Below are 51,322 nucleotides of genomic sequence, written 5' to 3'. Positions count from 1 at the left end.
CCCAGCACACGATCAAGCTGCAGGCGATCGAGAAGCAGAAGGCCGACGCGCTCGCGGCGGTCGAGTTCCCCGTCCCGGGGCTGTCGTTCGACGACGCCGGCGTGACCCTGCACGGCATCCCGCTGTCGCAGGCGTCGTCGGCCGAGCAGCTCCGCGTGTCGGTCGCGCTCGCGATGGCCGCGAACCCGAAGCTTCGGGTGCTCCGCATCATGGACGGTTCGCTCCTCGACTCGGAGTCGATGGACATCATCGCTGAGCTCGCGCATGAGAACGACTACCAGGTGTGGGTCGAGGTCGTGGACGAGTCCGGCAAGGTCGGCGTCGTCATCGAGGACGGGCAGGTGGCCCGGTGAGCGAGATCGACAAGCTGCTGAGGACGGCCCAGCAGCAGCACAGCCCGGAGCACTCGCTCGCGCTCGCGCAGATCGCGACAGCGAAGGCGATCCAGGAGCAGACAGAGCAGCTTCGAATCGCGAACCGCATCGCGCTCGGCCAGTACCGCGTCGCGCTGAACGATCTTCCGCCGTTCCGTCACCTGGTCATGGAGCCGCGCGGCGAGGACAGCGTCGCACCGGTGGCGCCGATCCGAGAGGGGTTGGGACTGTGAGCGACGCGATGGAGTCCATCAAGGACATCCTCGGGATGCCGGTCGCTCGCCCGATCCTGACGACGGCCATCCCGTCCGACGACCTCGCAGCGGACGCGGACGAATACCGCACCCTCATCGAGGCCGAATGGCGACTCGACGAGAGCGAGCTGTGCTGATGACCTTCCCCCTGTTCCCCGAGCACGTCACCGTCCGACAGCTTGACCAGATCAACTCCAACCCGGACGACCCGGACCACGACTACCGCGAATGCCGCCTCCATGGGTTCGAGGGCGACGTCGAAATCTACCGATCGGTCCTCTTCGAGCAGGCGATCGAGGAGTGGCGCTGCCCCGGCATTGACGGCGAAGACGCCCACGACGTCATCGAAGAGATCGACCTCGACGACCCAGACGCGGGCAGAGACGGGATCGACGCATGACATACCTCGACCGCATCCTCGACGACGGTACGGTGCGCGAGCGTTGGCAGGAGGCCCGCTGGCCCGTGATCGGTGCCAGCGACGCCGCGAAGCTGTCGAAGGCGTCCTCCATCCCGTCCTACCTGCGGGCGAAGCTGTCCCGCGAGTCGTTCCACGGCAACAGCTACACCGCCTCCGGGCACCGGTGGGAACCGATGATGCTCGCCTGGGCGGGCATCCCGCAGAACGTCGCCCTCTTCCACTCTCCGCAGGAGACCGGGTTCGCGGCCACCCCGGACGGCATCCTCCGCCTCGCCGACGACCGGCTGCTGTTGGCCGAGTGCAAGGCGAAGCACGGCCGCATCGTGAACGGCCCGTCGCTGCCGGAGTGGCGGCAGCTCGCCTGGCAGTTCCTCGTGTTCCCCGAGGCCGACGAGATCGAGTTCCTGTGGGTCGAGGTCATCGACGGCGAGATGCGGACCACGGAGCCGAAGCACCTGACCGTGCGCCGCGACGACCCGAAGATCGTCGACCTGACGGCGCAGATCCTGCCCATCGCGACCGAGCTGCTCGCGCAGCTCCGGCTCGCCCTTGAGTTCGAAAGGAACATCGCATGACCGAGAAAGCTTTGGTGGCGTACAGCGACGCGTCGCTCTCCGAGCGGCAGCGCTACGCCCAGACCCTCGCCGCGGGCGGCGACCTCATCCCGAAGGGGCTGTGGGCGCAGGTCCGCCAGCCCGACGGCGCCGTGCTCAACCAGCCTTCGCCAGGGAAGGTACTGCTCGTGATGGAGACGGGCGACATGCTCGGCATCCACCCTGTCGCGGCGATGCAAGGCGTCCACATCATCGAGGGGAAGGCGACCCTCTCCCCGGCGCTGATGTCGGCCGTCGTGCGCAAGGCCGGGCACCGTCTCCGGGTGCGGACGACGGGCAGCATCGCGGCCGGCGACTTCGCCGCGACCGCGTCGCTCACCAGATCCGACGACCCCGAGTTCACCTACGAGGCGACGTGGACGCCGGAGCGGGCGACCCGCGCCGGCCTCATGGGCAAGGACGTCTGGAAGAAGTACGCCGAGGCGATGTGCAAGGCCCGCGCGATCTCCGAGGTGTGCCGCGAGGGCGCCGAGGACGCGCTCATGGGCGTGCACTACACGCCGGAGGAGCTCGACCTCCCGGTGCGCGAGGACGGCGCGGCCGACCCCGACGTGATTGAGGGCGAGCTGGAGCCGACCGAGGACTGGCCGACGCTGATCGAGGCGGCGCAGACGAAGGACGCGGTGACCGACATCGTGAACCGGGCGAAGGCCGCGGGCGAGTTCACCGACCCCGTGCGCACTCTCGCGCTCGCCCGATACGGATCGATCGGCCGCGCCGAGGAGCGGGCCGAGCCGAAGGGCGACGCCGCCACGGAGCCGGAGGCTGCCGAGGAGGTCGTCGAGCCGACCGAGGACGACTACGAGCAGCAGGCCGGCGACGAGTACGCCGCGGCCGTCGAGCGCGGTGAGGTGCAGCCGTGACCGAGCTGGTGCACTCGACCACGGGCGAGCTGATCGACTACCAGCCCGTCTCGCCGATGGAGATCGAGTTCATCATCCGTGAGATCGGCGACCGCCTGGAGCGTGCTGTCGTCGTCATCGACACCCTGCAGCGCGCACGGTACGACGCCGAGGAGGCGTACTCGAAGGCGTTCGAGATGGCGAAGCTCCAGTCGAAGCGGGACCTCTACAACGAGCGCATCGCGGAGGCGCGCCTCGAATGCCTCCCGCTGCTCCGCGAGCTGAACGAGGCGAAGGCCCAGCTCCACCACGCGGAGCACCTCCAGGACGCCCTCAAGTCGAAGCTCATGGGCTACCAGAACATCAACAAGGTCAACGGCGCCGCGTACGGCGTCGGCGGCGTAGGCCGCTGAAAGCCACCCACAGAAGGGAAAACCAAATGGTGGACATGAAGGGATCGGAGACGCGCGACAGCTTCGCGGCTGTGCTCGCCACGATCCGACCGAAGACCGACATCGAGCTCGCCGACGGGCTGACGAAGCTGATCGAGGCGGTGAAGACGACCGGCAAGCCCGGGTCGCTCTCGGTCCGCTTCGACGTGAAGCTCGTCGACGGCGGTGGCACGGCGGTCATCGTGAACGACCGCATCGCGATGAAGCTCCCGGAGAAGAACCGGGAGGGCTCGATCGCGTACATCGGCGAGGGCAACAAGCTGCAGCGCACCGACCCGACCGCGATGCCCCTCTTCGCTGAAGAGGACATCCGCACCGCACCCGACTACACCGTGAACCCCGCGACCGGGGAGATCAAGGAGGCCCCGTCCGCATGAGCGAGATCGAGAACATCACCGAGGCGCAGACCGTCGCCGACCTGGCCATCGCCGGCACGAAGCCGCACACGCTCCTGCCGGGTACGGTGTACGCGGTCGCCGACGGGAAGGGTGGGCTACGAGAGCTCGACACCGACGGCTACGCCGACGTGCCCCGGCGCGCGGAGGCGTCCCGCACGGTGACCGACGCGGCGTCGTTCGTCAGCTACGTGAACCGGCACAAGCTCCCGGGGACGGAGGTGTACGCGCACACCTCCTCGTCGAGCGTGGTCGCGGTCATCGACTCCCACGAGGGCAGCTACAACGACCCTGGCTGGCAGCGCCACAAGCTGACCCTCGGCCTGGAGCACACCAAGGCGTGGCTCGCGTGGACGGCGCACGACCTCGGCCAGAGCAACCGCGCCTGGTTCGGTCAGCAGGAGTTCGCGGAGTTCATCGAGGACCGCGCCCTCGACGTCGTCGAGCCGACGCACGCCCGTGTGATCGAGCTCGCGACGAAGTTCGAGGCCACGAAGAAGGTCGACTTCGGCCAGGCGACGCGCCTCGACAACGGCGAGGTCAAGTTCGAGTACACGGAGACGATCGGCGCCGCGAAGGGCCGCAAGGGCGACCTGGAGTTCCCGAAGGAGCTCAAGCTCGCGCTGCGCCCGTACATCGGCGGCCCGATCTACTACGTGTTCGCGTCGCTCCGATACCGCATCAGCGAGGACGGGCTGCGGCTCGGCTACACGCTGCAGCGGCCGGAGACGATCCTCGAGGGCGCGTTCGCGGACATCGCGACCGAGATCCGCGACGGCCGCACCGACAAGTCAGCCGAGTCCGGCAAGGAGACGGTCGTGCACGAGGGGATCGGCGACGTGCCGATCTTCTACGGCCGGCCGTAACCCGAACCGGGTGGCCAGGACGATTCCGACGTCCTGGCCACCCTCCACAACAGCTCCCCCATCGCAGAAGGAATCAGCGTGTCCGACAACCTTGCCACGATCCCGGCCGCCGAGCCGTTCAAGGCCAGCATCTTCATCCCGCTCGAGCGCGACCCGCTGAGCCTCAACCTCCGACTCCACTGGCGCGTCATTGCCAAGCACACCAAGCTCTGGCGCGCGTACGCCGCCGAGCAGGCGGCGGCCTTCCCTGCCCTCGGCCGCTGCAACGTCACCCTCGTCTGGCACGTACGCGACCAGAGACGCCGTGACTCCGACAACCTCTTCCGCCTCTGCAAGGCCCTCTGCGACGGGCTCGTCGACGCGGGCGTGACCGCCGACGACACGCCCGACCTCATGGACAAGCACTGCCGCATCGTCCTCGAAGACCGCCGCCAGCACGCCGCCGCATGGATGTCGCTCGAAGTCGAGCAGGTGCAGGCGTGAACGGTCTGACGGAGTACGAAGAGTTCCTCGGCGAGAAGGTCGCGTTCGAGAAGTCGTTCGGTTTCCACGTGAACCCGTTCGAGCTGCACACCGCGTTGAAGCCGCACCAGCGTGACATCGTGCAGTGGGCGATCGCCGGCGGCCGGCGAGCGATCTTCGCACGCTTCGGTCTCGGCAAGTCGATCATGCAGCTGGAGATCCTGCGTCAGATCCTGAAGCGCGAGGGTGGTCGGGCGCTGATCGTGGCACCGCTCGGTGTGCGCGGCGAGTTCATCCGCGACGGCCGCGGCCGCCTCCGCGTCGACGTGACGTTCGTGCGCCGCACCGAGCAGGTCGACGGGCCCGGTATCTACGTCACGAACTACGAGTCGGTGCGTGATGGCAAACTCGACGTGAACCTGTTCAAGGCGGTCTCGCTCGACGAGGCGTCGGTGCTGCGGTCGTTCGGGTCGAAGACCTACCAGGAGTTCCTGGGTCTCTTCGACGCGATCCCCTACCGATTCGTCGCCACGGCCACCCCGAGCCCGAACCGATACAAGGAGCTGATCCACTACGCCGGCTTCCTCGGCGTGATGGACACCGGTCAGGCGCTCACGCGGTTCTTCCAGCGCGACTCGACATCGGCCGGCAACCTCACCCTCTACCCGCACAAGGAGCGCGAGTTCTGGCTGTGGCTGAACACGTGGGCGTGCTTCCTCCAGCGGCCCAGCGACCTCGGCTACTCCGATGAGGGCTACGACCTGCCCCCGCTGGTGAAGCACTGGGAAGAAGTCGCGGTCGACCTGGCCAGCGAGCAGATGGACCGCGACGGTCAGGGCGTCCTCGTCCGCGGCGCGAAGATGTCGATGGTCGACGCCGCCCGGGAGAAGCGCGAGACTCTTCAGGCGCGCGTCGCTCGGCTGATGTCCATTGTGCATGAGCACGTCGTGGCGTCTCGTGACCAGCTGGTCATCTGGTGTGACCTGAACGACGAGCAGGACCTGATCGAGAAGTCGCTCGCCGCGGCCGGGATCTCGTTCTCCTCGGTGCATGGGGCGCTGTCCGACGAGGAGGCCGAGCGACGTCTGGAGGCATGGCGCGCCGGCGAGACGACGGCGCTGATCGGCAAGCCGGTGATGCTCGGGCAGGGCATGAACCTGCAGCAGGCGTCGACGGCGATCTTCGTCGGCATCACGCACAAGTTCAACGACACCATCCAGGCTGTGCACCGCATCCACCGCTACGGGCAAATGCGCGAGTGCCGTGTCTTCCTGATCTACGCCGACACCGAGGGCTCGGTCAAGGACACCCTGGAGGCGAAATGGGAGGAGCACGAGCGCCTCGCCGAGACGATGTCGGACGTGATCCGCGAGTACGGGCTGAACCCTGGCCGGATCACCGCCGAGCTCACCCGGTCGATGGGTGTGAAGCGCGCGGAGGCGTCCGGCGATGACTGGCTGATCGCGCACAACGACTGCGTGCCCGAGACGATGCAGATGGAGGAGAACAGCGTCGACCTGATCGTCACGTCGATCCCGTTCTCGAACCACTACGAGTACACGCCGAGCTACAACGACTTCGGTCACACGGACAACAACGCGCACTTCTGGGCGCAGATGGACTTCCTCACACCGCAGCTGCACCGCATCCTCAAGCCCGGCAGGATCTACGCCTGCCATGTGAAGGACCGCATCCTGTTCGGCAACGTGACCGGCGCCGGCATCCCCACCGTCTCCCCGTTCCACGCGGAGGCGCTGTTCCACGGGATGCGTCACGGGTTCGACTACATGGGCATGATCACGGTCACGACCGACGTCGTGCGGGAGAACAACCAGACCTACCGCCTCGGATACACCGAGATGCGGAAGGACGGCTCGAAGATGGGCGTCGGCTCGCCGGAGTACATCCTGCTCTTCCACAAGCCGCAGACGGACCGGTCGAAGGGGTACGCGGACGAGCGGATCGTGAAGGGCATCGAGGACTACTCCCTCGCCCGCTGGCAGATCGACGCCGCCGCCGACTGGAGGTCGTCCGGGAACCGGGTACTCACCGTCGACGAGCTCGCCCAGCTGAAGCCGGAGGAACGCTCGCGGCTGTTCAAGACGCAGTCGGAGCACACCGTCTACGACTTCGACGCTCACGTGGCCCTCGGTGAGGCGCTGCAGGCGCGTCGAGCGCTCCCGTCGACGTTCAAGTCCCTCGACCCCGGCGCCTGGCACCCGTTCGTCTGGTCGGATGTGAACCGGATGCTGACCCTCAACGGGGAGCAGGCGAGACGGAACCTCGAGTTCCACATCTGCCCGCTGCAGTTCGACATCGTCGACCGGCTCATCGAGCGCTACTCGAACAAGGGCGATCTCGTGTTCGACCCGTTCGGCGGTCTCGGCACCGTCCCTCTCCGGGCCAGGAAGCTCGGCCGCCGTGGTCGCGCCGTCGAGCTCAACCCGACCTCGTTCCGCGACGCGGTGAACTACCAGCGGGAGATGGACCGCTCCGGGCAGACGCCGAGCCTGTTCGACATGCTCGACCTGGAGATGGCGTCGTGACGTGCCTACTCAGCGTCCGCCCGCGCCCCGTCACGGAGTTCGCGAAGCACCCCGGCGACGTGTTCGATCGCGTCAAGGGTGAGTTGCAACGGCTCTTCTCGGCGGATGAGACCGTTCGTCCCCTGCGAGTAGCCGAGCGCGGTGCGGGCAGTATCGATGGCCTCTTGGGCCAGGTTGAGTTCGTCCATGCTTCGACCTTGGCATGGATTTCGGCCCCGATTTCAAGCCACCTCAGAAGTGGAGCGGCGGCAATCCGAGCACCTCACAGACGCAGTCGAGGCCGAGCCACAGCACCGCCTCGGCCGCGGGGTTGGCGTCCATCCACAGGTACGCCTTCGTCAGTAGGTTCCTCATCGTCGTTCCCTTCGTTCGCAGGAGGAGTGCGCCAGGGCCGGGCGGGATGCTCAGTCCTGTTGCTCTCTCTGTGCGCGGCGGGAACTGCCGGGTGGGGTGACGCCCTGTGATCGGCCCGAAGACCGCGAAGCCGACTCCGGCAGAGTCGCGTCTCGCGTACGCGAAGGTGCGGGAACGCTCATTCGGGATGTGCGAGGTCTGCGGCATCCGCAAGGCCACCGAGATCCACCACCGCCAACACCGCTCGCACGGCGGCCTCGACGTCGTGACGAACCTCCTGCACGTCTGTGGGTGGGGGAACCACACCGGCTGCCACGGGAAGGCGCACGCCGACAGCGACCGCTACGCGAACGGGTGGTCGGTGCGCTCCGGGTTCAACTCGGCACTCCGACCAGTCCTCTACCGCGGGCAGCTCGTCATGCTCAAGGCGGACGGGGGTCTCGACTGATGGCGAATCTCAACTGGGTTCGCGTGGACGTGAACCTCCATAGCAACCACAAGACGCTCGAGCTGCTCGGGCAGCGGGGCGGCGATCACGCGCTCTGCGTGTGGGTGTTCGGACTCGGCTACTGCGGCGGCCAGGGCAACTCCGGGTTCATCCCGGCCGCCGCGCTCGGGCTGATGCACGGGAAGAAGCGCGACGCCGACCTCCTCGTCGAGGTCGGCCTGTGGGAGCCGATCGAGGGCGGCTGGATGATCCACGACTGGGCCGCCTTCCAGCCGTCCGACGAGGAATCGCAGCGACGCACGGAGAAAGCGAAGAAGGCCGCCGCGGCGCGGTGGGCCAAGCAGAGAGGAACGGTTGCATGAGCACTACTCGGAGCATTCCTACCGGCATCGACGCTGAGCAGTGCTCGGCGGCTTCCGGAGCAATGCACGCAACGAACGCAACAGACGCAACTAACGAACGTGTCCAAGACCAGAGCGGATCATCTTCTGTTCCTGAGCACGCGACAGGGGCTGTGGATAACTCTCACCGGGTCAAGGTCGCATGCATCAACTGGGGCCACGACGGCGCACCGAAGGCGATGTCGTACGTGCTCTGGGACGACGGAGACCTCGTGGCCGAGCGCTACCACAACACGTGGGAAGCCGCGATGGACCGAGCGAACGGCCTCGCCATCAGCCTCCACCGGATGGTAGTCGCGTGATGCCGGAGACGATGATCGCCCCGTCCGAGCTGGACATGGCCCGGTTCCTCGCCGAGGTGTCGTTCGAGGTGAAGCAGGCGCCGTGGCGGTTCCACGGTCTGCCGATCCCGGAGGACGAGCTGGAGCGTCGCGAGTACGACCACGAAACCGAGAGGCTGCGTCGGTTCGTCCGCGGGCAGCAGATCACGGAAGGACAGAGAGCATGAAGCATCAGGACATCGCGATCGAGCGGTACACCACCGACGCCGCGTACCCGTACCGTCGCGTGCGGATCTGGCTGACCGAGCGCCGCGGCGGCCGGTGGGGGCAGGTCGTGCGGACGCGGCAGATCAGCCTCGACGAGGACGCGCTGAAGGCCGCGCTCCGGGAGGCGGGGCTCTGGGAGCGTGTCGAGGTCACGCGGCAGGAGAAGACGACGGTCGAGGCCGACGTCGCGATGTATGCGGCGCTCTCCCAGCTCTCTCTCACCACACGCGGCGAGCAGGCGAAGAAGACCCTGTGGGAACGCCTCGTCAAGCGGATGGGGATCTGATGAGCGGCGTTCCCACCCCGCCCGCGCCGACTTTGAGTCCTGAGCAGTTCCTGACCGTCCTGGAATTCGAGCACGGCGGGACGGACACGTTCGAGGAGGCCGACATGAGGGCCGAGACGTGAAGCTGCGTCGGGCGCGGTCGACGACGTCGCTGCTGAACGAGAAGCCGATCGAGGCGTGGTTCGAACCGCCGACCAGACCATCGCCACCACCGAGAGCGTGCAAGCCGTCGTGCTGCAAGACCCCGTACGGCTGCGCGAAGAACTACCACTGCAACTGCCACCCGAAGGAGACCCGATGAACCCCGATTGCCGAGACGGCAAGCACGACGCCTGCAACGGCGACGGATGGGACGGCGAGAACGTCATCCCGTGCGTCTGCCCGTGCCACCACGACGAGGGAGCTGATTTACAGTCAGACGCCTCGGCCGCGGCCCGTGGCGAGGCCGAGGTTCTGCACTTCGCTCCGTGGGGCTCGCCGGTCACGTCATGCGGGAAGCCGGTCCCTCGCGACCTGGCGACCGTCACCGACCGCCGCGCGGCGACCACCTGCGAGGACTGCCGGTCGCGATTCCGGGAGGACCAGCGATGAGCAACGGCAGCGAGCACATCCCCGAGAAGATCCCGACCGCGTTCGGCATGGTCACCCCGGCATCGAAGCCGTTCGCTCCTGGCGAGTGGATGCGCGAGTGGGCCGATCGGCTGGAGGCCCGGCAGCGGCAGATGATCCGCAACTCGTACATCATGCAGGGCATCGACCCCGACAACCGGCCAGAGATCACCGAGCGTCGACCGCTCGACCCGGCTTTCATCGAAGCGCGCGCCGAGTTCGCCAAGCGGTGGGAGGAGCTCGTCGCGGAGGGCGAGGCGGCCGGATACCTCGGCCGCGACCACTGCTACGAGTGTGGCGGCGAGCTCGCAATCAGCACCCACACCACCGAGGCCATCAGAGTGCCGAACCCCGACTTCGACCCCGACAAGCCGAACCCGTACGCGCAAGATCCGACCGTAGACGACGTCCTGATCGTCCCCGTCGTGCAGCATGACGCAATCCACATCGGAGGCGACTGTGGCTAGGGCGATCGACGCCCCCGACTGGGCATGGGCGCTGCTGAACGCCGTCGAGGAGTTCGAAGACGTGCACCCGACGCTCGACGAATGCCTCGGCGACGCTCTCGCCACCGTCCCGAAAGAGGCACGGACCTTCGCGGCCGGCATCCGCCACCACATGCGCACTGTGCGCCTGACCACCGAGGAGACCACCGAATGACGCTGCTCTGCATCACGAACGACGTCCCAGATCTCCGGTCGTGCACGATCCGCGACCAGCACCTCTCGAACTGCGAGAACGACGCGTGCCCAGGCTGCCTGCCCCGGCCGGCCGAGCACGGGCTGCTCTGCTACTCGTGCGCGACGAAGCTCGACGAAGCCCTCGCCGTCTCCGTTGACCTGATCTCGCACTGCCGCAGCATCGAGTCCGGCCCCCGCGACTCCTCCGGTGTGCGCACTGCGCCCGGCTCCCGCGTCATCCTCCCGACGTCGTGGGTGCAGGCCGACACCCTGTACCGGCAGCTCGCCGCCGTCGCGGTCGCGTACTCGGTCGACTGGGGCGTCGACGAGCCCGAGTGGGACGTCACCGCGTCGCACCACAACGGCTTCCACCCGGAAGCACCGATCGAGGCCGTCTGGTGGGTGACCGACATCCTCACACGGTACGTCACGGCCGCCGTCGACCGGCTCCGCACGAAGCACCACGGCGCCGAGCAAGCCGTCCGCTACGTCGCCGCCGTCCAGACCGCGCTACACGCATTCCCCCTGGAGCAGAAACCGCGCCGCATCCGACACGTCCGCTGCCGCGTCTGCCACCACGAGTCGCTCCGCTGGAAACCACCGCTCGAGCACCTCGACCCCATCGTCATCCAGTGCTCGAACCTCGGCTGCGGTGCCCTCTGGGACCCGCAGATGGTCGACTACGACCTCCGCCAGCTCCGCGAACAGATCGAGGCCGACCTCGCCGGCCAGAGAGGAACAGCAGCATGACCGAGAAGCGAGCTGACATCGTCGACCATCACGGGACGAGTGTCGCCCGCGAGATCATCGGCGGCGCGACCGTCACGAACCAGCGAGCGCTCGGCGTCGACGGCGCCCGCGAGATAACCGTCTACGGGCCAGAGATCGCGCGCCACCTCGTGGTTACCCGCGACATGCCTCGGCAACTCGTCGATGGCGCAATCCGTGACGCGACCCGCGACGTGCAGCATCTCGCGCTCGACGCGTACAACCTCGACGAACTGATCGAGCAACGTTTCTCTCGCGAGCTGAACCACCTCTTGCGCGATGTCGGATTCGGCGGCCCAGCGGCGATCTGGGCGCTATGGGTGTCGCGCCGAGCGGCGGCGAGGGAGGCGCGTCGATGAGCGCTGCACGCTTCCGCCGAGTCAACGACCGCCAGGTGACCGCGATGCTCTACCGCAAGGTGCAGCAAGAGATCTCATGCATCTGGTGCACGCTCGGGAGGACCCAGTGAAGGCCGAGCTCACAATCGCCGAGGCCGTCGCCGCCTCGGGCCGATCGAAGACGACCGTCTACCGGTGGATGGACGAGGGTCTCCTCCGCTTCGAGGAGACCTCCGAGGGGCGCACGGTCCGCTCCATCGACCTCATGCGCGTCGCCGGCCGCCAGCGCCGAGGCAGACCCAAGGGGACGTCGAAGTACCGGTGACGACACGCCGCACAACGTCCCGCGAACCCGCTCGAAGTAATTCGGGAAAAGCGGAACCATGGATGTAGTCGGATGGAGAACTCCACCCAAGAAGGCCCGGCCGGGCTCCCCCACCTGGCCGGGCCTTCCCCATGAGCACGGCGGCCCGCGTCAGCACGTCGCGTGAACGGCGAAGGCAGCCCGCTACGGCAAGCCGTGTACCTTTCCACGGTGGCTGACCTGCGCGGGCCGCCGAACACACCAGCGCAGGAGGACACAATGGCGATCAACCTCGGCCCCGACTTCGAAGCCGAAGCCGCCGCCCTCGCCGGCATCACCCAGTTCGACGCCGGCTCCCTCGACGTCCAATTCCTCAACCCGACCGGCGACACCACCGTCCGCCTCACCGTCGCCGTCAACGTCGACACCCCGACGCTGAAAGCCCTCATCACCAAGTACGCGTCGTAAGCGCCGCGGCACCTCCGCTGGAAGACTCGGAAGCTCTAGCCGTCAACCCGGGTCGCCCAACCGAGCGACACCTCGAACGGATCGTGGTTCTTGCACTCCGGGTTCTGGCACCGCCACGGCACCAACTGCGTCGGACGCTGCGAACGCGTCTCGATCGGCCGAACATCACACGCGGACCCACACAAGCCACAGATGAACATGCACTGACCCTAGGCCCGAAACGGGCAACAGACCACGCCGAAACGGCAGAGGTGACCGACCATGACCGCAGCAGGCCGAACATTCGACGCTGAACGCGCCCAAGAGCTGTTCGACCAGGGCCTCGGCTGCAACGCGATCGCGCGCGAGCTCGGTGTCGCACCGTCGACGGTGTCGAAGTGGGCGAAGGACACGAAGCGCGTATTCGACCGGACTCAGACCGCGGCTGCGGTGAAGGCGCACACGGTCGACCTCGCTGCGGGACGTATCCGGCTCGCGGAGAAGATGCTCAACGCGGCCGAGGCGATGATCGACGCGATCGACGACCCGTACCTGGTGTACAACTTCGGCGGCAAGGACAACACCTACAACGAGACGCTGCTCGACAGTGCGCCGGTCGAGGTGCGTCGGAACATCATCACGACGGCGGGTATCACGTTCGACAAGCTGTCCCGGATCGTGGAGAACAGCGGTGCTGGTGCGGACGACGCGAAGAGCATGCTCGCCCAGCTCGGCCGGGCGCTCGGGATCGGACAGGAGACCAGCGAATGAACTACCACCTGGCGTCCCTTCTGCTCGGCTACGGGCTCGGCGTGATCGCCTCTCTCGCGGTCCAGGTGCTGATCCGCAGGTGGCGGAGGCGTCGTCGGCGCTCGTACGCCACGGGCGGAGTCGTCAAGGGCACCGGTCGTGACAGCATCCCGGCGCTCCTCGACTCGGGCTGTGCGATCCGGGTGTCGGTGGGGCCGCAGGAGACTCTCGACGCCTACCTGGAGAGCCTCCGCGCGTATCTCGCGGCTGTGGATAACCCGTCCAGCGACCGTCCAGACTAACCGCTGATATCGCCCGTTACATCAGCTTGAGGATTCCCTGAGCGTCCGCTCTGTGGATAACCGGAGGCGGCGCGAGCGCGTCTGGCGACAACGGCCGGCGCTCGCGTACGTCTCATCAACCCAGGAAGAGGCAGCACCCAGTATGTCCGAAAACATGACCGGCCCGAAGGCCGAACCCATCGTCATCCCCGAGTACGTGGACGCCGTGACCGCGGGCCAACAGGCACGCGATCGGTTCTTCACCGCCGCCGAGGGCAACCCGCCCACGATCGAGCAGCGCGCCCTAGTCACCGAGCTCACGCTCCAGGTCCGACAGCTCGCATCGAAGATCATCCGCCAGGTTCCCGACGGCCGGAACAAGTCGCTCGCACTGACCGCGCTCGAAGACGTGCAGATGCGCGCCAACCGGGCGATCTTCGAACCGAAGTAGTCCCCGCGGGGAGGTCGTCGTGCTCGCGGTCGCTGACCTCCCCATGTCCGACAAGCAGCTCACCTCGATGCGGCAGTCCGACGGGCGCGTGTGCATCTGGGAGGGCTCGATCCGCTCCGGTAAGACGATCACCGCGCTGCTGCGATGGCTGATCTTCTGCGCGACCGCACCCCGCGGCGGCGAGCTCGTGATGATCGGCCGCACCCGCGACAGCGTGTGGCGCAACATGGTCGCCCCGCTGCAAGACGTCTCCCTCTTCGGGTCGATCGCTGACCAGGTGATCGGCAACTACGGCGCCCCCACCGTCTCGATCCTCGGCCGCCGCGTCCACATCCTCGGCGCGTCCGACGCGAAGTCCGAGAAGGTCATCCGAGGGATGACCGTCGCCGGCGCCTGCGTCGATGAGGTGACCACCATCCCCGAGGAGATGTTCACCCAGCTTCTCGGCCGCATGTCGGTGCCCGGTGCGCAGCTGTTCGGGACGACGAACCCGGACAACCCGGCTCACTGGCTGAAGCGGAAGTTCCTCGACCGGCTCGCCAGCCTGCCGGACTGGCGGTCGTGGAAGTTCACCATCGATGACAACCCGTCGTTGACCGCCGAGTACGTCGCCTCGATCAAGCGCGAGTTCACCGGCCTCTGGTACCGCCGCTTCATCCTCGGCGAGTGGGTCGCTGCCGAGGGCGCGATCTACGACATGTGGGACCCCGACCGGCACATCGTGCCGTGGGAGTCGCTGCCGGTCATGCGCCGGCTGCTCGCGGTCGGTGTCGACTTCGGTACGACGAACGCGACCGCCGCGCTCCTGCTGGGCATCGCTGACACCCGCGACAAGTTCGGGCAGCGCACCGGCTCCAACCTGTACCTGATCGACGAGTACCGCTACGACCCGGCGCACGCGCAGGCGAGGAAGACGAACGAGCAGCTCTCCGGCGCCCTCCGCGCGTGGCTCGGCTCGCAGCACCTCCCGAAGCCGACGCACCTTGTGCCCGAGTGGGTGTTCCTCGACCCGGCCGCTGCATCGTTCCAGGTGCAGCTACAGGCTGACGGCCTCACGAACGTGCGCCACGCCGACAACTCGGTGTCGTACGGCATCGGCACGGTCGCGTCGCTGCTGTCCTCCGGTCACCTGTTCACGACCACGAAGACCCCCGGGTTCAACCAGGAAGCCCCCGGCTACTCCTGGGACCCGAAGGAGACCTCGAAGGGCAACGACAAGCCCGTGAAGGTCGCCGACCACTCACTCGACGCCGGACGCTACGCGATCACCACCACGGAGAGCGTGTGGCGTCCCCTCCTCGCCGCATAGAACGGAGCCGACGATGCCGCTGCCCGACTCCGAGAAGGTGTGGCCTCCGGCACAGCTGACCCACGCGCTCGACGCGATGGCCCGCTACGACGCCTGGTACACGAACGATGTCGACGCGCTCGGCTACCTGTACTCGGTGACTCAGCTGAACCAGTCGACGTCGTTCTGGGGTCAGGTGCGCCGCTGGTTCTGGGGCACGCCGACGCCGCAGGGCTCGGCGCAGCGTCCGAACAAGATGCACGTCGCGGTCGCGTCGTCGATCGCGCGCATGGCGGCGAACGTGGTGTTCTCGCAGATGCCCGACGTCCGCTTCGGTGACAACGATGACCACGACGAGGACGACAAGGGCCTCACCGCTGAGGGCAAGACCGCGGCGACGAAGCGCGTCGGCGAGATCCTCGACGACCGTGCGCACTCTGTCCTTCTGGAGGCCGGCGAGCTGCGGTTCGCGCACGGCGGCTCGTTCGTGAAGGTCGCGTGGGACAAGGACGTGTCCGAGGACGGCCCGTACCTCGTCGCTGTCGCGGCTGACGCGGCCGTGCCGAAGTTCCGCGGCCGTCGCCTGGTGAACGTGATCTTCTGGTCCGACCTCGCACCCCTCGAAGGCAGCAAGAACACGTACAGGCTGCTCGAGATGCACGAGAAGGGCCGCATCGAGTACGGGCTGTACGAGGCCACGAGCTCGAAGGACCTCGGCATGCGGGTCCCGCTCGACACTCACCCCGACACGGCGTACCTCGCGCCCCTCGTGGACGCTGACTCGGCGATCCCCACCGGGTCGAAGAAGCTCACCGCCGCGTACCTGCCGTGGGCGCGCCCGAACGGGAAGCTCCGCAAGGACCCCGGCGCCCGCGACCTCGGCAAGTCCGGGCTCGACGGTGTGGAAGACCTCCTCGACCAGATCGACGAGGCGTACACGTCGTGGATGCGCGACATCCGTCTCGGCAAGGCCCGCATCGTCATCCCGAAGGGCCTGATCGAGACGGGCGCACCGGGCCAGGGTGGCACGTTCGACGCCGACCGGGAGATCTTCGTCGAGACCGGCGAGATGGTCGGCTCGATGAACCCGCAGGCGAACGGTGGGAAGGGCGCGGTCGAGTCGTTCATCACGATGTTCCAGCCGAACATCCGCTGGCAGGAGCACATGCAGACGGTCACCCACCTGCTGGCGAAGGTGTACGAGGAGTGCGGGTTCTCCCCGCAGTCGTTCGGCGACGCCGGCGAGACCGCCGTCACCGCGACCGAGGTCACCGCCCGCGAGAACCTGACCACGCTGACCCGCCAGGCATCGATCATGTACTGCCGCCCCGAGCTCCGCGACCTGTACGCAGCCCTGATGGACGTCGACCAGTTCGCGTTCAAGGGCCCCGGTCGTGGTGACGCTCTCCCGGACGTGGAGTGGCCGGATGCCGACACGATCGACCCGAAGGTCGTCGCCGACACCATCCTCTCGCTCGTGAACGCCGAGGCGATCTCCCTCTTCGAGCGCGTCGCCGCGCTCCACCCCGATTGGGACGACGAGCAGATCGACACCGAGGTCACCCGCATCCGCGAGGACTACTCTATGCTGCCCGAGAACAAGCCCGGTTTCCTGTGGGCTGCCACGGCCGCCAACGGGTCCGACACCGGCGGCGTCGACGCGAATTCGTACGGCGTCAAGGGCGCGAACACGGAGGGGATCATCCCGCCGCAGCAGCCGACACCGGACGCCGCACCGCAGCCGACCGCGGCGCCCGCTCCGAGGCCCGGACCGCCGAAGGGTAGATGATGAGCGACCCGCAGCCGCAGCAGCCCCCGACGGGGCGGCAAGCGGAGGCGGCGCTCATCGCCCTGTACCTGTGGGCCGAGTCCGCTCTGCTCGGCGGGATGGCGTCCCTCGCGCGCGGCTTCCTCACCGGCGCCCTGTCCGCGGACACCGTGCGCGCCCGCATCCACCGCATGGCGCTCGAAGTCGTGAACCGGCTGTCGCGCGAGACGCCCGCGCTTACCGGTGCGATGGTCAGAGGGTCCGCGATCGAGGCCGTAGGACCACCACGACGCGGCGCCGGCGGTTCGGGTGGTCGCGGCGGTTCGGGTGGTTCGCACGGGGGCTTCCTGCCGCCGGATTTCAACCCTGGCTTCGACCCGTACCAGCTGCACGGCATCCGCGCGGCCATCGCGATCCGCGACGACATCGACAGCGAGCTCGCCGACGTCCGCTACCGACTCACGCGTCTCGACGACGACCTGTACAAGGTCATCGCCCCGGCCGGCGCCGCCGGTCAGGTGCTCCCCATCGGGCACACGTCCGAGCAGACGCAGGCGAAGGCGTGGCGCGAGTTCATGCGCCGAGGCATCACCGGGTTCACGGACAAGTCGGGTCGCGATTGGGCGCTCTCCTCCTACGTCGAGATGGCGGTGCGCACCGCGTCGCAGCGGGCGTACAACGCGTCCCGGCTGCAGGTCGTGCAGTCGCTCGGCGGGAATCTCGTGTTCGTGGACGACGACGGCCACCCGTGCCCGCTGTGCCTGCCCTGGCAGCACGTCGTCCTCTGCATCGTCCCCGACGGCATTCATCCGTCGATCGCGGACGCCACCGCGGCCGGCCTGTTCCACCCGAACTGCCGCCACCACATGGCCCAGTACTTCGAGGGACGCACGCAGCTCCCGGCGCCGCGCGAGTGGACCGACGAGCTGCAGGCGGCGTACAACGCGACCCAGCGGCAGCGCACCCTGGAGCGGGAGATCCGGCTCGCCAAGCGGGAGCTGGAGTACGCGCGCACCCCGGAGGCCCGTCAGGCCGCCCGCCGCGACGTGCGCGACGCTCAGGCCAAGATCCGCCAATTCCTCGCCCAGCACCCCGAACTCGGGCTGCTGCGGCAGTCGCGACGCGAGCAGCTCGACCTCGCGAACGACCACCTGAACGTCCTCCAGTACGACCGCGCGATGCGGTAACGGCTGAGGCACCGCCCAGCCGGGGCCCTACGGCACCAGCGTCACCGAAACGGTGGCGCTTTTTTCACGCCCGAAACGGGAGACACCACAACATGTCCGACACCACTGGAACCGAAGCCGAGCCGACCGCCGACGCCACGCAGACGCCCGAAACGGGCGCCGAGCAGCAGACGCAGGAGCCCGACCCGATTGCCGAACTCGAGAAGTGGAAGGCGCTGGCCCGCCAGAACGAGGCCCGCGCGAAAGCGAACGCCGACAAGGCCAAGCGCTTCGACGAGATCGAGGAATCGACCAAGACCGAACTGCAGAAGGCGCAGGAGGCAGCCGCTCAGGCAGCCGCCGAAGCCCAGCAGGCCCGCCTCGACGCGCTCCGTGCCCGCACGGCCGCGACGGCCGGTGTGCCCGAGGACCTCCTCGTCGGTTCGACCGAGGACGAGCTCGCGGCCTCCGTGCAGCGACTCCTCGCATTCAAGGGCGCGACCGAACAGCCGGCCGCACCCCGCTCCAGTGGCGCGGACGCCCCCGCGGGCGCCGCCAAGCCGACCGTCTACCGGGCGGAACAGCTCAACGACCCCGAGTTCTACAAAGCCCACCGCGCCGACATCCTCCGTGCTCAGCAGGAGGGGCGCATCATCCTCTGACTCCCCAAGGAGTGACCCATGGTCAACAGCACCACCGCTGCACCGTTCATCCCGCAGATCTGGGCCAACGAGGCCCTCGAGATCCTCCGCGCGAACATCCAGCTCGCCCCCCGCGTGACGAGGGACAGCGACCTCGCCACCTTCCAGGTCGGCTCGACCCTGCACATCCCGTACCCCGGCACCCTCGTCGCCAACGACAAGGTGCAGGGCTCCCCGGTGACGCTGCAGACGCCGAACTCGACCGACACCACGGTGACCCTGAACAAGCACAAGGAAGCCACCATCCTGGTGGAGGACTTCGTGCGCGCGCAGGCGCAGCCGATCCTCATGCAGTCGTACATCGAGGCGCAGGTCGTCGCGATCGCTGAGCAGGTCGAGAACGACATCATCGCCACTTACAGCCTGTTCTCCGGCTCGGTCGGCACCTCCGGGACCGACCTGTCAGCGGCCACGCTGCGCGCCGCGGCCCAGAAGTTCACCGACAACAAGGTGAAGAAGGGCAACCGGAACCTCCTGCTGTCGACCAAGGACGTCACCGCGCTGCGCGCCGACTCCTCGCTGCAGAACTTCTTCGCCTACAACGACGGCCGCGACGGCACGATCACCACCGGCGAGCTGCCCCGCATCTACGGCCTCCAGCTGCTCGAGTCGCAGCTGACCCCGGTCGTGGCTGGCACCCCGAACAGCACCAAGAACTTCGCGTTCGACCCGGGTGCGATCGTCCTTGCGTCGCGTGCGCTGCCCGAGGCCCCCGCGGGGCAGGGCGCCGTGCAGTCGACCATCGTCGACGAGGTGTCCGGCCTCGTGCTGCGCGTCACGATGTCCTACTCGCCGAACAACCTCGGCTCGCAGGTCACCATCGACGTGCTCTACGGCGTGGCCAAGCTGCGCGACCAGAAGGGCTTCGTCGTCCTCGCCTGACCCTGTTGGGTTCGGTCCTCACCCGGCCACGTGTCGGGTGGGGGTCGTGTCCGCCAGAACCTTCCAAACCCCAGTAGAGAGAAGAGACCATCATGACGCGCTTCGTGCGTAACCCCGACGGTGCCGTGCACTCGGTGCCCGACGACTTCGAGTTCCCGAAGGACGCCGACGGCGAGGTGATCGGTGACTGGCAGGAGGCCAGCGAAGCCGACGCGTCGCCCGAGCTCCTCGGCCACGCGAAGGACCCGCAGGTCGAGGCAGCCGAGCTGCACGACCTTGCGTCCGCCGACGACCCGTCGCTGCAGCCGCTCGGCGAGGTCCCGGTCGAGCCGGAGGTGCCGATGACCGCCGAGGAGGTCGCGCGCGTTGAGGCCACGGCCGCCGAGGCGGAGCAGACCCCCGCGCCGGCCGAGACGCCCGACGGTGCTGCGCCCACCGAGGCGGTGGCCCAGTGACCGACGTCGTCTACATCAAGAACGAGAAGGGCGGCATCCAGTCCGTCACGCAGGACCACTACGAGCGGTACCTCACCACTCGCGGAGTCGACGGCGGCGTGTTCCCGCTCCCGGGCGTGACGGTCATCACCGAGGCGCAGGCCCGGAAGGCGAACCCGCAGCTCTTCGGCGCGCACGACCCGCAGGTCGTGTTCACCGACGAGGAGCTCGCCCGCAAGCTCAAGCGGCAGCGGGATCTCCGCGAGCTGTACGCCGAGGACGAGGCCCTGAACAAGGCCGCGCGCAGCCGAGGGCGCGGCAAGGCGGCCACGCCCGCACCTGCGGACTCCGAGGAGACCGAGAGCGCCGAAGGCGACGAGTCCGAGGTCGACGACACCGAAACCGAGGAGTGAGCGATGCCGGTCTACGCCACGAACGACGACTATGCCGCGTGGACCGGCACCGCTGCGCCCGCGAATATCGCGCCCTACCTGCGCAAGGCGTCCAATCAGGTGCGGGAGGCCACCGAGCTCGACTACTACGCAGTCGACAACAACGGCCTCCCCACCGACGCCGCCAAACTTCAGGCGTTCAACGACGCCACCTGCTGCCAGGCCGCAGCCTTGATCGCACTCGGTGTCGACCCGCTCGCCGGCGGCGCCGTCGTCGCGTCGGTTAAGGAGTCCAAGAGCATCGGCACGGCACGCATCACGTTCGCCACCACGGACGCGCAGGCAGCCGCCGCGGCGAAGAAACGCGCCGCCGAGGGTCTCGTGCCCGACGCCCTTCTGATCCTCCGGCAGGCGAGGCTCGCGAAGAACGCCGTCTGGGTCATCGGATGAGCGCGCACGACCTCGACGAGTTCTTCGTCCACAGCGTACGCGTCGAGAAGTACCTCGGCGAGGGCAGCAACGGCTCTGTGTACGCGCCGGCCGTGCTGCTCTCCCCGACCAACACACCACCGAACGGCGTGTTCGCCGACGACGCCCGCAAGCTCGTCCGCAACGGCAAGGGCGACCAGGTGGTCTCCGAGACCACCCTCTACACGTCGATCGACAACGCAGCACTCTTCGTCGAGAAGTCCCGCGTGACCGTCGTCAACGACGCCGACGAGGACGACATCACCCCCTCGCGTGCCGCGCTCGTGATCAAGGTCAACGCCAACGACTCCGGCGACCTCGACCTTCCCGACCACGTGGCGGTCTCCCTCACCTAGGAGGCGTTGTGGGCATCGAGTGGCATTTCGATCTGCACTTCGACGAGCTGAAAGCCGAGATGGCCACGAAGGCCGAGGAGGCTGTGCTCGCTGGGATGTCGTTCATGCACGGGCAGGTGACGCCGCTCGTGCCCATCGAGACGGGTGAGCTCGCTGGCTCCGGCGACGTCGGTCTCGGCTATGTCGACGGCGCGGCCGTCGGGTCGCACGAGCACGTCGCGCACCTGTTCTACCCGGGCCCGTACGCGCTGTACCAGCACGAGGGCGTGTACTTCCGCCGCCCCGCGACATACGGCGCGCCGCTGACGCACACGCACGGCGAGTCGTTCTTCCTCATCCGTCCGATGCTCACCGACGCGGACACCGCGATCGACATCATCCGCGAACGATTGGGGCTCTGATGGCGACCACGGAGGATCTCTTCACCGGGTTCGCCGGACTCCTCCAGACCGCGAGCGTGGGCATCTACAACGGCGACCCGAGGGTGCCCTACGCGGATGGCAGCACCGCCATCGTGCGCGCCAAGCTCCCCGCGGGACCAGACCGCGCTGTCGCGCTGCGGCTGATGCGCACGAACGCCGATGTCGTCTCCCCGCTCACCACGTACCTGATGCAGGCGCTCACCCGCGGCCTCCCAAACGATGCTGCCGACGCCTCGAACCTCACCGACGCCGTTGTCGGCGCGCTCCTCGGCCTCACCGAGGTGTGGTTCGGGGCGACCCATGTCCTCCAGGTGCGGTTCGCCGGTTCGGTCGACCTCGACGCCGACGAGTCCGAACGCGGCCAGTGGTCCACGAAGTTCCTCGTCGACGTCGACGAGGCCCCCACGATCCTCCGCCCCGAGGGCGGTGCGTGGGACTAACCCAGGGTCCCGCATCCTCGACCCCCTGCCGACCGGTGGGGGGTTTCGCATTCCCACCCGCCCTAGGAGGCATCCATGAGCTCTCAGCTCGCTCGTCGGTTCAAGGTCGACGTCTCCACCGACGGCGTGACCTGGCTCCCGTTCCTCGGCATCCAGGACCTCGCGCCCAAGGAGAACCCGACCATCGTCTCGACGACGGACTTCGACACGAACGGCTTCGAGACGGTCGAGAAGACCGTCACTGCCGCGTCGCTCGTCGCGAAGATCCGTCACATCCTGAACGCCGGCAACACGGTGTCGCCCGGCCAGGAGCTCGCCCGCGTCGCTGGCCAGTACCAGTTCCAGACCGCCGCGCGCCTCTACGTGCGCTGGTACGACCGGAACAACGGCCCCGAGGCGTGGCAGATGTACGCCATCGTCGACTGGACCGCGTCGAAGACCGCGGCGGCCGACATCGAGGAGGTCACCGTGACCTTCCGCGGTGACGGCACGGTGACCGCGATCACGAACCCGGTCGCCGCCGGCAACCCGGCGCCCGTGATCACCGCCGCGACCCCGTCGGGGGTCGGCTCGGGCGGCATCGTCCGCATCACCGGCGCGTACTTCACCGGCACGACCGCCGCGCAGGTCAAGTTCGGCGCGAACGCGGCCACCGCGATCGACGTCATCTCGGACTCCCTCATCGAGGCTGTCCTCCCGACCGCCGCGGCCGGCTCCGCGCCGATCACCGTCGCGACGACCGCGGGCACCTCGGCCGCGTTCGCGTACACGCGCGGGGCGTAACGACTGGGGCGGCGGCCGGTACTGGGTCCGGCCGTCGCCCCACCATCACCCAGACCACCCAGTGACCCAGAACCCAGGAGACCCCCGTGGCATTCAAGGAATTCGAGGAGATCGTCGAGCCGCTCGTGCTCCCGATCGCCGGCAAGAAGTACACCGTCCCGTCGATCGGTATCGCCGACGGCATCCGCCTCGCCGCGAACATCGACCCAAAGTCGACCGAGCAGCCGCTGACGAACGACGAGTTCCGGCGCATCACGCTCGGCACCGCGCTGGAAGAGATGATCGCCGACAACGTGCCGTCGCTCGCCGTCGCGCTCGCGGCGCAGACTGCGCTCGTGGACTACCAGACCGGCCGTGCCGCGGCCGAGATCTTCTGGGAGACCGGTGGCGACCCAAAAGGGATGAGCCGGAAGGTGGACGAGGCCCGCGCCGCGCTCACGGCGGCCGCGATGACCCCTCCGGCCGCGGCTCGTACGACGCGGCGACGGGCGACTGGGAGTGGTACGAAGACGTCCCGGAAGAGCTGACCGCCGCCGGCGGCAACTACTTCGATTGGACCGTCGCCCAGGTCCTCGAGGAGTGGGCACTCGTCGACGCCTGCTTCCACGCCGTCTTCGGTTGCGACCTCGTCGAGGTGATGCACACGCGGTCGTGGAAGTGGTTCTACGGCCGTCTCCGCTACCTGATGAGCAACGACACCGCGCTCCGACGCCGATTCGCTCCACCGCCCGAGCCTCCCGCCGAGGAGGAACCGACGTTCGACCTGTGACGGGAGCGCCATGTCCGAGGGACCCACAACTGAAGGATCGATCGTCGCGTACCTGCGGCTGAACGACTCGGACTGGAACGAGACCCTCAACGCGGCCGAGACGCGCGCACGCGAGCTCGGCCGCGCAGACCCGACGATCAAGGTGCACGCCGACGTTGCCGAGGCTCAGGCCAACCTCGCAGCGGTCCGCGCAGCCGAGAAGAGCCTCGGCAACGTCGGCTCGAACGGCGGCTCCGGCGTGGCCAAGATCGATCAGGTCACCGCCGCGCAGAACCGCCTCAACGCAGCCGAGCAGGCCGCGGACGTCGCGTACGCGCGCGCCCAGCTCTCGGCGATGCGCCTGGACGAGGTCGAGACCAAGCGAGGCCGCACTGAGCGCGAGGTCGCAGCTGCTGTTCTGGCGAACACGGTTGCTCAGCAGCGTCTCGACGCGGCCAACCAGCGCGCGACCGCCTCCGAGGAAGCCCTCGCGATAGCGAAGGCTCAGCAAGCCGAGGCTGCCGACCGCAGCACCGTCGCGGCGCTGCGCGAGGCCGCCGCGGTCGAGGCCGACCGGAACGCGAACGACAAGGCGAACCAGTCCCGGCAGAACTCCATCGGTTTCATGGGCATGATCGTCGCCGGAGTGGCGGTCGCCATCCCGATGATGTCGCAGCTCGCCGGTGCCACCGTCGGCCTCGCCGGCGGCATGGCCGGTCTCGGCGCCGCCGGCGTCCTCGCCATCCTCGGCATCAAGAACGAGATGGCGGACGGCACCGCCGCGGGCAACGAGTACGCCGCCGGCATCCAGATGATCAAGGCCGACCTCCAGCAGCTGGAGTCGACCGCCGCGAACGGCGTCCTCGACGGCTTCGACCGGTCCCTCGCGCTGATCAACGACAGTATGCCCGCCCTCAACAGCGAGATCCGGCTCTTCTCGAGCGAGCTCGGCACCGCGGGAGGCATTCTCACGACGGGGGTCATCACCGCACTGCGGATCATGAATCCACTGTTCTTGCAGGCAGGGTTCTACGTGCAGCAGCTCGCCGCAGGGTTCACCCACTGGACCCGCGACGGCGGCCTCCGCCAGTTCACCCAGGACGCCATCGTGGCGCTGCCGCAGGTCACCCAGGCCCTCGGCTCGCTGCTTCACGGCGTGCTCTCGCTGATCCAGGCGTTCTCGCCGCTCGGCCCCGTGCTCCTCGGCGTCATCACGCTCCTCGGCAACCTGATGACCCTGCTCGGGATGCTCGGTCCGGCTCTGCCGCCGATCGTCGCCGGCGCAGTCGCCGCCTTCCTCATGTTCATGAAGTGGCAGGCGATTTCTCCCATCCTGGAGAACGTCGCGTGGCGTCTCGGCGCGGTCGGCCTCGCGGCGGACATCGCGTCCGGCCCGGTCGGGTGGATCATCGGCGCCGCATCGCTGCTCGCCATCGGGCTCGTCGGCATCGCGACCGCCGCCGGCGACGCCACGAAGGCCACGCAGGACTACACGGCTGCCGTCCAGCAGGACAACGGCGTGATGGGCCAGAGCGTCGAGAAGCAGGCCGCCGACAACCTCCAGAAGTCCGGCGCGCTCGCCCTCGCGAAGCAGCTCAAGATCTCCACGCAGGAGCTCACCGCGGCCACCACGACCGACGACATCGCGCGGCAGAAACTCATCGCCAGCCTCAAGGAGCAGATCCAGGAGGGCACGAAGGTCCACGCCGCAGGCAAGGCCGTCGTGACGACGTACACCGACCAGGCGAAAGCCGCCATGCAGCTCCTCCCGATCCTGCAGGACACGCACGACTCGATCACGAACACGATCAAGGCGTACAACGACGTCGCGCAGGCTCAGGGGCAGGCGACGATCTCGACCAGGGACCAGCTCAACGCGGCGCAGCAGCTCGCGGCGACGTACGGGATCTCCGTGCCGCAGATGCTCGCCGCCGAGGCTGCGCAGAAGCAGAACGCGGACCAGGCCGCCGCGACAACTCGGCAGCTCCAGTTCGAGAACGATGCCGCGACACTGCTGACGAACGCCTTCACTCTGTTGAACGGCGGCACCCTCGACGTCGCCCAAGCCCAGACGGGTGCCGCTGCCGCGGCGAACACTCTGCTCGACTCGCTCAAGCAGAACGGGCCAGTGGTCGACGGGAACACGAAGGCCGCAGTCGCGAACCAGCAGGCCCTGCAGCAGAAGGTGCAAGCCGACCAGCAGGCGGCCGAGGCGATCGCGAAGCAGACCGGGTCTACCCAGGCCGGGACTGCGGCGTTCGCTGCGTCGAGGCAGGCCCTGATCGACCAGCTCAGGGCGACCGGAGAACTCACGCCGGCGATCCAGGCGCTGATCGATAAGTACTACGCGGTGCCTCCTGTCGTGAAGACGAGGGCCGAGCTGGACGCTGACGCTGCGAAGGCGAAGGCGGACGCGCTCAAGGCGTCGCTCGACCAGATCGCTCGCGACTGGACGGCGCAGGTCCACATCGTCACGACCGGCACGATGCCGACCGCGGGGCACCTCGCGGCGCAGGCATCCGGTGGGCCGGCGGGCGCGCAGTACCTCGCGACGGGCGGCTTCGGCTGGCGGTCGCGCGGCACCGACACGATTCCCGCGGTCCTCAGCCCGGGCGAGTTCGTCGTCAAGGAGAAGTCGGCCAGCTACGACCCGCAGTTCATGAAGGCGTACAACGACGACCCAGCGCGCGCGCTCGCGAGCGTGGGCGGCCAGCAGAACATCACGGTCGAGGTGATCAACAAGACCGGGATGACGCTGTCTGACCTGATCGACATCCGGGTTCGGGCGAACAACCAGCGACAGAAGGCCGGCATCCAAGCCGGCATCCAGGAGGTAGCTCTCTGATGCCGTTCGCACCCGCTCTCACAGCGTCGACCGACGCGAGCCCGTGCCCGCGCGTGCTGGTCGTCTTCTCGTCCCTCGCGGCCGGCACGCAGACGATCAACGTCTACCGCACGGCGGAAGGGCGCCAGTTCCGGGTCCGCGGCGGCGTCAATCTGTTCGCCGTCGGCGGTGCACAGGTGATGGACTTCGAGTGCCCGTTCGGGGTCCCGGCCGCGTACCAGGCGGAGCAGTTCGACTCGAACGGCGCCTCGCTCGGGTTCACCGACACGGCCACCGTCACTCTGAGCGTGACGAGGTCGTGGATTCATCAGCCGTTGTCGCCCGCCCTGGCTGTCACGGGCAAAGTCACGATGGACTCCGCGAACGACTTTGTCCGCCCGGCCCCTGGCAGCACTGAGTGGCCAGAGGGCGCGACGGTCGGCCGCCTCATCAGCGGTCGCCGTCGCGGCCTCTCCGGCACACAGTTGAACATCAAGCTCGCGTCGACCTCCGACTCCGACACGTTCGCGAAGATGTTCGGCGACTACACGACGGACTTCCCCTCCGTGCTGTGCATCCGCACCCCTGGCCCGGCACCACGCATCCCGCGGCTGCTGTTCGCGGCGTGCACCAGTCCTCACGAGGTCGTCGCTGGCATCAACCGTCTCATCGTCTGGCAGATGACCGTTGACGAGGTCGCCCCACCCGCGCCCGGGCTCATCCTCCCGCTGCTGCGCCGCAAAGACATCGACGCCGCATTCGCCACCCGCGCCGCGCGTGCAGCGGCGTACGCCACCCGCGGCGCCCGCGACGCCGACTACACGAAGGCAGGTCTCGCCGGATGAGGTACGGGTCCACCGCTCTGAAGAGCGCCCTCGGAGGCTCATTCGACAAGCGGTACACCGCCGACGTCGTCTTCAACGGCACCCGGGTGCTCCAGGACCTCCCAATCACAGCGCCGTCCTTCACAGACTCCGGGTCCGCGCAGATCCAGTTCACCGGCTCCTGCACGGTCATCTACCAGGGCGATTTCGGCGACAGCATCGCCCCGGCGAAGGTCGGCGACGTGCTCGCCCCGTTCGGGTCGCAGCTGATCGTCTACTGCATTATCGAGGCCGGCCCGGCGCTGAGCGAGCGGGTGCTGCTCGGCACCTACCTGATCGCCGAGGCGCCGTCGATCCGCACCACCCGGTTCCTGCTGAACGGCGTCCCGGTGGCGAAGGGTGACCGGATCGACCTCACCCTGAAGGATCTCTTCTACGGGGTGCAGGGCGACCGATTCGACACCCCCGGCGCCCCTCCAGACCTGACGAGCGTCTGGAAGGAGTACCAGCGCCTCACTGGTTTCCCCCTCACACGCACGGTCACGGACGCGCCGATCCCGGCGTCGATCGCCTACGCGGAGGACAAGCTGCAAGCCTGCTACGACCTCTCGACGGTGCTCGACGCGGTCGCGTACGTCACCCCCGACGGGACCGCGTCGATGCGCCCGAACGCATGGCCGAACCCCGTCGACGTGCTCAACAGCGCCGACATCGACCCAGCAGGGACCCTCGTCGACGTCGTCCCGCACCTCGCGAACGACAACGTCTACAACGCGGTCGTGGTGCGCGGCACCGACCCGGCCGGGCAGACCATCGTCCTCGCATCTGCTGAGGTCCCTGACGGGCAGCTGCGCACCAGGAACGCCGACGGCAGCCTCTCCCCGTACCGCCGACGCCCGTACTACGTGCAGTCCCAGCTCATCACGACGCAGGCGCAGGCCCAGGCGTACGCGAACCAGATGCTCCCGCGCGTGTCGAAGCTGCGGTCGATCACCTACGACCTCGTGGAGCTGTTCAATCCGCTCCGCGAGGTCGGCGACGTGCTCACCGTGAACCGTCTCGGCGGTTCGTTCACCTGCCGGGTCACCGACATCCGCCGGGACTCCGGCGCGACCCAGACCCTAACCGTGGCGGTGAACCAATGACCGGCGAGTCCGACGCTCTCAACCGCGCACTCGCGGGACGGCCGAAGGTCCGCATCCTGCAGGGCGCGTTCGTATCCGCCTCCACCACCGGGTGCCTCATCGACATCGGCGGCAACCGCATCCCGGCGCTCTTCGGCACGAGCTTCATGCCGGACGTCAACGAGATCGTCTGGGTGTGGAACATCGGGAAGCAGTTCTTCCTCATGGGCCCGGCGACCGCGAAGCCCGACCGTGGCACCGTACAGTCCATCTCCGGCGGTCTCGTGACCCTGCTGACCCCGCTCGGCACCACCATCGCTGCACCGTACTCCGGCGCCACCCCGTCGGCCGGGCAGGTGATGAAACTGCTGTGGCACGGCGGCCCGTTCGCGATGCTGATGTCCACCTCGCCGACCGCGAACCCGGTCCCGGGCACGCCGGGCGCCGCCACCGGCACCCACGCTGACGAGTTCCCCGCGATCGACTCCGGCTCTTACGGGTCGGGCCGGTGGTGGACGCCCCAGGTGTGGGGCTCCGACTCGAACCTCGGCGCCTGGTTCTACGGCACGAAGATCCCGGACACCGTACCGGGCTCGGCTGTCATCCAGCGCGTCGAGGTGTACATCCCGCCGGCGTCACAGATCATCGGCTCCGCGCCGAACTTCGCCACCCACGCCTACGCGACGAAACCGGGCGGCTCCCCCACGCTCTCGACCGTCGGCGCGGTCGGCATCCGCGGCGGATGGGTCGATCTCGGCGCCGCCGGCATCGCCATCGGTAACGCCCTCAAGGCCGGCGGCGGCGCGTACGGCATCGGCCTGAACCACGGTGGCAACAACATCCTCTCTTCGCTCGCACAGGACGGCTTCTCCGGCCGGCTGCGCATCACCTCCGTCTACTGAATCGAGGCACCACATGGCACGCGATAGCCAAGGCTCCCACGGGCAGCCGCAGTATTCGACCAGCGGTGTCCCGGCGGACGCCGCCGACATGTCCGAGCTCGGCAACTATGCCGCGCTCGTCGGCAACATCGTCGTCGGCACCACTACGCAGAGGAATGCCCCGACCCTTCCCGCCCCCTTCAATCCGATCCCGTTCTGGGAGGGGCTCTGGTGGTCGGACATCACCGACGGGCAGCTCTACCGCTTCACCGGCGGGTCGTGGGTCCGCGGCGGCACCGCCGCCGACGGCGTCAAGATCATCCGGGCGGGCACGGCGGGAATATTCGGTGCGGGCGCTTGGACCGTCCTCAACACGGCTGGACTGTGGGCCGTCGATCACCCTGCTCAGGGCGTCACCCAAACGAACGGTGTCATCACGGTCGCGACCGCTGGCCTGTACGAGGTAACGGCCGCGGTTCTGTTGGACGCAACGGTCTCCGGTGACCTGATCGTGAAGAAGAACAGCACCACCGCAGATAACACGGGAATGGTCGGTGGCGGGTCCGGTTCGGGAACGAACTCGTTCACCGTCCTCAATCTCTCCGCACGGGTGCGGCTGGCGGCGAACGACACGCTCGCTCTCGCGATCCTCCCCTCGGCTGCCGCGCAATGGAACAACTCGATCCTCGCTGCGTCGTTCTTCCACGTCCGCTTGCTCGAACCCCTGCGATAGGAGCGACCATGCCGACTCTGAACGGTGACACGGCCGTCGCGTGGATGCGCGCGAAGGTGACCAACGTCCCCGGATCGTGTCTGAACACGTGCTGGCAGGCGTACGGTTCGCACCCATCCATCGGGCCGCACGCGGGACAGTACCCGGACGCGATCAACGGATGGCAGTACGCCACCAGGCGCCACCCCGGCGACCTGAACCCGCCCGCCGGATACCCGGTCTACTTCGACGCGCTCACCCACCCCCGATACGCCGGAGACACCAACTACGCAGCCGGCGACGTCGTGATCTCCGTCGGCGGCGGCAACGTCATCTGCACCGACGGCGCCGGCGCTGGATGGATCGCGGTCATGTCGATCCCCGCTCGAGCGCGGCAGATCGGGCGCACCTACCTCGGGTGGACCGAGGACTTCCTCGGCTACGACGTGATCACCGGGGCGACATCCGTCACCGCCGCGTCCGTCCACACAGTGACGACCATCAGTCCCGCTCCGAACACCAAGGAGATCGACATGCGATCCAGCTATCTCATCAAGGGCGCCGTGAACGGCACCATGGGCAACCTGAACGGGATGCTCGCTCTCATCGGCCCAAGCCTGTTCGTCTCGATCGGCAGCCAAAGCGACTTCGACGGCATCGCCCGCGACCTCGCCGAGGACCCGACCGCGATCCTCAACGGGTACGACCCGGCCAACCCGGGTGTGCAGCGCGCCGAGTTCGTCCGCCTCGTGTCCGTGTTCGGCATCGAGCCGTCGTACGTCGGCCCCGGCGGTCGCTACTACGGTCACGGTCACCCGCTGAACCAGGCCGCACAAGCAGGCCTGTAGTCCCTCTCGATCCCTGAGAGGGGGACGCCTTGCCCGACATCCCCGACTGGCTGCAGCAGTGGCTCAAGACCGTCTCCGCCTGGGACGTCGCGCTCTGGGTGCTCGGCCTTGTGCTCGCGGTCTGGCTCATCCGCCGATTCATCACGAAGGGGTGGCCCGCGCTCAAGCGGTTCGCGAAGGCGGTCCTCCACTTCGCGAACATCGTCGACGCTGTGCAGGGTCTGCCGAAGTTCATCGAGCGCACGGACGCGACGCTCGCCGGCCAGGACCAGAAGATCGCCGAGATCCACCACGAGGTGCACTTCAACAACGGCTCCTCCGTGAAGGACTCCGCCGTGCGCACCGAGGAAGCGGTCGGTCGCGTCGAGGAAGGCGTGAAGGGCCTGTACGACGAGATCGACCTGCTCAAGCAGGCGGACGCCGCCATGCGCTCCGACTTCGAGAAGACGCAACCGAAACCACCAACCCAAGGAGAGTCATGAGCATCGCCAAGACGCTTTTCCCGCCCGCGAACCGGGAGGCCGCGCTGGTCGCGTTCCTCCGCACGTTCTGGCAGGTCATCCGGCCGCCGATCGTGCTCGGCAGCGTCGCCCTCGCCGGCGTCGCGACCACCGGCGTCGTGCACGTCAGCCTCAACACGCTCGGGCTCATCGCCGCCGCGGCAGTGCTGTCCGCGGTCGTGTCCGGGCTGCTCGCCGCCGGCGACATCCTGAAGAACGGTCTGCCGAACGCCTACCAGAACGCGGCCGTCGCGAGCATCCCTGCCGCGATCGTGTCCACCGTTCCCGTGGTCACACCGTCCGACCCGTCGCAGCCTGCCGCCGGCGTCCCGCCCGCGCCCATCGCGACTCGCGCCACCATCGCGGCCCCACCTGTTCCCCAGGGTCCCGCGACCGGCGACGTCACGACCCTCCCGCCCGTCACCGCGTGAGCGCGCTCGAGGATCGGGTCGGCGAGTACTACGTGCCCGTCGACCCGATGGACGACCTGCAGTGCGATTCTCAATCAGGTTGTCAAGCTGAGTTGAGGGTGTCCGTTGTCGAATATTGTGCCGTCACGGAGCATCGCCCAGATGACATTCATTCGCCGTCGGGCGAGGGAAATGATGGCCTGCTTGTGCGTCTTCCCCTCACGCCTTTTCCGGTCGTAGTAGGCCGCGGAGACCGGGCAGTTTGTCGACGCGATGAACGCGGAGAGGAAGCACGCGTTCATCAGCCGGCGGTCGAAGCGGCGCGGCCTGTGATGGTTGCCGTTGATCTTGCCCGAGTCCCGTGGCGCGGGCGCGAGGCCGGCGAAACTAGCGAACCGTGCCGAAGTTCCGAACATCGTCAGGTCCGTGCCGGTGGAGGCGAGGAAGTCGGCCACGAGCCGCTTCCCGAAGCCAGGGATCGACAACAGCTGCTGCGAGAAGGGGTGCTCCGCCAACCGTGCTTCGATTTGTCCGTCGAGCTGGAGGAGCTCCTCGCGGAGGTGAAGCAAGTCCGCCGCGATCTTTGCGACCAGTGCCGCTGCTGCTGCTTCGCCATGGACGACCGTCAGCTGGGCGTTGGCGGCCTCGAGCGCCTTCGCCGCCAGCTGCGCCGGCAAGCGAACGCCCTGCTTCCTCAGCCACCCCGTCATCCGGACCTGGCCCGACGCGCGAATCGCTGCCGCGGTCTGGTAGCGCGTCAGCAGAATCAGCGGGCCCTTGGTAGCGGCGTAATCGAACGCTCCCTCCAGCCCCGGGAAGTAGTGCAGCAGCAGGGCCCGGAGCCTATTAATGATTCTGGTTCGGTCCTGGACAAGATCGGCACGGCGGTTGCTCAGGATCTTCAACTCGGCAGTGATGTCATCCGGAAGACGGAGGACCTCCAAGTCCCGGCGAACCCGGGCCTGATCGGCAATGATCGCTGCATCCTTAGCGTCCGTCTTCGCCTCGCCCCGGTAGGCATGCGACGCGTGGGCGACGACACGGCCAGGGATATAGCAGAGCGTCTGCCCGTGATCAGCGAGGACGCTCTTCATCAACCCGGCGCCGCCGTGGTTGAGGTCAGTGGCCCAGAGCAGTTGGCCCCCGTCCGCTGCTTCCGCGACATCGCCCAGCAGGGTGAGGATGTCGGCCTCGGTGTTCGCGAAGCGGCGCGAGATGTGCCTCTTCCCGTCCTCGTCGATGACGACGCAGTGATGGTGAGTCTTGCCGGCGTCAATTCCAGCCCACAGTTGTGGCACGCAAATGTCCCTTCTTCGCGGATACGGTGCGCGCCACCAACGACCAAGCCGACAAGTCCTTACACAGCGATTCGTTCGCATTTCTCAATGAGCGGTCGTGCCGTTGCGGGAAACCGAGTGGCAAATCGCATTGAGCCATCAGATGACAGAAAGCTGCCAGCCATGCCCGGAAACCCTGGCGCGTCTCGAAGCCTACGAACGCTTCAAGCCCGCGTGCTCAACGGTAAGGACAGCTGCCAATGAAAGAAGACCGCCCCGCCCACCTCGTCGGAGGTTGGCGGGGCGGCCTTCTGCGTTTCAGGTGTCAACCCCGTCGCTCTACGGCGTGAAGTGGTGAACCTGGCCGCCGAGAGAAGCGACCGCGACCTTGGCGACATGCTGCTCCGCTGACGCGTCGGCGGGTGACGCGTTGGGGCCACCGAAGGCGTCGGCGAGCAGCTTGTCGGCTTGGTTCGTGAGTTGGTATTGCAGCGTTGGGTCGTCGCCGAGCGTCACCGTCCAGGCGTCGCCGCGAGCGTAGTAGACGTCGCGGGCATCCTGCGCGAGGACCGTGTCGAGGTTCGCATCGTCGCTGCTGGCCCAGGAGTTGATGTTCACCGTGTGCCCGTCGATCGTGCACGTCGCGGTCGATGCGAGCGCTGGCCCACCCTTGGCTATGTCGGCGGACTGTACGTCCGAGCATCCTTTGATCCGCTTCGCGATCAGCGCAGCATCCTCAGCGACCGGGATAGGTGTGTGCGTGGGGGCAGTCTTCGGAGCGGCTGCTGCCGAGCACGCGGTGAGAGCGAGCCCGACGACGAGAAGCACGGCGCCGAGCGCAAGTTTCTTCATGGCGCGATGCTATCGGTCGCGCAGACGCGTCGGTACGCCCCTCTGGGGGGCGTAGCGACGCGGCGAACTGGTGAACATGATTGGCGATCATAGTTCACAGTGAACTCGACCGTGTAACCCCCGCTCAGGGGGTAGGCGAGGCCGATAGCTTCGGGGCGATGTCGAAGCGCGCGCGGGCCACCCTCCCCGGCGGCCCCTTCTCGCGCTCCGTGGCGGCGGTGATTCGCGTGGCATTCGAGGAGTCGAAGCTCACGCAGGCGGCTCTCGGTGATGCGATCGGGCAGAGCCAGTCGCAGATGTCGAAGTACCTCGCCGGCGAACGTTCGCTCAACCTCGACGAGTTCGCCGAGTTGTGCTCGGTCCTCGGTCTCGATCCGGTCGAGGTCGTGCGCGAGGCGCTGGCGGACGATTAATCTACCCCATTCCGGGGGTCGCGAAACGCGAGCCTGGGTTGATTTCTCGGGGAAGTTCTGCGGCGGACAAACCTTCCCGTCTACCCTTCGTGCGCATCGTAGCGCCGCCGAGAGTGCATACGATTCCTCAGGAACATCAGCAGATTCTCACTCTGCGTTTGGAGGAATCCCCCACATGAACGACCTGCGCCCGCCCAACAGACCAGCGGTCGTCGGAGCATCCCTGCACGCCGCACTTACGACGGCTGGCGTCAGCATCGCCGCGGCGGCAGCATCGATCGATGCGGACCCGACCGAACTCGACCAGGCGCTCGCTGGCGACGCCCCCTTGACCGTGTCCAACCTGCTGACGCTCGCGCGTCGCGCTGGCGTCTCGGCGAGCTCCTTGCTGGTGCTCTGAGCGCTCTGGGGAATCAGCTAACTTGGCCGATCGGCTCCACTTTCGGCTCCAGCACTTCGTACATCCTGTGCGCCACGAGGGATTCGAACCCCCAACCTTCTGATCCGTAGTCAGATGCTCTATCCGTTGAGCTAGTGGCGCATGACCCGCCGTTCGTCGCGCGGGCCTGTTAGAGCTTACATGACCCTTTCGCAGACCGCCAATTGAAGCGGCCTCCGCTGGGGTCAGGCGAAGATCTCGTCGAGGAAGCACACCAGTGCGCGCCAGCTGCGGGCGTCGGCGAGGGGGCGGTAGCGGTCGGTTCCCGGGATCGTGAACGCGTGCGGCGCTCCCGAATAGGTGGTCAACTGCCAGTCCACGTGCGGTGCCGCACGCAGTTCGTTCTCGAACGCGGCCACCGCGTCGTCGGGTACGGCGGGGTCGGAGCCGCCCGTCAGGACCAGCAGGGAGGCCGCGATCGCGGCCGCATCGGAGGGGTCGTGTGCGATCAGCCCGCCGTGGAACGAGACCACGCCGCGAGCCGGGGCGCCGGTGCGTGCGAACTCGAGGGCGGCGGTGCCGCCGAAGCAGTAGCCGATCACGGCCAGGCGCGCCGGGTCGACCGCCGGGTGCTGCTGCAGCCAGCTGAAGCCGGCGGCAACGCGCGAGCGCAGCAGGGCGAGGTCGCCGTAGTAGCGGCCGGCGACCTTCGGCGCCTCGTCGCCGCTGGGCCGCACGTCCGCGCCGTAGAGATCGGCCGCGAACGCGACGTAGCCGCAGCGGGCCAGCATCTGCGCGCGCATCCGCACGTTGTCGCCCACGCCGTTCCAGTCGTGCAGGATCAGTACGGCGGGGCGCCGCTCGTCCGCCTGCACATCCCTGGCGAGGTAGCCCTCCAGCGGGACGCCCTCGTGTTCGTACTCGACGACCTCCGTCTCGATCACGGAGTGCTCACCGATCGGCACCTGCTCGAGCAGGGCCTGGTGGGCGGTGGACAGTGCGGGCGACGGGTTCTCGGTCGTCACAGGGAGGGCTCCAGCGTGTCTCGCGGCGCGCGCGACGGGTGACGCACGCGGCCTGGCCTGCTGCAGCTCGAACGCGGAATGCGTGGGGGTGCCCGGACGGTGCGGGTCGGGTCCCACGTCTTTCACGATACCTCCCCTCCGTTCCTCCCGCGACGGTCGTACGATGGGCGCATGTCCACCGAGTTCACCGACGAGACCGACGCCAACCGCTACGCGATGCGGATCGACGGCGAGCTGGTCGGCGTCCTCGACTACAGCATTCTGGGCGGCTCGATCTCGCTGACCCGCGCGTTCACGGTGCCCGCGCATCGTGGCAAGGGCTACGCCGCAGACCTGGTCGCCTACGCCGTCGACGACATCGAGCGCACCTCCGACCGCCGGATCGTGCCGATGTGCTGGTATGTCGCCGACTGGTTCGAGGCCCACCCCGAGCGGGCCGGCCTGCTGCAGCAGCGCGCCGGCTGAGCGATGGCGAGCCGGGGGTCCGCATCGGCGCAGCGTTCCGCCGCACGGGTGGTGCGCTTCGGGGACTCCTCGGCCGTTGCCATCGCGCACGAGAGCCAGCACCCGCCGCGAGGCAACGAGGTGGCCGTGCGGGTCACCCACGCGTCGCTCACCTCGACCGACGTGCTGGCCCGACGCGGCGAGTATGTGCTCCAGCCGTGGCCGGGCTTCGTGTCGGGCTACGACTTCGTCGGCGTGCTGGAGTCGGAGTCCGCGGTGTCGGTAGCGCTCGGTCTGCGCACCGGGTCGCGCGTCGCCGGCGTGCTGCCGCGGATGGGCACGCACGCGACGCGCCTGGTGCTGTCGCCGACGTTCCTCGTCGCCGTTCCCGACGCGTTGAGCTCGGAGGGCGCGGCGACCCTCCCACTCAACGCGGTGACCGCGGCGGTCGCGCTGCGCTACGCGGGCCCGGCTCGCAGCATCCTGGTGGAGGGCGTCAGCGGAGCCGTCGGCTCGCTCGTGGCGCAGCTCGCCCTGCGGGATGGCCGCGTCGTCGTGGGAACCGGCTCCGCCCTCCCCCCGACGCTCGCCGCGCACGGCCTGGAGGTGCCGCTCGCCGACTACCGCCACCCCGACTGGCCGGCTCGCGCCCGCGAACTGGCCGGCGGCGCTGTGGGAGCCGCGATCGATCACTCGGGGTCGCCGCGCGTCCGCGACACGGTCGACCCGAACGGCGTCGTCGTGCACACCGCCTTCGCCGGTCGCGCGGGCCACGAGCGCGAGGACGCCGTGCGCGGGACCGCCTCCGCCGTGCGCGGGACCGCCTCCGCCGTGCTGCACCGTCTCGGCCATCCGCGCGAGGTGGTCTGCGCCGTGCCGTTCTGGGTGCTCAGGAAGCGGGCCGCCTACCGCCGGCTGCTCGCGGGGCTCCTCGACGACGTCGCCGACGGCCGGCTGCGTCCGTTCGAGCCGCAGGTGGTCCCCTTCGACTCGGTGTGGGAGGCGCATCGCCTGGCGGAACAGCGCCCGGCCGGCCGCACGATCGTGCTGTCCATGCCCTGAAGCCTCTCGGTGTGTGGAGGACGGGCCGCCGGCCGTTGTCGCCAGACGCGGCCCGTCCACCAGGTGAGACGGCGCGTCGCACCGAGCGTAACGCCCCACCTCTCGAGACCACGATGGGTCGCGACACCCCGCCGCTGCGCACACCGCGACGGCGTGTCGGGAGACACGCCTACGTGTCGAGCAGGCCGAGCTCGAGCGCCCGCCGTACGGCAGAGGTGCGGTCGGACACGCCGAGCTTCTCGTACGCCCGGCCCAGGTACGTCTTGACCGTGGCCTCCCCGATGAACAGCTCCGAGCCGATCGCCGCGTTGGTGAGGCCGTCCGCAGCGAGCCGCAGCACCTTGACCTCCTGGGCCGACAACGCGGGCGCCTGCCCGCGGCCCTGCAAGCGCCCGAGCAGGGCGGAGGCGGCGGACGTCGCCAGCACGGTCTCCCCCGCGGCCGCGGCACGGACGGAGCGCGCGAGCTCGGCGGGCGCGATGTCCTTGAGGAGGTAGCCGCTGGCTCCGGCCTCGATGGCCCGCAGGATGTCCTGATCCGTCTCGTACGTGGTCAGCACGACGACGCGCGTACCGGGATGCCCTGCCGCGATCGCACGCGTCGCAGCGACGCCGTCGCCTCCCGGCATCCGCAGGTCCATCAGCACGAGGTCGGGTTGCAGCGACGCGACGAGCGAGACCGCCTCCGGGCCGCTACCGGCCTGGCCCACCACCTCGATGTCGTCGTAGCCCTGGAGCATCCCGCGGATGCCCTCACGCACGACGGGGTGGTCGTCGGCGAGCAGAATGCGGATCATCGAGCGTCCTCCACCGTCGGGAGCCGGACCACCAGCCGAGTGCCCTCGCCCGCGGCGCTCGCGAGGTCGAACGTCCCTCCGGCCTCACGGACCCGCGACGACATCCCGTCGATGCCGAAGCCGTCCCGCGGCGCGGTCGGGTCGAAGCCCCGGCCGTCGTCGCGCACGCTGAGCCGGAGCGCCTCCGGCTCGTAACCGAGCGACGCCTCGACCGTTCGGGCGGCGGCGTGCTTGCGCACGTTCGCGAGCGCCTCCTGGAACACCCGGAGGGCGACCACCTCGACGGACGCGGACGCCGCTCTCGGCGTGCCGACCACGTGAAAGCCGACCGGGACCCCGGTCTCGTCGCCGAAGCGCGCGGCGACCCGGGCGAGCGCCTGGTCGAGGGTGGAGTCGGCCAGCCGTCCGGGGGTGAGGGCCGCGATGATGCGCCGCGACTCCTGGAGGTTCTCCTGCGCGGTCTCGGTCATCAGCTCCACATGCCGACGCGCGGAGGCGGGGTCGGCCTCCAGTTCTCCCTGCACCGCGTGGCCCAGGGTCACGATGCTCGTGAACCCCTGCGCGAGGGTGTCGTGCATCTCCCGTGCGATCCGCTCGCGCTCGGCCGCCGCACCTTGCTGCTCGGAGAGCTCGGCGATCTCGCGCTGCTGTTCGCGCAGCCGTTCGATGAGCAGCCCGCGCTCCCTGCTCTGCTTGGTGACGGCGGTGATGCGGTTGCTGAAGTAGATCGACACAGCGATCACGAGCAGCGTCATGCCGAGCGTGGAGGCCACGTCGCCGGGAGCGAGGTCCCCGACGAGCCAGCGCACCCCGACCCCGCCCAGGTTGAGCACGACGATCGCGATCGCGGCGGGCACCGCCGACAGCATCAGGAAGAACTGCGGGGACAGCGCGAAGAGGGCCACGTTGGACCAGTTGTTGAGTCCGTAGGCCACGAAGTAGACCGCGGTGGCGAGCCCGACGTAGGTCCACGAGCGCCAGGTGTTCGAGCGGACCCCCGCACGGCTGGGCCGGGCGACGAACCAGTAGACGGGGAGGAGCGCGAGGATCAGGCCGGCGGCCGTCAGAGTCCTGGCGAGCCCGGTGTACGGGTTCGCCAGGACCAGCACGACGGAGGCGACGGTGGCGGCGGCGGAGTAGCCGATCCAGTCGCCGAACCAGCGGTCGTCGACCCGGTCGGACGGGCGGTCGTCGATGAGGTCGGACGGGCGGGACACGTTCAGACTGTAGCGTTCTCGGCGCCGGAGGCGGTCGCGGCGGCCTCCGGCGATGCTCCGGCCTGCCCGCGCTCGTCACCCTCCGGCAGCGACGTGCGCCCTGCCGGGTAGAGCAGCCCGATCACCGCGACGACCGCCATCGCCGCCGCCATGCCCCAGAACGCGCACTGCACGGCCGACGCGTAGTCGGACCGGACGGCGTGCAGAATCTGCTCCTGGACGACGTGCGGCAGCGTCGACAGCGCGCTCGATCGATCGGAGGCGCCGCTGATCTGGTTCACGGCGTCCTGCGCGTTCGCCGCGGAGCCGCCGAACTTCGCGAACGAGGCGGTGAGGAGGTCGGTCAGCCGGGAGGTCACGATCGTCGAGAAGACCGCGATGCCGAGCGCGCCTCCGAAGTTCTTCATCGTCTGGGTCAGCGCGGACGCCTCGCCGTAGGTCGCACCGGCCGCGCGGTTGACGGCGTCGGTCGACACCGGGGTGAACATCAGGCCGATGCCGGCGCCGGCGAGCACCAGCGGCGCGGTCTGGGCGTTGAAGAAGATCGAGCCGTCCACGCCGAGGTCGGTGGCGCCCAGCGCCAGCCAGACGAAACCGGCCGCGCCCACGACGCCGCCGAGCAGCACCATCGCTTTCGCGCCCTGCCGGTCGAAGCGCACAGAGCCGATCCGGCTGCCGATGACGAAGCCGATGAAGAACTTGAGGAACAGGATGCCGGTCTCCATCGCCGTCAGCTGCAGCGACACCTGGCCCCACACGCTGAGGAAGAAGAACGCCGACATGAACGCGATGGACGCGAACAGCGTCGCCAGGCGCGAGAACAGGACGCCGCGGTCACGGAACGCCCGCAGCTGGACGAGCGGCTGAGCCGTGCGCAGCTGCAGCCGGCCGAACAGCACGAGCAGCACCGCGCCGCCGATCAGGCTCGCCAGCACGGTCGGGTTGCCCCACCCCCACGGGCTGGCCTGCTGGAGGCCGAAGACGAGCGCGGCCATCCCGGCGGCCACGACGGCCGCGCCGAGCCAGTCGATCCGCTCGCGGCGGCGCGTGGACGGCCGCGCGGTGAGCGCGACGATCACGAACGAGACCACGGCGATCGGCACGTTGACCCAGAAGATCGAGCGCCAGGTCCACTGCGTGAGGTAGCCTCCCGCGATCGGGCCGACCGCGGTCATCGCACCGGTGATGGTGAAGAAGATCGCCATCGCCCTGCCGCGCCGCTCGCGCGGGAAGCCTTCGACCACGATGCCGATGGCGGCGGGGAACATGATCGCCCCGCTGACGCCCTGCAGCGCACGGGCGCCGACGAGCCAGGCCTCCGCGAGGTCGCCGGACGGGGTCAGGCCGCAGAGCAGCGAGGTGATGCCGAAGCCGGCGATGCCGACGAGGGCCATCCGCTTGTGCCCGACGACGTCGGCGACGCGGCCGCCGAGCAGGAAGAACGCGGCGGTCGTGAGCAGGTAGACGTTGACCGCCCACTGCATGCCGTCGTGGCTGAGGCCGAGGTTCTGCTGGATGGTCGGGGCGGAGAGCGCGACGATCGTCTGGTCGATCGTCGTCATCGAGACGGCGAGGATGAGGCCGACGAGCGCCGGCTTCGACGAGGATGCGGAATTCATGCCTCCAGCGTCGTCGGCCGCGCGCTGTGGCGGCACCGGCGGGCGGTGGTCACCGGTGTCCACCGATCGGTGGACACCGATCGACGTCGCCAGTCGCTGCCGCTGGTCGCCGCCGTCAATCGACGTCGTAGGTGAGGTGCGTCGCGTTCGGGGTGACCACGACCTCCCGTTGCGTCAGCGTGCGCCGTGGGGCGTTCACGAACAGCGGCGTCCCCGCGCCCAGGATGATCGGCGACAGGTGGAGGATGAGGGTGTCGACCAGGCCGGACGCGACGGCCGACGCGACGAGCGCGCCTCCGCCCATCACCACCACGTCGAGGTCGGCTCCCTGCGCCGCCGACCGCTCCTCGGCATTGCGGCGGGCGGCGGCGATCGCGTCGGCGAGGCCCGTGGTCGCGAACGTCCAGTCGAGCCCGGCCAGCCGCACGTGCTCGGGTGCCACACTGGTGACGACGACGAACCGGGGCGTGCCGACCTCCGTCGCGCCGTAGCCGAGCTCGTCGCTCCAGCCGTCGGGGGCATCGATGACATCGAACAGTCTGCGCCCCATGACGACGGCGCCAGAGCGCGCGGTGGCGGCGGCGAGGATGCGCTGCTCGCCGGGGTCGTCAGAGAACACCCACCGGTGCAGGGGTTCCCCTCCGGTGCCGAGGCCGTTTCCCGGTCCGGCGTCCGGCCCCGTGGCGAAGCCGTCGAGCGAGACGGTGATGTCGGCTACCACGCGGGTCATCGGGCTCACCCCCTCGCCAGCAGCTCGTCGAGCTTCTGGTAGCCCTCGATCACTCCGTACTCCATGCCCTCGGCGACCATGGCCTCCAGTGCCTCCTTCGAGGGGAAGACGGAGTGGCCGACCAGCCGGGAGCGCCCTCCCGGGAGCGACTCGAACCGCAGGAGGTCGAGGCTGACCTCGTTCGGCGCGCCCAGGTATTCGAACGTCTGGATGATGAGCTCGTTCTCGACGACGGTGTGGATGACGCCGCGGAACGCGTAGACGTTGCCGTCCGGGTCGGTCTGCTCGAAGCCGTAGCCCCCACCGGTGCGGAAGTCCCAGTGGGTGATCGTGTTGTCGAGGTTGCGCGGCCCGATCCACTGCACGTAGAGCTCGGGGTCGGCGTGCGCTCGGAAGACGGCCTCCACCGGGGCTTCGAACTCGCGGGTGATGTCGGCGTACGACGTGCCGGGTACGGCATCGATGACGACGGGGTTGCTCATGATTCCTTCTCCTTCTTCCGTCTGCTCGGTTCTGCTGCGGCGAGGAGGCCGTCGAGCGCCCGGTAGCGCGCCTCGGCCTCCAGCCGGTACCGGTCGATCCACGAGGTGAGCTGCTCGAGTGCCGCGGCATCCAGGTGCACGGGGCGGCGCTGCGCGTCGCGCGTGCGCCACACCAGACCGGCGCCCTCGAGCACGCTGATGTGCTTGGACACCGCCTGGAGCGTGATGTCGAACGGCTCGGCCAGTTCGTTGACCGTCGCGGGGCCGCGGCTGAGGCGGGCGACGATCGCTCGCCGCACCGGATCCGACAGCGCCGCGAAGGCTCTGTCGAGCAGGTCTTGCTCCATTAGTCAACCACCTCGTTAATCAATCAGTTGATTGACTAAAGGATAGAGCGATGCGCGGGGGGCGTCAACCCCGGCGCGTCAGGAGGATCAGGAGGCCACGGCCGCGCGCTCGACGCCCGGGACGGCGCCGGTGTAGTCGTGGATGCGCTCCAGACCGTCGGTCGTGGCCGACGTGTGGCCACCCACCACCACCACTCGACCCCCGGAGGCGACTGCTGCCACGAGACCCGCCTCGGCATCCTCGAAGACGACGCAGCCCTCGATCGCCACACCGAGCTGCTCCGCGGCCAGGAGGTAACAGGACGGGTCCGGCTTGCCGCGCTCGACGCCCTCCGCGGCCACGAGCACCTCGGGGATGCCGACACCGGCGGCGTTCAACCGGGCGACCGCCAGCTCGCGCGGCGCACTGGTGACGATCGCGACGGGGGCACCGCGCTCGGCGAGCGCCGCCAGCAGCCGACGGGCTCCCGGCACCTCCACGATGCCGTCGGTGCGGGTCACCTCCTCGACCACGAGGCCGGCGACGAGTTCGGCCCGGGTCTCGCCGGAGAGCGCGGGGAGGAAGTGCGCGACGGTGTCGCCCGCCTGCCTCCCGTGCGCATACGAGAGGACGATCTGCGGATCGAGCCCGTGCCGCTCGCAGAACGCGGTCCACACCGCCTCGACGACCGCGTGTGAATCGACGAGCGTGCCGTCCATGTCGAAGAGGTATCCGGCTGTGTTGCTGACCATGCGATCAGCCTAGGCGGACCGGATGACCGGTCAGCGACCGGCGCTGCGGGCGTCCTGCGCCGCGCGCAGGTCGGAGAGGGCGCGATCGGTCTCGCGCGTGACGCGACCGCCGCGTGCGGCGATCGCCGCGGGCAGCCAGTCGCTCAGCACGAAGCGGCGCCGGCGGGGCGCGACGACCTCTCCGCCGTTCGTGCGGACCGGGCGGGCCACCCAGCCGTGTTCGATGCCTTGTGCCCAGGTAGTGTTTGCCATGACCTCCACGTTACGAACGAAAACATTCGGCCACGAGATGGCTTCAGGACTATCTTCGCAAACATTCGGCCAGTACACTGGGCCGCATGTTGAAGAGCGTTGCCGTGCCGATCATCGACGATTTCGCGATGTTCGAATTCGGCGTGATCTGCGAGGTGTTCGGCCTCGACCGCAGCTACGCGGACATCCCGCCGTTCGACTTCCGCGTCTGCTCGACGCAGCCCGGCGAGACGATCAGTCACGACACCGGCGTGCGCCTGATCGCGCCGTACGGGCTGGACGCCATGGAGGACGCCGACCTCATCGCCGTGCCGGCCGCGACGATCCGCGATCACTACCCCGACGAGCTTCTCGACGGCCTCCGCCGGGCGCACGACCGCGGGGCGATCCTGCTCAGCGTCTGCTCCGGTGCGTTCGCGCTGGGGGCGGCCGGCCTCCTCGACGGCCGCGAGTGCACCACGCACTGGCGCCACGCCGAGGCCCTGCAGCAACGGTTCCCGCTGACGCGCGTGAACGCGGACGTGCTGTTCATCGACGACGGCACCATCATCACCAGCGCCGGCACCTCGGCGGGCATCGACGCCTGCCTCCACCTGGTCCGCCGCGAACTCGGCAGCGCCATCGCCAACACGATCGCGCGCAACATGGTCGTCCCTCCGCAACGCGACGGTGGCCAGCGGCAGTACATCGAGAAGCCGGTGTCCGACTGCGAGGACGACACCTTCAGCGAACTGCTCGAGCACCTGACCGACACGCTCGACGAGAGCCACACGGTCTCCGGGCTCGCGGCACGCGCCCACATGTCGACCCGGAGCTTCTCGCGCCGGTTCGTCGCCGAGACCGGGGTGCCTCCGATGCAGTGGCTCACCACGCAGCGCGTGCTGCACGCCCGCCTGCTGCTCGAGACGACCGATCTGGCGATCGACGAGGTCGCCCGGCGCAGCGGGTTCGGCAGCGCCACCCTGCTGCGCCACCACTTCGACGCCGAGGTGGGCGTGCCGCCCACGCGGTACCGCGCGGCCTTCGCCCAGCGCTGAGCCTCCCGCACTCCACGGGCAACCGCTCGGCCCGCGACACCTCTTCACGCCCGACCCGCGAACGAAGGACACCCATGGCCACGCAGATCCAGTACGACCGCCTCGGAGGCCCCGAGGTACTCCAGGTCGCCTCCGCACCCGACCCCGTGGCGCCACACGACGGCGTGGTGGTCGCCGTGCGCGCGGCCGGAGTGAACCCGATCGACGGCAAGCTGCGCAGCGGCACCCGGCCGAGCGCCCCGATCACCGAACCGCGCGTGCCGGGCAGCGACGCGGCAGGCGTCGTGCTCTCGGTCGGCCCTGGCGTGACCGGTTGGGCTCCGGGCGACGACGTGGTGGTGCGGGAGGCGCGCGGCGCGTACACGACCCACCTGGTCGCGCCGGCCTCCCACCTCGTGCGCAAGCCGGCGGCAGTGAGCTGGGAGGAGGCGGCGGCGATCGGGGTCCCTGCCGGCACCGCACACCAGGCCCTCGTCTCGCTGGGCGTGGGACCGGGCACCACACTCCTGATCCACGGCGGATCCGGAAGTGTCGGGCGCGCCGCGATCCAGCTGGCCCGGCGGATGGGCGCGACCGTGGTGGCGACCGCGTCACCCGCCAACCACGACCGGCTGCGCGAACTCGGGGCGACCCCGGTGAGCTACGGCCCCGGCCTCCTGGACCGTCTGCGCGACGCTGCGCCCGATGGCTTCGACCGCATCCTCGACGCCATCGGCACCGAGGAGGCGCTCGAGACCTCGTTCGCCCTGGTGGACGACCGTTCGCGCATCGGCACCATCGTCGTCGGTCCGCGCGCCGCCGAGCTCGGCATCCTCGCCTGGGCAGGCGGGAACCCGATCCCGCTGACAGCCGAGGAACTGCGCCTGCGCGCCGAGGCCTACCCGCTCGTGCTCGACCTCCTCGCCGAGGGTGCGTTCCAGGTCGACGTGGCCCGCACCTTCCCCCTGGTGGAGGCTGCGGAAGCCGCGCGGCTGGTCGAGGGAGGGCACCCGGGGGGCAAGGTGGTGCTCACGCCGTAGCGGGAGGCACGCCCTAATGGTGCAGCGGCTGCCGATGCACCAGGTGCGGCGTCCGGTGCGGCACCTCGACCCGCGGGTCGTGTGCGGGAGGGAGGTCGTCGGCGCGGTAGTGCCTCAGCCGCCGCCAGTTGCGCCGCGCGAGCCGCGCGCAGACGATGGCGGTCACGACGCCGCAGACGATGATCCCCCAGGCCCGCGGGTTCTCGCCCTCGGTGGGGATGAGGAAGACCAGCGCCGCCGTCGCCACCATCGCGAGCAGCGCGCACACCACCCCGATGCCCACACCGCGCCACGCCCGGGCGCGCTCCACACGGTCACCCATGCAGCGCAAGCTACTCCGCGCGGGCGGTGAACACCAGATGAACGCGCGGTATCCGGAGGATGCACCGCCCCGCTCGATCGGGCGGCGCGGATCCTCACGGCGAACCTGTCACTCCTTGGCGGTTCCGCTGCCGAATCGCTCCCGCCACTCGGCGTACGTGTGGTCGTGCCCGAGCGGGCATTCGCAGCGGATGAGGATGGGCCGCCCCGTGACGACACTCGTGGCGTTCTCGACGTGCGCCACAGCCGTCCCCGGGCGGGGCCGCGGCTGACGCGTTTTCTTCGACATGATCTGCTCCTCGTTACGTGCTCAGGGTTCGCGTCACCGGACCGCGGTCAGGCGTTGTAGCCACGGCAGCCGCCGCAGCCGTCGCACACCAGGACGAACGCCGGCCCTCCGGCCAGCGTCGTCACGATCGCCGGGCGCGCGTCGCGTGCGCCGCAACGCGGACAGACGCCACGCTGGATGGAGGTGCGCGTCTCGAGTGTGCTCATTCGTCGACGTCCCTTCTCTGTCTCTCCTGAGGGACACGACGCAGGCGGAGGTGTAACGCGCGCGCCGGGTGCTGCCCAGTATCGGGGGGCCTGCGGGTGAGGCGACGAGAGGGGCTGGCGAGGATGCGTGGATTTCACCCCGACTGTCGTCCGGGCGGCGCTCAGAGGCGGCTCAGTCGGCGTCTCTCGCGCGCTCGCTCCAGGCGGCGAGTTGGGAACGCGACGTGAAACCGAGTTTGACCAGGCTTCGGGACACGTGCCCTTCGGCCGTCCGTCGCGAGATCACCAACCGATCCGCGATCGCGCGATCCGTCAGCCCCTGGCCGACCAGCGCGGCGATCTGGCGCTCGCGCGCGGTGAGCACCGACCGCTGCGGGGCGCCGGCGTCCTGCCTCTCGGGGAGGTCGGCGCCCAGGGCGAAGGCGATCCCCTCGGCCAACGGAAAGCCCTGCCCTCTCGCGAACGCCGCATCGTAGGCGCGCGCACCGAGCAGGGAGCGGGCGGCATCGACCGTCTGCGGGCGCAGCGCCGTCGCCACCGACGGGAACGTCGACACGGTGCCGCCGATCCCCGACCAGATGGTGCGCGCGGCACCGAGCAGGATCGCCGCCCGTGCGGCATCGCCCTCCTGCGCGGCCACGCTCGCGAGGGCCTCCTCCACCTGGGCCAGCCCGACGGGATCGTCCATTCCCTGTTTCAGGCTCAGCGATTGCCGGAGCAGCTCGGAAGCCTCGTCCGATCGGCCGCGCGCGTGGGCGATGAGACCCGCGTTCATCAGCAGATACGACGTCTCGAAGGTGTCCCCTGCGCGCACCGCGCGGCGCACGAGTTCGGAGCGCAACGCTGCCGCCTGCCGGTGCCTCCCACCGCGGTCGTAGGCGAGAGCGAGCCGCTCCTCCACATTGCCGCGCGCGACATACATGTTCCGGCCGCCCTGGAGGGCGAGCGAGAGCTCGAACGCGGCGATGCTCGACTCCGCATCGGAGACCACCGAGCCGCGCATGCCCGGGATCGCCGATATCGTGAACGGGTCACCGAGGCGTTCGGCGATCTCGGCCGCCTCGTCCAGCCGCGCGAAGCCGGACACCCGATCGCCTTGCGCGCACTCGATCCCGCCGACGAGCACGAGGAGCTGGCACAGTTCCGGCGTGTCGATGTCGCCCAGGGCGAGCACCTCCAGGCCGCGCCGCCGAAGTTCGTCGAATCGGCCGTGTGCCTGCCACACGACCCGACAGGCCGTCACGAGCAGGACGGCCGCGATCGCCGCGTCGCCACGCTGCACGCTGAAGTCGACGGCCGCGCGGAGGTCGGGGAGTTGCTCGTGGGCGAACGCCAGCCAGGCGACCTGGTTCGGGCCGTACCAGTCGGCCTCCATCGCCTGCAGGCGCTCGACGTGCCAGGTCCGATGCGCGAGCCGCGCCTCCTCCAGCTCTTCGGGAGTGGCTCTGTCCTGCCCGTATCGCCGTACCATGTCGAGCATCGAGAACGCGCCGTCCACCGTCCTCTCGGTGCGGCGGACGATCGACTTGTCGAGCAAAGACTCGACGATGTCGACCACCGGAACGGCCAGCGAGAGCTCCGAGGCGAGACGCTCGGCCGCAGCGAGACTCCACCCACCGGGAAAGACCGACATCCGCCGCCAGAGCGCGCGTTCGTCCTCGGTGCAGAGGTCGTAACTCCAGGCGATGGCCTCGGCGACCGACCGTTGGCGGGGCGGTACATCGCGATCCCGGCCGACCAGGAGCCGCTGTGGGGCATCGAGCCGCTCGAGGATCTGCCGCGGCGTGATCGCCCGCACCCGAGTAGCCGCCAACTCGATGGCCAACGGGATGCCCTCCAGTCTGCGGCAGATCGCCGCGATGTCGGCGAGCTCGTCGGCCGAGGGATCCGGCAGCACCGACGCGCACCGGTCCAGGAAGAGCTCGACAGCGGTCAGCTGCGTCGGCTCGCCGGGCCCGGGAGTCGAGAGCGGCTCAAGCCGGGTGATCAGGCCGGAGCTCATCCGGAGGTCCTCCCGACTCGTGGCGATCACGGTCAGCTCGGGGCACTCGGCGAGGAGCCGGGTGATCAACGAGACCGCGTCGTCGATGACGTGCTCGGAATTGTCGATCACCAGCAGCGCGCCGCGTCCGCCGAAGAACCGGGTGACAACCGCCACCTGATCGCGTCCGACGCTCTCCAAGCCCAGTTGCGTCGCCACCTGATCGGCCACGGATCCACCGGACGCCACCGCGGTGAGGTCGACGAACCACACGTCGTCGCCGAACACGCGGCGCATCGTGCCGGCCAGGCGGACCGCGAACCGGGTCTTGCCGATGCCGCCGGCGCCCACGACCGTCAGCAGGCGGCCCTCGCCCAACTGTTCGCGCGCCCGTGCCAGCTGTTCCCGCCGGTCCACGAACGACGTGTACTCGGCGGGGAGCGCAGCCGCTCGCGAGACCCGTCCCACAGCGAACGCCATGTGAACATCATGGCGGAGCGGGTGGTCATGCCTCAAAACCGGTCACTCCACGGGATGACGGAGCGGGTGATACGTGTCTTCGCGGAACACGTAGTCGAACACGTAGTCCTACGCCTCCGCGAAATACCGGTATTCGCCAGCCTGATTTCGCGAGCAGAGGTGGTGTCCATCGGTCCTCTTCTCTGACCCCCATCCCCGACAACGAGTGCGTTGGACCCGACACCGGCCGTCGTCCTCCGAGGAACACCATGCTCAGCATCATCCCCAGCATCACTCGGCTCGACGTGCTCTCGGACGAGGAGCTGATCCAGCTCACCCGCGACGGCGACGACCGCGCTTTCGGTGAGATCTGGCGACGCCACGCGGCCGTCGGCGCGGCGATCGCGCGCCGCGTCACCTCGCGTATCGACTCGGCCGATCTGGTGTCGGAGGCCTTCGCGCGGATGCTCCAGGCGGTGCGCAACGGCGCGGGTCCGAAGACGGCCGTGCGCAGCTACCTCGCCACCACCATCCGCTCGGTGGCCGCATCGTGGGGGCGCAACCTCCGTCCGACCCTCGACCTCGACGAGGCCCCGGAGATCGGCTTCACCGACGACCGCCTCGACGCGCTCGACGAGAGCGACCGCCACGAAGCGGCTGTCACGGCCTTCAAGTCCCTCCCCGAGCGGTGGCAGCGCGCGCTCTGGCTCTCCGAGGTCGAGGGCCGTTCGAACGCGGAGATCGGCGAGCTCCTGCACATCAAGACCACCGCGGCCGCAATGCTCGCCTCGCGAGCACGCGCCGGCCTCCGCAAGGCCTGGTACGCGGGTGAAGCCGCTTGAGTACGCAGCGCTCGGACCCCCGCCCCGGGAACTCCCGATCGCCGGCTGACACCACACCTGGCGGCGCGTCGGCGGCCCCTGCCACGATGTCACCATGACCGTTACGTTCCTGCAACCACCCGGACTCGTGCACAGCCCCGCCTTCAGTCACGTCGCCGTCGTGCCACCGGGCGCGACGACCGTCTACCTCGGCGGTCAGAACGGCGTCGACGAGACCGGCGCCGTCGTCTCGCACGACGCGGGCGCACAGGCTGCCAGGGCGCTCGACAACGCGGAGGTCGCGCTGGCCGCGGCCGGCGCGTCCCTCGACGACGTGGTGCAGTGGTTCGTCGCCCTCGATGTCGGTGCCGATCTCGGCGCCGCGTACGGCGCCATCGCCCCTCGGCTGGCGAGGGAGGGCGCCCCTCCGCTCGTCACGGCATCGCGCGTCGCCGGCCTCGGTGTGCCCGGGGCCCTGATCGAGATCAGCGCGATCGCCGCCCTCACGCCCTGAGCCACGGGGCGGCCTGGGCGCCGCAGCGGCCGAGAGGCACGACGCCACACGGACGACGCCCCCGCCCACGTGGAACGGGGCGGGGGCGTCTCAGGAATGTTCAGTGCTTGAAGGCGTCCTTCACCTTCTCGCCGGCGTTCTTGAGGTCGGCCTTCACCTGGTCGCCCTTGCCCTCGGCTTCGAGACGCTCGTCACCCGTCGCCTTGCCCGCCGTCTCCTTCGCCTTGCCGCGTGCGTTCTCGGCAGCGTTCCCGATCTTGTCGTCGAGTCCCATCGTTCTCCCCTTTCTTCTGCGTGACCCGACGGTCCCACCGTCCGGGGAGGTCGTCCAGGCCGCACGACCTCCCTGAAAAATCAATCCCCCACAGTCGGCCGGCTCGATCGGTTATCCACCGATCTGTCCAGCCCCTTCCTGACGAGGTCGGCCCGCGAAAGAATCCACGGTGTGAGCAACGACGTACCGACAAGCACCTACCGCCTCCAGATCACACCCGACTTCACGCTGCGGGATGCCGCGCAGACGCTCGACTACCTGCAGCGCCTCGGCGTCGGCGCCGTCTACCTCTCCCCTCTGCTCCAAGCGGCGTCCGGGTCGGCGCACGGCTACGACGTGGTCGACCCCACCAGGATCGATGCGTCCCGGGGCGGTCCCGACGCGCTGCGGGAGTTCGCCGACGCGGCCCATGCCCGTGGCCTCCGCGTGATCGTCGACATCGTGCCCAACCACGTCGGCATCGCCGTGCCGCACGAGAACCCGTGGTGGTGGGACGTGCTGAAGCTCGGCCGGGACTCCGCGTTCGCCGACTTCTTCGACATCGATTGGGAGTTCGGCGGCGGCCGGGTGCGCATCCCGGTGCTGGGCGACGGCCCTGACGAACTCTCCGCGCTGCGCGTCGAGGGCGCAGAGCTGCGATATCACGAGCACCGCTTCCCGCTGGCGCCCGGCACGGAGATCGGCACGGCATCGACGGTGCACGACCGCCAGCACTACGAGCTGATCTCGTGGCGTCGGGCGGATGCGGAGCTGAACTACCGACGGTTCTTCGCGGTGAACACCCTCGCGGGAGTGCGCGTCGAAGATCCGCGGGTGTTCGACGCGACGCACGCCGAGATCGGCCGCTGGCTGCGGGAGGGGCTCGTCGACGGCCTGCGTGTCGACCATCCCGACGGGTTGCGCGACCCCGGC

Annotated in this window: 75 protein-coding genes and 1 tRNA gene (2 of these 76 cut by a window edge); 57 read left to right on the top strand and 19 right to left on the bottom strand. The window is 69.0% G+C overall.

The window, feature by feature from the left end; all coding sequences use genetic code 11:
• From JNB50_RS13350 to JNB50_RS13300, 11 genes are all read left to right on the top strand, one after another.
• On the top strand, positions 1–353 hold the final stretch of the coding sequence (locus JNB50_RS13350) for an AAA family ATPase (RefSeq protein WP_208040621.1). The gene continues 898 nt to the left of window position 1, outside the view; the window shows 353 of its 1,251 coding nt (coding positions 899–1,251); the start codon falls outside the window, past its left edge; its stop codon occupies positions 351–353.
• Positions 350–607 (top strand): hypothetical protein, encoded by a 258-nt coding sequence (locus tag JNB50_RS13345; RefSeq protein WP_208040620.1) that lies wholly within the window; start codon positions 350–352, stop codon positions 605–607. The genes JNB50_RS13350 and JNB50_RS13345 overlap by 4 nt, the downstream gene beginning before the upstream one ends.
• The gene (locus JNB50_RS13340; RefSeq protein WP_208040619.1) at positions 604–765 is read left to right on the top strand and encodes a hypothetical protein; all 162 of its coding nucleotides are present in this window, start codon (positions 604–606) and stop codon (positions 763–765) included. Before JNB50_RS13345 ends, JNB50_RS13340 begins: the two co-directional genes overlap by 4 nt.
• Positions 765–1,028: a hypothetical protein gene (locus JNB50_RS13335; RefSeq protein ID WP_208040618.1), complete on the top strand. Its 264-nt coding sequence runs from the start codon at positions 765–767 to the stop codon at positions 1,026–1,028. The genes JNB50_RS13340 and JNB50_RS13335 overlap by 1 nt, the downstream gene beginning before the upstream one ends.
• A complete protein-coding gene (locus JNB50_RS13330) occupies positions 1,025–1,624 on the top strand; it encodes a YqaJ viral recombinase family protein (RefSeq protein ID WP_208040617.1) in 600 nt (199 codons plus the stop codon). Before JNB50_RS13335 ends, JNB50_RS13330 begins: the two co-directional genes overlap by 4 nt.
• Complete coding sequence (locus JNB50_RS13325; RefSeq protein ID WP_208040616.1) at positions 1,621–2,526, top strand: hypothetical protein; 906 nt, start codon at positions 1,621–1,623, stop codon at positions 2,524–2,526. The genes JNB50_RS13330 and JNB50_RS13325 overlap by 4 nt, the downstream gene beginning before the upstream one ends.
• Positions 2,523–2,918 carry a hypothetical protein gene (locus JNB50_RS13320; RefSeq protein WP_208040615.1) on the top strand — a complete coding sequence of 132 codons (396 nt, stop codon included), beginning with the start codon at positions 2,523–2,525 and terminating at the stop codon, positions 2,916–2,918. Before JNB50_RS13325 ends, JNB50_RS13320 begins: the two co-directional genes overlap by 4 nt.
• A gap of 26 nt (positions 2,919–2,944) precedes the next feature.
• Positions 2,945–3,334 carry a hypothetical protein gene (locus JNB50_RS13315; protein ID WP_208040614.1) on the top strand — a complete coding sequence of 130 codons (390 nt, stop codon included), beginning with the start codon at positions 2,945–2,947 and terminating at the stop codon, positions 3,332–3,334.
• The gene (locus JNB50_RS13310) at positions 3,331–4,218 is read left to right on the top strand and encodes a DUF2303 family protein (protein WP_208040613.1); all 888 of its coding nucleotides are present in this window, start codon (positions 3,331–3,333) and stop codon (positions 4,216–4,218) included. Before JNB50_RS13315 ends, JNB50_RS13310 begins: the two co-directional genes overlap by 4 nt.
• A 78-nt stretch (positions 4,219–4,296) precedes the next feature.
• Positions 4,297–4,701 carry a hypothetical protein gene (locus tag JNB50_RS13305; protein WP_208040612.1) on the top strand — a complete coding sequence of 135 codons (405 nt, stop codon included), beginning with the start codon at positions 4,297–4,299 and terminating at the stop codon, positions 4,699–4,701.
• Positions 4,698–7,226 (top strand): DNA methyltransferase, encoded by a 2,529-nt coding sequence (locus tag JNB50_RS13300; RefSeq protein WP_208040611.1) that lies wholly within the window; start codon positions 4,698–4,700, stop codon positions 7,224–7,226. The genes JNB50_RS13305 and JNB50_RS13300 overlap by 4 nt, the downstream gene beginning before the upstream one ends.
• 5 nt (positions 7,227–7,231) lie before the next feature.
• On the opposite strand, the gene JNB50_RS13295 is transcribed toward JNB50_RS13300, so the two are convergent.
• Both JNB50_RS13295 and JNB50_RS25535 read right to left on the bottom strand, forming a co-directional pair.
• Entirely contained in the window at positions 7,232–7,414 is a 183-nt protein-coding gene (locus JNB50_RS13295) for a hypothetical protein (RefSeq protein WP_208040610.1), read from the bottom strand.
• Positions 7,415–7,457: 43 nt separating this feature from the next.
• Positions 7,458–7,580, bottom strand: a complete 123-nt coding sequence (locus JNB50_RS25535; protein WP_279554546.1) for a hypothetical protein — start codon at positions 7,578–7,580, stop codon at positions 7,458–7,460.
• Between the two features lie 106 nt (positions 7,581–7,686).
• Between JNB50_RS25535 and JNB50_RS13290 the strand changes: the two genes are divergently transcribed.
• From JNB50_RS13290 to JNB50_RS13115, 37 genes are all read left to right on the top strand, one after another.
• Entirely contained in the window at positions 7,687–8,028 is a 342-nt protein-coding gene (locus JNB50_RS13290) for an HNH endonuclease (RefSeq protein ID WP_208040609.1), read from the top strand.
• Complete coding sequence (locus JNB50_RS13285) at positions 8,028–8,390, top strand: hypothetical protein (RefSeq protein WP_208040608.1); 363 nt, start codon at positions 8,028–8,030, stop codon at positions 8,388–8,390. Before JNB50_RS13290 ends, JNB50_RS13285 begins: the two co-directional genes overlap by 1 nt.
• Before the next feature lie 152 nt (positions 8,391–8,542).
• On the top strand, positions 8,543–8,731 hold the full coding sequence (locus tag JNB50_RS13280) for a hypothetical protein (RefSeq protein WP_208040607.1): 189 nt from the start codon (positions 8,543–8,545) through the stop codon (positions 8,729–8,731).
• Positions 8,728–8,937 carry a hypothetical protein gene (locus JNB50_RS13275; RefSeq protein ID WP_208040606.1) on the top strand — a complete coding sequence of 70 codons (210 nt, stop codon included), beginning with the start codon at positions 8,728–8,730 and terminating at the stop codon, positions 8,935–8,937. The genes JNB50_RS13280 and JNB50_RS13275 overlap by 4 nt, the downstream gene beginning before the upstream one ends.
• Entirely contained in the window at positions 8,934–9,263 is a 330-nt protein-coding gene (locus tag JNB50_RS13270; protein ID WP_208040605.1) for a hypothetical protein, read from the top strand. Before JNB50_RS13275 ends, JNB50_RS13270 begins: the two co-directional genes overlap by 4 nt.
• Positions 9,263–9,385 (top strand): hypothetical protein, encoded by a 123-nt coding sequence (locus JNB50_RS25530; RefSeq protein WP_279554543.1) that lies wholly within the window; start codon positions 9,263–9,265, stop codon positions 9,383–9,385. The genes JNB50_RS13270 and JNB50_RS25530 overlap by 1 nt, the downstream gene beginning before the upstream one ends.
• A gap of 55 nt (positions 9,386–9,440) precedes the next feature.
• Entirely contained in the window at positions 9,441–9,854 is a 414-nt protein-coding gene (locus JNB50_RS13265; protein ID WP_208040604.1) for a hypothetical protein, read from the top strand.
• Positions 9,851–10,339 carry a hypothetical protein gene (locus JNB50_RS13260; protein ID WP_208040603.1) on the top strand — a complete coding sequence of 163 codons (489 nt, stop codon included), beginning with the start codon at positions 9,851–9,853 and terminating at the stop codon, positions 10,337–10,339. Before JNB50_RS13265 ends, JNB50_RS13260 begins: the two co-directional genes overlap by 4 nt.
• The gene (locus JNB50_RS13255) at positions 10,332–10,532 is read left to right on the top strand and encodes a hypothetical protein (protein ID WP_208040602.1); all 201 of its coding nucleotides are present in this window, start codon (positions 10,332–10,334) and stop codon (positions 10,530–10,532) included. Before JNB50_RS13260 ends, JNB50_RS13255 begins: the two co-directional genes overlap by 8 nt.
• Complete coding sequence (locus tag JNB50_RS13250) at positions 10,529–11,302, top strand: hypothetical protein (RefSeq protein WP_208040601.1); 774 nt, start codon at positions 10,529–10,531, stop codon at positions 11,300–11,302. The genes JNB50_RS13255 and JNB50_RS13250 overlap by 4 nt, the downstream gene beginning before the upstream one ends.
• Complete coding sequence (locus JNB50_RS13245) at positions 11,299–11,679, top strand: hypothetical protein (protein ID WP_208040600.1); 381 nt, start codon at positions 11,299–11,301, stop codon at positions 11,677–11,679. Before JNB50_RS13250 ends, JNB50_RS13245 begins: the two co-directional genes overlap by 4 nt.
• Before the next feature lie 106 nt (positions 11,680–11,785).
• A complete protein-coding gene (locus JNB50_RS13240) occupies positions 11,786–11,983 on the top strand; it encodes a hypothetical protein (protein WP_208040599.1) in 198 nt (65 codons plus the stop codon).
• Positions 11,984–12,241: 258 nt separating this feature from the next.
• The gene (locus JNB50_RS13235; protein WP_208040598.1) at positions 12,242–12,430 is read left to right on the top strand and encodes a hypothetical protein; all 189 of its coding nucleotides are present in this window, start codon (positions 12,242–12,244) and stop codon (positions 12,428–12,430) included.
• A 261-nt stretch (positions 12,431–12,691) separates the two neighbouring features.
• A complete protein-coding gene (locus JNB50_RS13230; protein WP_208040597.1) occupies positions 12,692–13,180 on the top strand; it encodes a helix-turn-helix domain-containing protein in 489 nt (162 codons plus the stop codon).
• On the top strand, positions 13,177–13,461 hold the full coding sequence (locus JNB50_RS13225; RefSeq protein WP_208040596.1) for a hypothetical protein: 285 nt from the start codon (positions 13,177–13,179) through the stop codon (positions 13,459–13,461). The genes JNB50_RS13230 and JNB50_RS13225 overlap by 4 nt, the downstream gene beginning before the upstream one ends.
• 154 nt (positions 13,462–13,615) lie before the next feature.
• On the top strand, positions 13,616–13,891 hold the full coding sequence (locus JNB50_RS13220) for a hypothetical protein (protein ID WP_208040595.1): 276 nt from the start codon (positions 13,616–13,618) through the stop codon (positions 13,889–13,891).
• 19 nt (positions 13,892–13,910) lie between these two features.
• Positions 13,911–15,200, top strand: coding sequence for a PBSX family phage terminase large subunit (locus JNB50_RS13215; protein ID WP_307794715.1), 1,290 nt, complete (start codon positions 13,911–13,913; stop codon positions 15,198–15,200).
• Positions 15,201–15,213: 13 nt separating this feature from the next.
• Positions 15,214–16,968 (top strand): phage portal protein, encoded by a 1,755-nt coding sequence (locus JNB50_RS13210; RefSeq protein WP_208040594.1) that lies wholly within the window; start codon positions 15,214–15,216, stop codon positions 16,966–16,968.
• Positions 16,968–18,134 carry a phage minor capsid protein gene (locus JNB50_RS13205; RefSeq protein WP_208040593.1) on the top strand — a complete coding sequence of 389 codons (1,167 nt, stop codon included), beginning with the start codon at positions 16,968–16,970 and terminating at the stop codon, positions 18,132–18,134. The genes JNB50_RS13210 and JNB50_RS13205 overlap by 1 nt, the downstream gene beginning before the upstream one ends.
• 92 nt (positions 18,135–18,226) lie before the next feature.
• Entirely contained in the window at positions 18,227–18,775 is a 549-nt protein-coding gene (locus JNB50_RS13200) for a hypothetical protein (RefSeq protein WP_208040592.1), read from the top strand.
• 18 nt (positions 18,776–18,793) lie between these two features.
• The gene (locus JNB50_RS13195) at positions 18,794–19,696 is read left to right on the top strand and encodes a P22 phage major capsid protein family protein (RefSeq protein WP_208040591.1); all 903 of its coding nucleotides are present in this window, start codon (positions 18,794–18,796) and stop codon (positions 19,694–19,696) included.
• 92 nt (positions 19,697–19,788) lie between these two features.
• Positions 19,789–20,151 (top strand): hypothetical protein, encoded by a 363-nt coding sequence (locus tag JNB50_RS13190; RefSeq protein ID WP_208040590.1) that lies wholly within the window; start codon positions 19,789–19,791, stop codon positions 20,149–20,151.
• Positions 20,148–20,543 (top strand): hypothetical protein, encoded by a 396-nt coding sequence (locus JNB50_RS13185; RefSeq protein ID WP_208040589.1) that lies wholly within the window; start codon positions 20,148–20,150, stop codon positions 20,541–20,543. Before JNB50_RS13190 ends, JNB50_RS13185 begins: the two co-directional genes overlap by 4 nt.
• A 3-nt stretch (positions 20,544–20,546) precedes the next feature.
• The gene (locus JNB50_RS13180) at positions 20,547–20,972 is read left to right on the top strand and encodes a hypothetical protein (protein ID WP_208040588.1); all 426 of its coding nucleotides are present in this window, start codon (positions 20,547–20,549) and stop codon (positions 20,970–20,972) included.
• Positions 20,969–21,346, top strand: coding sequence for a hypothetical protein (locus tag JNB50_RS13175; protein ID WP_208040587.1), 378 nt, complete (start codon positions 20,969–20,971; stop codon positions 21,344–21,346). The genes JNB50_RS13180 and JNB50_RS13175 overlap by 4 nt, the downstream gene beginning before the upstream one ends.
• A gap of 8 nt (positions 21,347–21,354) precedes the next feature.
• On the top strand, positions 21,355–21,747 hold the full coding sequence (locus JNB50_RS13170; RefSeq protein ID WP_208040586.1) for a hypothetical protein: 393 nt from the start codon (positions 21,355–21,357) through the stop codon (positions 21,745–21,747).
• The gene (locus JNB50_RS13165; RefSeq protein ID WP_208040585.1) at positions 21,747–22,208 is read left to right on the top strand and encodes a minor capsid protein; all 462 of its coding nucleotides are present in this window, start codon (positions 21,747–21,749) and stop codon (positions 22,206–22,208) included. Before JNB50_RS13170 ends, JNB50_RS13165 begins: the two co-directional genes overlap by 1 nt.
• Before the next feature lie 75 nt (positions 22,209–22,283).
• Positions 22,284–22,991, top strand: a complete 708-nt coding sequence (locus tag JNB50_RS13160) for a phage tail tube protein (protein WP_208040584.1) — start codon at positions 22,284–22,286, stop codon at positions 22,989–22,991.
• An 86-nt stretch (positions 22,992–23,077) separates the two neighbouring features.
• On the top strand, positions 23,078–23,518 hold the full coding sequence (locus JNB50_RS13155) for a hypothetical protein (protein ID WP_208040583.1): 441 nt from the start codon (positions 23,078–23,080) through the stop codon (positions 23,516–23,518).
• Between the two features lie 252 nt (positions 23,519–23,770).
• Positions 23,771–26,584: a hypothetical protein gene (locus tag JNB50_RS13150; protein WP_208040582.1), complete on the top strand. Its 2,814-nt coding sequence runs from the start codon at positions 23,771–23,773 to the stop codon at positions 26,582–26,584.
• Positions 26,584–27,408, top strand: a complete 825-nt coding sequence (locus JNB50_RS13145) for a hypothetical protein (protein ID WP_208040581.1) — start codon at positions 26,584–26,586, stop codon at positions 27,406–27,408. The genes JNB50_RS13150 and JNB50_RS13145 overlap by 1 nt, the downstream gene beginning before the upstream one ends.
• Entirely contained in the window at positions 27,405–28,532 is a 1,128-nt protein-coding gene (locus JNB50_RS13140) for a hypothetical protein (RefSeq protein WP_208040580.1), read from the top strand. The genes JNB50_RS13145 and JNB50_RS13140 overlap by 4 nt, the downstream gene beginning before the upstream one ends.
• Entirely contained in the window at positions 28,529–29,413 is an 885-nt protein-coding gene (locus JNB50_RS13135; protein ID WP_208040579.1) for a hypothetical protein, read from the top strand. The genes JNB50_RS13140 and JNB50_RS13135 overlap by 4 nt, the downstream gene beginning before the upstream one ends.
• A 13-nt stretch (positions 29,414–29,426) precedes the next feature.
• Entirely contained in the window at positions 29,427–30,125 is a 699-nt protein-coding gene (locus JNB50_RS13130; RefSeq protein ID WP_208040578.1) for a hypothetical protein, read from the top strand.
• 8 nt (positions 30,126–30,133) lie between these two features.
• On the top strand, positions 30,134–30,952 hold the full coding sequence (locus JNB50_RS13125; protein WP_208040577.1) for a hypothetical protein: 819 nt from the start codon (positions 30,134–30,136) through the stop codon (positions 30,950–30,952).
• Positions 30,953–30,981: 29 nt separating this feature from the next.
• Complete coding sequence (locus JNB50_RS13120) at positions 30,982–31,434, top strand: hypothetical protein (protein ID WP_208040576.1); 453 nt, start codon at positions 30,982–30,984, stop codon at positions 31,432–31,434.
• A complete protein-coding gene (locus tag JNB50_RS13115) occupies positions 31,431–31,883 on the top strand; it encodes a hypothetical protein (RefSeq protein WP_208040575.1) in 453 nt (150 codons plus the stop codon). Before JNB50_RS13120 ends, JNB50_RS13115 begins: the two co-directional genes overlap by 4 nt.
• A 74-nt stretch (positions 31,884–31,957) precedes the next feature.
• Here JNB50_RS13115 and JNB50_RS13110 read toward each other — a convergent pair whose 3' ends face one another.
• Entirely contained in the window at positions 31,958–33,160 is a 1,203-nt protein-coding gene (locus JNB50_RS13110) for an IS110 family transposase (protein WP_208040574.1), read from the bottom strand.
• A 318-nt stretch (positions 33,161–33,478) separates the two neighbouring features.
• On the bottom strand, positions 33,479–33,991 hold the full coding sequence (locus tag JNB50_RS13105) for a hypothetical protein (protein WP_208040573.1): 513 nt from the start codon (positions 33,989–33,991) through the stop codon (positions 33,479–33,481).
• A gap of 158 nt (positions 33,992–34,149) precedes the next feature.
• Between JNB50_RS13105 and JNB50_RS13100 the strand changes: the two genes are divergently transcribed.
• Positions 34,150–34,404, top strand: a complete 255-nt coding sequence (locus JNB50_RS13100) for a helix-turn-helix transcriptional regulator (protein ID WP_208040572.1) — start codon at positions 34,150–34,152, stop codon at positions 34,402–34,404.
• 175 nt (positions 34,405–34,579) lie between these two features.
• Positions 34,580–34,804, top strand: a complete 225-nt coding sequence (locus JNB50_RS13095) for a hypothetical protein (RefSeq protein ID WP_208040571.1) — start codon at positions 34,580–34,582, stop codon at positions 34,802–34,804.
• Between the two features lie 68 nt (positions 34,805–34,872).
• Here the strand turns inward: JNB50_RS13095 and JNB50_RS13090 are convergent.
• Positions 34,873–34,945: transfer RNA gene (locus JNB50_RS13090), tRNA-Arg, on the bottom strand.
• An 83-nt stretch (positions 34,946–35,028) separates the two neighbouring features.
• Positions 35,029–35,934 carry a dienelactone hydrolase family protein gene (locus JNB50_RS13085; RefSeq protein WP_307794714.1) on the bottom strand — a complete coding sequence of 302 codons (906 nt, stop codon included), beginning with the start codon at positions 35,932–35,934 and terminating at the stop codon, positions 35,029–35,031.
• 45 nt (positions 35,935–35,979) lie between these two features.
• On the opposite strand from JNB50_RS13085, the gene JNB50_RS13080 reads away from it, so the two are divergent.
• The gene (locus JNB50_RS13080; RefSeq protein WP_208040570.1) at positions 35,980–36,273 is read left to right on the top strand and encodes a GNAT family N-acetyltransferase; all 294 of its coding nucleotides are present in this window, start codon (positions 35,980–35,982) and stop codon (positions 36,271–36,273) included.
• Between the two features lie 3 nt (positions 36,274–36,276).
• A complete protein-coding gene (locus JNB50_RS13075; protein ID WP_243768434.1) occupies positions 36,277–37,314 on the top strand; it encodes an alcohol dehydrogenase catalytic domain-containing protein in 1,038 nt (345 codons plus the stop codon).
• A gap of 169 nt (positions 37,315–37,483) precedes the next feature.
• On the opposite strand, the gene JNB50_RS13070 is transcribed toward JNB50_RS13075, so the two are convergent.
• The 8 genes from JNB50_RS13070 to JNB50_RS13035 form a co-directional block, all read right to left on the bottom strand.
• Positions 37,484–38,110, bottom strand: a complete 627-nt coding sequence (locus JNB50_RS13070; RefSeq protein ID WP_208040569.1) for a response regulator transcription factor — start codon at positions 38,108–38,110, stop codon at positions 37,484–37,486.
• Complete coding sequence (locus JNB50_RS25785) at positions 38,107–39,327, bottom strand: sensor histidine kinase (RefSeq protein ID WP_208040568.1); 1,221 nt, start codon at positions 39,325–39,327, stop codon at positions 38,107–38,109. Before JNB50_RS25785 ends, JNB50_RS13070 begins: the two co-directional genes overlap by 4 nt.
• A gap of 2 nt (positions 39,328–39,329) precedes the next feature.
• Positions 39,330–40,946 (bottom strand): MFS transporter, encoded by a 1,617-nt coding sequence (locus JNB50_RS13060; RefSeq protein WP_208040567.1) that lies wholly within the window; start codon positions 40,944–40,946, stop codon positions 39,330–39,332.
• Between the two features lie 115 nt (positions 40,947–41,061).
• Entirely contained in the window at positions 41,062–41,676 is a 615-nt protein-coding gene (locus JNB50_RS13055) for a dihydrofolate reductase family protein (protein ID WP_208040566.1), read from the bottom strand.
• A 5-nt stretch (positions 41,677–41,681) separates the two neighbouring features.
• Positions 41,682–42,158 carry an SRPBCC family protein gene (locus JNB50_RS13050; protein WP_208040565.1) on the bottom strand — a complete coding sequence of 159 codons (477 nt, stop codon included), beginning with the start codon at positions 42,156–42,158 and terminating at the stop codon, positions 41,682–41,684.
• Positions 42,155–42,505 carry a helix-turn-helix transcriptional regulator gene (locus JNB50_RS13045; protein ID WP_208040564.1) on the bottom strand — a complete coding sequence of 117 codons (351 nt, stop codon included), beginning with the start codon at positions 42,503–42,505 and terminating at the stop codon, positions 42,155–42,157. The genes JNB50_RS13050 and JNB50_RS13045 overlap by 4 nt, the downstream gene beginning before the upstream one ends.
• A gap of 87 nt (positions 42,506–42,592) precedes the next feature.
• On the bottom strand, positions 42,593–43,237 hold the full coding sequence (locus JNB50_RS13040) for an HAD-IA family hydrolase (RefSeq protein WP_243768433.1): 645 nt from the start codon (positions 43,235–43,237) through the stop codon (positions 42,593–42,595).
• A 30-nt stretch (positions 43,238–43,267) separates the two neighbouring features.
• Entirely contained in the window at positions 43,268–43,489 is a 222-nt protein-coding gene (locus JNB50_RS13035; protein WP_243768432.1) for a hypothetical protein, read from the bottom strand.
• An 86-nt stretch (positions 43,490–43,575) separates the two neighbouring features.
• Between JNB50_RS13035 and JNB50_RS13030 the strand changes: the two genes are divergently transcribed.
• Together JNB50_RS13030 and JNB50_RS13025 are read left to right on the top strand one after the other, a co-directional pair.
• A complete protein-coding gene (locus tag JNB50_RS13030) occupies positions 43,576–44,526 on the top strand; it encodes a helix-turn-helix domain-containing protein (protein ID WP_208040563.1) in 951 nt (316 codons plus the stop codon).
• A gap of 74 nt (positions 44,527–44,600) precedes the next feature.
• A complete protein-coding gene (locus JNB50_RS13025) occupies positions 44,601–45,545 on the top strand; it encodes an NADP-dependent oxidoreductase (RefSeq protein WP_208040562.1) in 945 nt (314 codons plus the stop codon).
• A 13-nt stretch (positions 45,546–45,558) separates the two neighbouring features.
• Here the strand turns inward: JNB50_RS13025 and JNB50_RS13020 are convergent, their stop codons facing one another.
• From JNB50_RS13020 to JNB50_RS13005, 4 genes are all read right to left on the bottom strand, one after another.
• A complete protein-coding gene (locus JNB50_RS13020; RefSeq protein WP_208040561.1) occupies positions 45,559–45,867 on the bottom strand; it encodes a hypothetical protein in 309 nt (102 codons plus the stop codon).
• A gap of 108 nt (positions 45,868–45,975) precedes the next feature.
• On the bottom strand, positions 45,976–46,155 hold the full coding sequence (locus JNB50_RS13015) for a hypothetical protein (protein ID WP_208040560.1): 180 nt from the start codon (positions 46,153–46,155) through the stop codon (positions 45,976–45,978).
• Between the two features lie 47 nt (positions 46,156–46,202).
• Entirely contained in the window at positions 46,203–46,361 is a 159-nt protein-coding gene (locus tag JNB50_RS13010) for a hypothetical protein (protein ID WP_208040559.1), read from the bottom strand.
• A 172-nt stretch (positions 46,362–46,533) separates the two neighbouring features.
• Positions 46,534–48,822 (bottom strand): LuxR C-terminal-related transcriptional regulator, encoded by a 2,289-nt coding sequence (locus JNB50_RS13005; protein ID WP_208040558.1) that lies wholly within the window; start codon positions 48,820–48,822, stop codon positions 46,534–46,536.
• A gap of 248 nt (positions 48,823–49,070) precedes the next feature.
• On the opposite strand from JNB50_RS13005, the gene JNB50_RS13000 reads away from it, so the two are divergent.
• Positions 49,071–49,643 (top strand): RNA polymerase sigma factor, encoded by a 573-nt coding sequence (locus JNB50_RS13000; RefSeq protein WP_208040557.1) that lies wholly within the window; start codon positions 49,071–49,073, stop codon positions 49,641–49,643.
• A 94-nt stretch (positions 49,644–49,737) separates the two neighbouring features.
• A complete protein-coding gene (locus JNB50_RS12995; protein WP_208040556.1) occupies positions 49,738–50,136 on the top strand; it encodes a RidA family protein in 399 nt (132 codons plus the stop codon).
• Between the two features lie 100 nt (positions 50,137–50,236).
• Here JNB50_RS12995 and JNB50_RS12990 read toward each other — a convergent pair whose 3' ends face one another.
• Complete coding sequence (locus JNB50_RS12990) at positions 50,237–50,410, bottom strand: CsbD family protein (protein WP_208040555.1); 174 nt, start codon at positions 50,408–50,410, stop codon at positions 50,237–50,239.
• Positions 50,411–50,581: 171 nt separating this feature from the next.
• Between JNB50_RS12990 and treY the strand changes: the two genes are divergently transcribed.
• A protein-coding gene (gene treY, locus JNB50_RS12985) for a malto-oligosyltrehalose synthase (RefSeq protein WP_208040554.1) crosses the window boundary here: on the top strand, positions 50,582–51,322 show its 5' portion. The gene runs 1,596 nt beyond the window's last position; 741 of the gene's 2,337 nt are visible here — the first part of the coding sequence; it begins with the start codon at positions 50,582–50,584; the stop codon falls past the right edge of the window.

The sequence above is a fragment of the Leifsonia sp. TF02-11 genome (assembly GCF_017565305.1).
Lineage (GTDB): Bacteria > Actinomycetota > Actinomycetes > Actinomycetales > Microbacteriaceae > Leifsonia.
Note: the sequence above shows the minus strand (reverse complement) of the source record. Positions and strands in the feature narration are given on the sequence as shown.

Coding starts and splice junctions, on each gene's coding strand:
- JNB50_RS13335 (WP_208040618.1), top strand. CDS start 765: ATGACCTTCCCCCTGTTCCCCGAGCACGTCACCGTCCGACAGCTTGAC.
- JNB50_RS13330 (WP_208040617.1), top strand. CDS start 1,025: ATGACATACCTCGACCGCATCCTCGACGACGGTACGGTGCGCGAGCGT.
- JNB50_RS13325 (WP_208040616.1), top strand. CDS start 1,621: ATGACCGAGAAAGCTTTGGTGGCGTACAGCGACGCGTCGCTCTCCGAG.
- JNB50_RS13315 (WP_208040614.1), top strand. CDS start 2,945: ATGGTGGACATGAAGGGATCGGAGACGCGCGACAGCTTCGCGGCTGTG.
- JNB50_RS13310 (WP_208040613.1), top strand. CDS start 3,331: ATGAGCGAGATCGAGAACATCACCGAGGCGCAGACCGTCGCCGACCTG.
- JNB50_RS13295 (WP_208040610.1), bottom strand. CDS start 7,414: ATGGACGAACTCAACCTGGCCCAAGAGGCCATCGATACTGCCCGCACC.
- JNB50_RS25535 (WP_279554546.1), bottom strand. CDS start 7,580: ATGAGGAACCTACTGACGAAGGCGTACCTGTGGATGGACGCCAACCCC.
- JNB50_RS13285 (WP_208040608.1), top strand. CDS start 8,028: ATGGCGAATCTCAACTGGGTTCGCGTGGACGTGAACCTCCATAGCAAC.
- JNB50_RS13270 (WP_208040605.1), top strand. CDS start 8,934: ATGAAGCATCAGGACATCGCGATCGAGCGGTACACCACCGACGCCGCG.
- JNB50_RS25530 (WP_279554543.1), top strand. CDS start 9,263: ATGAGCGGCGTTCCCACCCCGCCCGCGCCGACTTTGAGTCCTGAGCAG.
- JNB50_RS13260 (WP_208040603.1), top strand. CDS start 9,851: ATGAGCAACGGCAGCGAGCACATCCCCGAGAAGATCCCGACCGCGTTC.
- JNB50_RS13250 (WP_208040601.1), top strand. CDS start 10,529: ATGACGCTGCTCTGCATCACGAACGACGTCCCAGATCTCCGGTCGTGC.
- JNB50_RS13245 (WP_208040600.1), top strand. CDS start 11,299: ATGACCGAGAAGCGAGCTGACATCGTCGACCATCACGGGACGAGTGTC.
- JNB50_RS13235 (WP_208040598.1), top strand. CDS start 12,242: ATGGCGATCAACCTCGGCCCCGACTTCGAAGCCGAAGCCGCCGCCCTC.
- JNB50_RS13230 (WP_208040597.1), top strand. CDS start 12,692: ATGACCGCAGCAGGCCGAACATTCGACGCTGAACGCGCCCAAGAGCTG.
- JNB50_RS13225 (WP_208040596.1), top strand. CDS start 13,177: ATGAACTACCACCTGGCGTCCCTTCTGCTCGGCTACGGGCTCGGCGTG.
- JNB50_RS13220 (WP_208040595.1), top strand. CDS start 13,616: ATGACCGGCCCGAAGGCCGAACCCATCGTCATCCCCGAGTACGTGGAC.
- JNB50_RS13210 (WP_208040594.1), top strand. CDS start 15,214: ATGCCGCTGCCCGACTCCGAGAAGGTGTGGCCTCCGGCACAGCTGACC.
- JNB50_RS13205 (WP_208040593.1), top strand. CDS start 16,968: ATGAGCGACCCGCAGCCGCAGCAGCCCCCGACGGGGCGGCAAGCGGAG.
- JNB50_RS13200 (WP_208040592.1), top strand. CDS start 18,227: ATGTCCGACACCACTGGAACCGAAGCCGAGCCGACCGCCGACGCCACG.
- JNB50_RS13195 (WP_208040591.1), top strand. CDS start 18,794: ATGGTCAACAGCACCACCGCTGCACCGTTCATCCCGCAGATCTGGGCC.
- JNB50_RS13190 (WP_208040590.1), top strand. CDS start 19,789: ATGACGCGCTTCGTGCGTAACCCCGACGGTGCCGTGCACTCGGTGCCC.
- JNB50_RS13180 (WP_208040588.1), top strand. CDS start 20,547: ATGCCGGTCTACGCCACGAACGACGACTATGCCGCGTGGACCGGCACC.
- JNB50_RS13175 (WP_208040587.1), top strand. CDS start 20,969: ATGAGCGCGCACGACCTCGACGAGTTCTTCGTCCACAGCGTACGCGTC.
- JNB50_RS13165 (WP_208040585.1), top strand. CDS start 21,747: ATGGCGACCACGGAGGATCTCTTCACCGGGTTCGCCGGACTCCTCCAG.
- JNB50_RS13160 (WP_208040584.1), top strand. CDS start 22,284: ATGAGCTCTCAGCTCGCTCGTCGGTTCAAGGTCGACGTCTCCACCGAC.
- JNB50_RS13150 (WP_208040582.1), top strand. CDS start 23,771: ATGTCCGAGGGACCCACAACTGAAGGATCGATCGTCGCGTACCTGCGG.
- JNB50_RS13145 (WP_208040581.1), top strand. CDS start 26,584: ATGCCGTTCGCACCCGCTCTCACAGCGTCGACCGACGCGAGCCCGTGC.
- JNB50_RS13140 (WP_208040580.1), top strand. CDS start 27,405: ATGAGGTACGGGTCCACCGCTCTGAAGAGCGCCCTCGGAGGCTCATTC.
- JNB50_RS13135 (WP_208040579.1), top strand. CDS start 28,529: ATGACCGGCGAGTCCGACGCTCTCAACCGCGCACTCGCGGGACGGCCG.
- JNB50_RS13130 (WP_208040578.1), top strand. CDS start 29,427: ATGGCACGCGATAGCCAAGGCTCCCACGGGCAGCCGCAGTATTCGACC.
- JNB50_RS13125 (WP_208040577.1), top strand. CDS start 30,134: ATGCCGACTCTGAACGGTGACACGGCCGTCGCGTGGATGCGCGCGAAG.
- JNB50_RS13115 (WP_208040575.1), top strand. CDS start 31,431: ATGAGCATCGCCAAGACGCTTTTCCCGCCCGCGAACCGGGAGGCCGCG.
- JNB50_RS13105 (WP_208040573.1), bottom strand. CDS start 33,991: ATGAAGAAACTTGCGCTCGGCGCCGTGCTTCTCGTCGTCGGGCTCGCT.
- JNB50_RS13100 (WP_208040572.1), top strand. CDS start 34,150: ATGTCGAAGCGCGCGCGGGCCACCCTCCCCGGCGGCCCCTTCTCGCGC.
- JNB50_RS13095 (WP_208040571.1), top strand. CDS start 34,580: ATGAACGACCTGCGCCCGCCCAACAGACCAGCGGTCGTCGGAGCATCC.
- JNB50_RS13080 (WP_208040570.1), top strand. CDS start 35,980: ATGTCCACCGAGTTCACCGACGAGACCGACGCCAACCGCTACGCGATG.
- JNB50_RS13075 (WP_243768434.1), top strand. CDS start 36,277: ATGGCGAGCCGGGGGTCCGCATCGGCGCAGCGTTCCGCCGCACGGGTG.
- JNB50_RS13070 (WP_208040569.1), bottom strand. CDS start 38,110: ATGATCCGCATTCTGCTCGCCGACGACCACCCCGTCGTGCGTGAGGGC.
- JNB50_RS13060 (WP_208040567.1), bottom strand. CDS start 40,946: ATGAATTCCGCATCCTCGTCGAAGCCGGCGCTCGTCGGCCTCATCCTC.
- JNB50_RS13055 (WP_208040566.1), bottom strand. CDS start 41,676: ATGACCCGCGTGGTAGCCGACATCACCGTCTCGCTCGACGGCTTCGCC.
- JNB50_RS13050 (WP_208040565.1), bottom strand. CDS start 42,158: ATGAGCAACCCCGTCGTCATCGATGCCGTACCCGGCACGTCGTACGCC.
- JNB50_RS13045 (WP_208040564.1), bottom strand. CDS start 42,505: ATGGAGCAAGACCTGCTCGACAGAGCCTTCGCGGCGCTGTCGGATCCG.
- JNB50_RS13040 (WP_243768433.1), bottom strand. CDS start 43,237: ATGGTCAGCAACACAGCCGGATACCTCTTCGACATGGACGGCACGCTC.
- JNB50_RS13035 (WP_243768432.1), bottom strand. CDS start 43,489: ATGGCAAACACTACCTGGGCACAAGGCATCGAACACGGCTGGGTGGCC.
- JNB50_RS13030 (WP_208040563.1), top strand. CDS start 43,576: ATGTTGAAGAGCGTTGCCGTGCCGATCATCGACGATTTCGCGATGTTC.
- JNB50_RS13025 (WP_208040562.1), top strand. CDS start 44,601: ATGGCCACGCAGATCCAGTACGACCGCCTCGGAGGCCCCGAGGTACTC.
- JNB50_RS13020 (WP_208040561.1), bottom strand. CDS start 45,867: ATGGGTGACCGTGTGGAGCGCGCCCGGGCGTGGCGCGGTGTGGGCATC.
- JNB50_RS13015 (WP_208040560.1), bottom strand. CDS start 46,155: ATGTCGAAGAAAACGCGTCAGCCGCGGCCCCGCCCGGGGACGGCTGTG.
- JNB50_RS13010 (WP_208040559.1), bottom strand. CDS start 46,361: ATGAGCACACTCGAGACGCGCACCTCCATCCAGCGTGGCGTCTGTCCG.
- JNB50_RS13005 (WP_208040558.1), bottom strand. CDS start 48,822: ATGGCGTTCGCTGTGGGACGGGTCTCGCGAGCGGCTGCGCTCCCCGCC.
- JNB50_RS13000 (WP_208040557.1), top strand. CDS start 49,071: ATGCTCAGCATCATCCCCAGCATCACTCGGCTCGACGTGCTCTCGGAC.
- JNB50_RS12995 (WP_208040556.1), top strand. CDS start 49,738: ATGACCGTTACGTTCCTGCAACCACCCGGACTCGTGCACAGCCCCGCC.
- JNB50_RS12990 (WP_208040555.1), bottom strand. CDS start 50,410: ATGGGACTCGACGACAAGATCGGGAACGCTGCCGAGAACGCACGCGGC.